Source organism: Nostoc sp. DedQUE08 (genome assembly GCF_034530895.1).
Taxonomy (GTDB): Bacteria; Cyanobacteriota; Cyanobacteriia; order Cyanobacteriales; family Nostocaceae; genus Nostoc.
In genome coordinates, this window is sequence record NZ_JAVRCD010000005.1 from 1 (window position 1) to 57671 (window position 57671).

General features: G+C 40.5%; 48 protein-coding genes (1 of these 48 running past the window's edge). 26 read left to right on the forward strand and 22 right to left on the reverse strand.

Translation table 11 applies throughout. From position 1 onward, the window contains the following. Positions 1–230 precede the first annotated feature (230 nt). Positions 231–422 carry a hypothetical protein gene (locus RMY64_RS04675; protein WP_292860261.1) on the forward strand — a complete coding sequence of 64 codons (192 nt, stop codon included), beginning with the start codon at positions 231–233 and terminating at the stop codon, positions 420–422. Positions 423–462: 40 nt separating this feature from the next. Here RMY64_RS04675 and RMY64_RS04680 read toward each other — a convergent pair whose 3' ends face one another. Together RMY64_RS04680 and RMY64_RS04685 are read right to left on the reverse strand one after the other, a co-directional pair. After that, the gene (locus RMY64_RS04680) at positions 463–1320 is read right to left on the reverse strand and encodes a sulfurtransferase (protein WP_322699437.1); all 858 of its coding nucleotides are present in this window, start codon (positions 1318–1320) and stop codon (positions 463–465) included. Positions 1321–1679: 359 nt separating this feature from the next. Further along, positions 1680–3254 (reverse strand): adenosine deaminase, encoded by a 1575-nt coding sequence (locus RMY64_RS04685; protein ID WP_322699438.1) that lies wholly within the window; start codon positions 3252–3254, stop codon positions 1680–1682. A 542-nt stretch (positions 3255–3796) separates the two neighbouring features. Here RMY64_RS04685 and acs point away from each other — a divergent pair. From acs to RMY64_RS04700, 3 genes are all read left to right on the forward strand, one after another. After that, positions 3797–5770, forward strand: a complete 1974-nt coding sequence (gene acs, locus RMY64_RS04690) for an acetate--CoA ligase (RefSeq protein ID WP_322670799.1) — start codon at positions 3797–3799, stop codon at positions 5768–5770. Between the two features lie 129 nt (positions 5771–5899). Continuing rightward, positions 5900–6580 (forward strand): tetratricopeptide repeat protein, encoded by a 681-nt coding sequence (locus RMY64_RS04695; RefSeq protein ID WP_322670798.1) that lies wholly within the window; start codon positions 5900–5902, stop codon positions 6578–6580. Positions 6581–7135: 555 nt separating this feature from the next. After that, positions 7136–7915 (forward strand): Uma2 family endonuclease, encoded by a 780-nt coding sequence (locus RMY64_RS04700; protein ID WP_322670797.1) that lies wholly within the window; start codon positions 7136–7138, stop codon positions 7913–7915. Here RMY64_RS04700 and RMY64_RS04705 read toward each other — a convergent pair. From RMY64_RS04705 to RMY64_RS04725, 5 genes are all read right to left on the reverse strand, one after another. After that, positions 7912–8493, reverse strand: a complete 582-nt coding sequence (locus tag RMY64_RS04705) for a Uma2 family endonuclease (RefSeq protein WP_322699439.1) — start codon at positions 8491–8493, stop codon at positions 7912–7914. The two genes, RMY64_RS04700 and RMY64_RS04705, sit on opposite strands and share 4 nt — an antisense overlap. A gap of 50 nt (positions 8494–8543) precedes the next feature. Next, positions 8544–10139 carry a DHA2 family efflux MFS transporter permease subunit gene (locus RMY64_RS04710; protein WP_322699440.1) on the reverse strand — a complete coding sequence of 532 codons (1596 nt, stop codon included), beginning with the start codon at positions 10137–10139 and terminating at the stop codon, positions 8544–8546. A gap of 170 nt (positions 10140–10309) precedes the next feature. Beyond that, positions 10310–11569, reverse strand: coding sequence for an MFS transporter (locus RMY64_RS04715; protein WP_322699441.1), 1260 nt, complete (start codon positions 11567–11569; stop codon positions 10310–10312). Between the two features lie 270 nt (positions 11570–11839). Continuing rightward, positions 11840–13312 carry an HlyD family efflux transporter periplasmic adaptor subunit gene (locus RMY64_RS04720; RefSeq protein ID WP_322670793.1) on the reverse strand — a complete coding sequence of 491 codons (1473 nt, stop codon included), beginning with the start codon at positions 13310–13312 and terminating at the stop codon, positions 11840–11842. A 161-nt stretch (positions 13313–13473) separates the two neighbouring features. Then, positions 13474–13941, reverse strand: coding sequence for a MarR family winged helix-turn-helix transcriptional regulator (locus tag RMY64_RS04725; protein ID WP_094348154.1), 468 nt, complete (start codon positions 13939–13941; stop codon positions 13474–13476). Between the two features lie 484 nt (positions 13942–14425). Between RMY64_RS04725 and RMY64_RS04730 the strand changes: the two genes are divergently transcribed. Further along, positions 14426–16150 (forward strand): hypothetical protein, encoded by a 1725-nt coding sequence (locus RMY64_RS04730; protein WP_322670792.1) that lies wholly within the window; start codon positions 14426–14428, stop codon positions 16148–16150. Positions 16151–16459: 309 nt separating this feature from the next. Here the strand turns inward: RMY64_RS04730 and RMY64_RS04735 are convergent, their stop codons facing one another. Next, the gene (locus tag RMY64_RS04735; RefSeq protein WP_322699442.1) at positions 16460–18118 is read right to left on the reverse strand and encodes a glycosyltransferase family 39 protein; all 1659 of its coding nucleotides are present in this window, start codon (positions 18116–18118) and stop codon (positions 16460–16462) included. Positions 18119–18246: 128 nt separating this feature from the next. Here RMY64_RS04735 and RMY64_RS04740 point away from each other — a divergent pair, with 128 nt between their 5' ends. Both RMY64_RS04740 and RMY64_RS04745 read left to right on the forward strand, forming a co-directional pair. Then, positions 18247–18891, forward strand: coding sequence for a class I SAM-dependent methyltransferase (locus tag RMY64_RS04740; protein ID WP_322699443.1), 645 nt, complete (start codon positions 18247–18249; stop codon positions 18889–18891). A 134-nt stretch (positions 18892–19025) separates the two neighbouring features. Next, on the forward strand, positions 19026–19481 hold the full coding sequence (locus RMY64_RS04745) for an EVE domain-containing protein (protein WP_322699444.1): 456 nt from the start codon (positions 19026–19028) through the stop codon (positions 19479–19481). Between the two features lie 133 nt (positions 19482–19614). Here RMY64_RS04745 and RMY64_RS04750 read toward each other — a convergent pair whose 3' ends face one another. The 3 genes from RMY64_RS04750 to RMY64_RS04760 form a co-directional block, all read right to left on the reverse strand. Further along, complete coding sequence (locus RMY64_RS04750; protein ID WP_322699445.1) at positions 19615–20439, reverse strand: M90 family metallopeptidase; 825 nt, start codon at positions 20437–20439, stop codon at positions 19615–19617. A 275-nt stretch (positions 20440–20714) separates the two neighbouring features. Beyond that, on the reverse strand, positions 20715–22637 hold the full coding sequence (locus tag RMY64_RS04755) for an Hsp70 family protein (RefSeq protein ID WP_322699446.1): 1923 nt from the start codon (positions 22635–22637) through the stop codon (positions 20715–20717). Positions 22638–22651: 14 nt separating this feature from the next. Next, positions 22652–23551 (reverse strand): hypothetical protein, encoded by a 900-nt coding sequence (locus RMY64_RS04760; RefSeq protein ID WP_322699447.1) that lies wholly within the window; start codon positions 23549–23551, stop codon positions 22652–22654. A gap of 153 nt (positions 23552–23704) precedes the next feature. Here RMY64_RS04760 and RMY64_RS04765 point away from each other — a divergent pair, with 153 nt between their 5' ends. The 6 genes from RMY64_RS04765 (at position 23705) to hpsP (ending at position 31498) form a co-directional block, all read left to right on the forward strand. Further along, on the forward strand, positions 23705–24496 hold the full coding sequence (locus tag RMY64_RS04765; protein WP_322683386.1) for a hypothetical protein: 792 nt from the start codon (positions 23705–23707) through the stop codon (positions 24494–24496). Positions 24497–24836: 340 nt separating this feature from the next. Continuing rightward, complete coding sequence (locus RMY64_RS04770; protein ID WP_322699448.1) at positions 24837–25613, forward strand: glycosyltransferase family A protein; 777 nt, start codon at positions 24837–24839, stop codon at positions 25611–25613. 531 nt (positions 25614–26144) lie between these two features. Beyond that, a complete protein-coding gene (hpsL, locus tag RMY64_RS04775; protein ID WP_322683384.1) occupies positions 26145–27800 on the forward strand; it encodes a hormogonium polysaccharide biosynthesis protein HpsL in 1656 nt (551 codons plus the stop codon). Positions 27801–28070: 270 nt separating this feature from the next. Further along, positions 28071–29051, forward strand: coding sequence for a hormogonium polysaccharide biosynthesis glycosyltransferase HpsN (gene hpsN / locus RMY64_RS04780; protein ID WP_322699449.1), 981 nt, complete (start codon positions 28071–28073; stop codon positions 29049–29051). A gap of 59 nt (positions 29052–29110) precedes the next feature. Beyond that, the gene (hpsO, locus tag RMY64_RS04785) at positions 29111–30286 is read left to right on the forward strand and encodes a hormogonium polysaccharide biosynthesis glycosyltransferase HpsO (RefSeq protein WP_322699450.1); all 1176 of its coding nucleotides are present in this window, start codon (positions 29111–29113) and stop codon (positions 30284–30286) included. Positions 30287–30328: 42 nt separating this feature from the next. Continuing rightward, positions 30329–31498, forward strand: coding sequence for a hormogonium polysaccharide biosynthesis glycosyltransferase HpsP (gene hpsP / locus RMY64_RS04790; protein ID WP_322699531.1), 1170 nt, complete (start codon positions 30329–30331; stop codon positions 31496–31498). Between the two features lie 61 nt (positions 31499–31559). Here hpsP and RMY64_RS04795 read toward each other — a convergent pair whose 3' ends face one another. Beyond that, positions 31560–32024, reverse strand: coding sequence for a hypothetical protein (locus tag RMY64_RS04795; protein WP_322687874.1), 465 nt, complete (start codon positions 32022–32024; stop codon positions 31560–31562). Positions 32025–32535: 511 nt separating this feature from the next. Here RMY64_RS04795 and RMY64_RS04800 point away from each other — a divergent pair. Together RMY64_RS04800 and RMY64_RS04805 are read left to right on the forward strand one after the other, a co-directional pair. Continuing rightward, complete coding sequence (locus RMY64_RS04800) at positions 32536–33447, forward strand: hypothetical protein (protein WP_322687873.1); 912 nt, start codon at positions 32536–32538, stop codon at positions 33445–33447. 108 nt (positions 33448–33555) lie between these two features. Beyond that, positions 33556–34926: a CHAT domain-containing protein gene (locus RMY64_RS04805; RefSeq protein WP_322687872.1), complete on the forward strand. Its 1371-nt coding sequence runs from the start codon at positions 33556–33558 to the stop codon at positions 34924–34926. Positions 34927–34953: 27 nt separating this feature from the next. Here RMY64_RS04805 and RMY64_RS04810 read toward each other — a convergent pair whose 3' ends face one another. From RMY64_RS04810 to RMY64_RS04825, 4 genes are all read right to left on the reverse strand, one after another. Continuing rightward, on the reverse strand, positions 34954–35475 hold the full coding sequence (locus RMY64_RS04810; RefSeq protein WP_322687871.1) for a hypothetical protein: 522 nt from the start codon (positions 35473–35475) through the stop codon (positions 34954–34956). A 76-nt stretch (positions 35476–35551) separates the two neighbouring features. Further along, entirely contained in the window at positions 35552–35806 is a 255-nt protein-coding gene (locus RMY64_RS04815; protein WP_322687870.1) for a hypothetical protein, read from the reverse strand. A gap of 4 nt (positions 35807–35810) precedes the next feature. Beyond that, positions 35811–38252 carry a DUF4350 domain-containing protein gene (locus RMY64_RS04820; protein WP_322699451.1) on the reverse strand — a complete coding sequence of 814 codons (2442 nt, stop codon included), beginning with the start codon at positions 38250–38252 and terminating at the stop codon, positions 35811–35813. A 243-nt stretch (positions 38253–38495) separates the two neighbouring features. After that, complete coding sequence (locus tag RMY64_RS04825; protein ID WP_322687868.1) at positions 38496–39209, reverse strand: hypothetical protein; 714 nt, start codon at positions 39207–39209, stop codon at positions 38496–38498. 542 nt (positions 39210–39751) lie between these two features. Between RMY64_RS04825 and RMY64_RS04830 the strand changes: the two genes are divergently transcribed. Beyond that, positions 39752–40390, forward strand: a complete 639-nt coding sequence (locus RMY64_RS04830) for a peroxiredoxin (protein ID WP_094348143.1) — start codon at positions 39752–39754, stop codon at positions 40388–40390. A gap of 116 nt (positions 40391–40506) precedes the next feature. Next, positions 40507–41091, forward strand: coding sequence for a Uma2 family endonuclease (locus RMY64_RS04835; protein WP_322687867.1), 585 nt, complete (start codon positions 40507–40509; stop codon positions 41089–41091). A 29-nt stretch (positions 41092–41120) separates the two neighbouring features. Here RMY64_RS04835 and RMY64_RS04840 read toward each other — a convergent pair whose 3' ends face one another. Then, positions 41121–41819: a DUF305 domain-containing protein gene (locus tag RMY64_RS04840; RefSeq protein ID WP_322699452.1), complete on the reverse strand. Its 699-nt coding sequence runs from the start codon at positions 41817–41819 to the stop codon at positions 41121–41123. A gap of 451 nt (positions 41820–42270) precedes the next feature. Between RMY64_RS04840 and RMY64_RS04845 the strand changes: the two genes are divergently transcribed. From RMY64_RS04845 to RMY64_RS04870, 6 genes are all read left to right on the forward strand, one after another. Continuing rightward, on the forward strand, positions 42271–42960 hold the full coding sequence (locus tag RMY64_RS04845; RefSeq protein ID WP_322683378.1) for a hypothetical protein: 690 nt from the start codon (positions 42271–42273) through the stop codon (positions 42958–42960). Between the two features lie 67 nt (positions 42961–43027). Next, positions 43028–43450, forward strand: coding sequence for a hypothetical protein (locus RMY64_RS04850; protein ID WP_322683377.1), 423 nt, complete (start codon positions 43028–43030; stop codon positions 43448–43450). A gap of 485 nt (positions 43451–43935) precedes the next feature. Next, positions 43936–44352, forward strand: a complete 417-nt coding sequence (locus RMY64_RS04855; RefSeq protein WP_322699453.1) for a hypothetical protein — start codon at positions 43936–43938, stop codon at positions 44350–44352. 11 nt (positions 44353–44363) lie between these two features. Beyond that, positions 44364–46493 carry a tetratricopeptide repeat protein gene (locus RMY64_RS04860; RefSeq protein WP_322699454.1) on the forward strand — a complete coding sequence of 710 codons (2130 nt, stop codon included), beginning with the start codon at positions 44364–44366 and terminating at the stop codon, positions 46491–46493. Between the two features lie 881 nt (positions 46494–47374). Next, entirely contained in the window at positions 47375–47674 is a 300-nt protein-coding gene (locus RMY64_RS04865; RefSeq protein ID WP_322699455.1) for a hypothetical protein, read from the forward strand. Positions 47675–48142: 468 nt separating this feature from the next. Next, positions 48143–48865 carry a TerC family protein gene (locus RMY64_RS04870; RefSeq protein ID WP_322670769.1) on the forward strand — a complete coding sequence of 241 codons (723 nt, stop codon included), beginning with the start codon at positions 48143–48145 and terminating at the stop codon, positions 48863–48865. Between the two features lie 153 nt (positions 48866–49018). Here the strand turns inward: RMY64_RS04870 and ndk are convergent, their stop codons facing one another. Next, positions 49019–49468 (reverse strand): nucleoside-diphosphate kinase, encoded by a 450-nt coding sequence (gene ndk, locus RMY64_RS04875; RefSeq protein WP_322670768.1) that lies wholly within the window; start codon positions 49466–49468, stop codon positions 49019–49021. 269 nt (positions 49469–49737) lie between these two features. Here ndk and speA point away from each other — a divergent pair, with 269 nt between their 5' ends. Further along, on the forward strand, positions 49738–51759 hold the full coding sequence (gene speA / locus RMY64_RS04880) for a biosynthetic arginine decarboxylase (RefSeq protein WP_322670767.1): 2022 nt from the start codon (positions 49738–49740) through the stop codon (positions 51757–51759). Positions 51760–51946: 187 nt separating this feature from the next. Here speA and RMY64_RS04885 read toward each other — a convergent pair whose 3' ends face one another. The 3 genes from RMY64_RS04885 to RMY64_RS04895 form a co-directional block, all read right to left on the reverse strand. Next, entirely contained in the window at positions 51947–53116 is a 1170-nt protein-coding gene (locus tag RMY64_RS04885) for an NDP-sugar synthase (RefSeq protein WP_322670766.1), read from the reverse strand. Between the two features lie 537 nt (positions 53117–53653). After that, positions 53654–54484 (reverse strand): ScpA family protein, encoded by an 831-nt coding sequence (locus RMY64_RS04890; RefSeq protein WP_322670765.1) that lies wholly within the window; start codon positions 54482–54484, stop codon positions 53654–53656. Between the two features lie 347 nt (positions 54485–54831). Then, the gene (locus tag RMY64_RS04895; protein ID WP_322683372.1) at positions 54832–55917 is read right to left on the reverse strand and encodes an AI-2E family transporter; all 1086 of its coding nucleotides are present in this window, start codon (positions 55915–55917) and stop codon (positions 54832–54834) included. Between the two features lie 127 nt (positions 55918–56044). On the opposite strand from RMY64_RS04895, the gene pdxH reads away from it, so the two are divergent. Beyond that, entirely contained in the window at positions 56045–56689 is a 645-nt protein-coding gene (pdxH, locus tag RMY64_RS04900) for a pyridoxamine 5'-phosphate oxidase (RefSeq protein WP_322670763.1), read from the forward strand. A gap of 170 nt (positions 56690–56859) precedes the next feature. On the opposite strand, the gene RMY64_RS04905 is transcribed toward pdxH, so the two are convergent. After that, positions 56860–57477: an FMN-dependent NADH-azoreductase gene (locus RMY64_RS04905; RefSeq protein WP_322699456.1), complete on the reverse strand. Its 618-nt coding sequence runs from the start codon at positions 57475–57477 to the stop codon at positions 56860–56862. A 147-nt stretch (positions 57478–57624) separates the two neighbouring features. Here RMY64_RS04905 and RMY64_RS04910 point away from each other — a divergent pair, with 147 nt between their 5' ends. Further along, positions 57625–57671 carry the beginning of a helix-turn-helix domain-containing protein gene (locus RMY64_RS04910; protein WP_322699457.1) on the forward strand. The gene runs 307 nt beyond the window's last position, so only the first 47 of its 354 coding nucleotides appear in the window; the start codon lies at positions 57625–57627; its stop codon lies off the right edge, out of view.

Below are 57671 nucleotides of genomic sequence, written 5' to 3' on the forward strand. Positions count from 1 at the left end.
TATGGACATTGCACAGTAGATGACCTCAATTCATCCCTCTATTATGCAACGCCAAACAGTTTTTTCATCTATTAAAAACAAATTTTCAAAATTGAGTATTCAGAATAGGTTAAACTGCATATATAAGCTGACAGAATATTAGTACTATTTTGCAACAAATCTTAATGCAAAGGTTAAGAGCAAGTGGGTTTTGTTGGCATATCTTGAATGACATTAAGGAGGTAAATATCATGCAAAAAGAATATATGGAGATTTTAGAATCATTAATTAATCAACTGACATTATCCGCAATATTAGAAATGTTAGAACGAATATGTCACAAAAAAGCGGAAAATCTGAGAACTCATTGGCAAGATGAGACTTCAGCAAAGCTTTGGGATAAAGCCGCGAGACAAATAGAACAGATAAATGTTGATGTCTGATTGAAGAATAATTCAAAATTTAGGAGTCAAGTTTATACCCTTATTGTATGACTCTGCTATCAATTGGTAGCGAAAAATCACGAGACCATTCATTCCAAGAGCCAAAATAATTTCTAGCAGAAATTCCTGCCTCTTCAAGGGCTATTAATGTATTCGCAGCCCTTGAACCCTTAAAGCAGTAAATGTACACAATTGACTTTGAAGTAATACCTACTGACTGACAAATTTCTCGGATTTCATCTGGCGATCGCAACGTAGGGATTTCTGATTCAGAATTCATCAGATGATGCCATTCTAACCATACAGAGTTAGGGATTCTACCTTTGCGGGGACAAAAATCAGGATGGTAAGGAGAAGAACTCAACCCAAGCCATTCGTTGCGATCGCGCACATCTAATTTAATAATTGCTGGATTCTCAATTGCTTGCAACATCTCTGTGGTAGTCACCATTATGTCAGCATTAGGATGCAATCTAAATATGCTGCTTTCACGCTTCGGTACTTCATCGGTAGTAGGTAATCCTGCCTTGAGCCATGCTTTATATCCTCCATGTAAAATAGATACTTGAGCGCAACCCAAATATTTCAGTAAGAAAGCTGCTCGACAAGATTGACCATAACCTTTATTTAAAGCATCTTCATACACAATTAAATGTTCTGCACCAGATATTCCTACCCGGCTCATGATTTCTGCAAAAAACTCTTGCAATTCCTTTAATCCTGCTGGGGAGGAATTCTCTAAAAGATAGGTGAAAAAATCTCTAATATTTATCGCTTGATAAATATGAGAAATATCATAATCTTCTTGACTTCGCGTATCGATAATCACAGTCTGGGATGATTTTTCTGCTAACAGTGACGTGACTTCTTGAGGAGAAATGAGGAGTTTTTTATTCACGCTTTCATGCTTCTGTTATTGTACCATTAGGCATTATCGCCCTTGGTAGATTTGCATTTTGGAGTGCAAATTACAGAAGAATAAATGTTGAATGTTACAAGAGAACTTGCATTGCAGAATTTTCAGTCAGAATGTCGGCACTAATTAGCGTTAAATGTTCATCACGCCCTACTTACAGCAACCTTCTAAGTACTTCCGTTTCTAAATCTTGACATTGGTAGCGATCGCTAACTAACATTGCAAACTCAGCTTCATTTGTACCAAGAAAAATTTTGGCAAAAGTATTGTTTCTAATAAAGCTTGCAGGTATGAAAAACTTGACTTCTAATTTGTCGCTTTACATTTTTCGTGAAAATCACTCAAAGCCAGTTCTTCATTGGCTCAAACTGAGCAAATTCCGACTCTAGCTGCCATTGAATTCGCGCGCGATCGTTCTTCTGCAAAAAAGCACTGCACCCTTGAGAAACAGAGGTTTCACCAGGGGTATCGCTTGCACAAGCTGGAACCATTGCCTTAAACTCAGGCGACTTCCAGAGACTATTTCCCGTAGCGAAACTATATTCTAAGCTATTGCGAGCCAGTCGCTTGAGGTCTTTATATCCCAGTCCATATCTCGTTGCCGCTAACAGATATTCATGACTCAAATCAATCCGGGAAATGCCTTCATCATCTGAAGCAAGGGTCAGTGGTACTCCAGCCTTCCAATACTCCCTAAAAGGATGCTCATCTCCCTGGACATTCAAAATGACTTCATTACTGGTCAGGCAGATTTCGACCAATACGCCGAGTCGCCGCATTTGCTCCATCAACTCGAAGGGACGCTCCTCAAAAAGAATATCCACGCCATGTCCGATGCGAGATGCCTGTGCCACTTCTACAGCTTGCCGAATATGAAAACGTAAATCCTCAGTCGGAACCAAACCGAAAGTTAACTCTCCTGCATGGAGTGCGACCTTAACATCGGGATATTGACGTTTGAAAAATTGCAGCATTTGCATTTGCAGGGTGTAGTCGCGCAGTGCAATCGGGTTGTCTTCTGGGGCGACAAGATTGATGCCAACTACCCGCGAATCTGATGAAGCTAGTGCAAAGGCATAAGCTAACTGAGCAAACACTTCAACAGGCGACTTTGTTCTTGTCGTTTGCTGCAAATAGCGCACCGTCACTGCACATCCAGGCTGTGCTGATGGAGTGCTGCAACCGAGTGTTTTCGAGACTTCGCCCTCCAACTGTGCAAATTGCTGGCTACCCAGTGTCACTAGCTTGGTTAATCCTCGTTTGAGCAATTGACGGTGCATCTCTTGCAAATCTTTATTCCAACCAACTTCACGCCCTAGCTGTCGAACCTCACTGCCCTGAAAAGTAAGCATTAACTCTAGATAATTAATATGCTGCGAAGCTGCTCGATTTGCTACTGACGCGACCATATCATCCCGACGGCTCATAGAGTCTGATATTGTCCCAAAACCACTAAAAGCTTCAAAAAATTGGTCGTGTCCTGATTTACCAGCAAATTGGAAGTTGCGAGTAGACCAACGATTTATTAAGGAATCATAAATAGATGTTCGGTTTAACAATTCTGAAGCTGGAAAATAGCTACTGTCCTGACCGCAAGCTTTAGGCTCAACTAAAGCCCCTACCTTTGGATTCACACAATACCCATCGGTGGCAGCCCACTCCAGATAGTGTTCTGCGTACACAGCCCCGCTGAGATGACTGTGGATATCTCCTCCCTTCGGCATTCGCTGTACAAATGCTCGTAAAGCGCCTGACTGGGCACGATGGGCTTCAAACCAACTAGCAGCTTGAGCTTCACTCCGAGTCGAGGATTGCTGCGAATTAGATGGGACTTGGGCTGCTACACTGAAGATAAAACAGCTAGAACTCGTTAATACTCCTAAAAATAAATAATATAAGGGCGCTCGTCTATGCATATAGATTTATTTTTTTGTAAAACATGGCCAGTATGAGTGTAGTTATCATGCTGTTTAAAACCATCAACTATCAATCTTTAGAAGCCAAATAAACTATAACCTAAGATAGATACGTATTAATTAATTTTATTTAGTTCAATCTGAACTTATCATTTTTTAACATTAGTATTGCCAGCACAATCCGCCGCAAAATCTCCAACTAAGAACTAGTCCATGCGATTGCTTGTCTGCGACACGCACTTACGTTCGTAGTTCCTACTCTCTACAAGAGGCTGCGCGTAGCTTGCTTCTCTGTAGGAGTACGCAATGATAGTTATTCTCTCAGTGCTAAATAAAAACTGGGATGCATTCCTTAATAACTCTATTGCATCTGGAGATTCATTCAGACTTAATAATGGTATTAACTGATAAGTTCTAGATGAAAATGAATGTAAACTAAATAACTCAGCAATTTTTATCTAGCTTAACGAAAATCTAAACAGCGTCTAGCACAACTAAGCTAAAAATAGTTTTCAGTAACAATACCGCTCGTAAATGTAATCATGTCTCAACCAACTATAGAATCAATCCTACAAGAAAACCGCCTTTTTCATCCTAGTTCAGAATTCTCGCAGAACGCCCATATCAAAAGTCTGGATGACTATCAGCGTCTCTACGATAAAGCCAAAGCCGATCCGCAGCAATTTTGGGCAGATTTAGCTGGAAAAGAATTAGAATGGTTCCAAAAATGGGACACAGTATTAGATTGGCAACCACCTTTTGCTAAGTGGTTCGTTGGCGGTAAGATGAATATTTCTTACAACTGCCTTGACAGACATCTCACTACCTGGCGCAAAAATAAAGCCGCATTGATTTGGGAAGGAGAACCAGGTGATTCCCGTACCCTTACCTACGCCCAACTGCACCGAGAAGTTTGCCAGTTTGCCAATGTATTGAAGCAACTAGGCGTACAAAAAGGCGATCGCGTTGGTATTTATATGCCAATGATTCCCGAAGCTGCGATCGCCATGTTAGCCTGTGCCCGAATCGGCGCACCCCACAGCGTAGTATTTGGTGGTTTTAGTGCCGAAGCTTTGCGCGATCGCTTAATCGATGCAAAAGCTAAACTGGTAATTACGGCTGATGGTGGTTGGCGCAAAGATGCGATCGTTCCTCTCAAGGCACAGGTAGATAAAGCCTTGGCTGATGGTGCTGTTCCCAGCGTTGAAAATGTCCTCGTTGTCAAGCGCACCGGACAAGAAACTTATATGCAGTTGGGTGGACGCGACCATTGGTGGCATGATTTGCAAAAAGGTGTATCAGCAGATTGTCCCGCCGAACCGATGGACAGTGAAGATATGCTGTTTGTCCTCTACACTTCTGGCAGCACCGGCAAACCGAAGGGTGTAGTGCATACAACTGCTGGTTATAATCTGTATACCCATATCACCACCAAGTGGATCTTTGACCTGCAAGACACAGATGTATACTGGTGTACCGCAGATGTCGGTTGGATTACGGGACATAGCTACATTGTCTACGGCCCGCTTTCCAACGGTGCAACCACAGTGATGTATGAAGGTGCGCCCCGGACTTCTAATCCTGGCTGTTTTTGGGATGTAATTGAAAAATACGGCGTTAATGTTTTTTATACTGCACCTACGGCAATTCGGGCATTTATTAAGATGGGAGAACAACATCCCAACGCGCGAAACTTGTCTTCGTTGCGTTTGCTGGGAACCGTCGGCGAACCGATTAACCCCGAAGCTTGGATGTGGTATCACAAAGTTATAGGTGGAGAACGTTGTCCAATAGTTGATACTTGGTGGCAAACGGAAACCGGCGGTATCATGATTACACCGCTACCAGGAGCAATTCCCACTAAACCCGGTTCAGCAACCCTCCCCTTCCCTGGAATTATTGCAGATATCGTGGATCTAGAAGGAAACACCGTACCCAATAAGGAAGGTGGTTATTTGGCGGTGCGCCATCCCTGGCCAGGAATGATGCGGACAGTTTACGGCGATCCAGAACGCTTCCGCCGCACCTATTGGGAACACATTCCACCTAAAGATGGGAACTATACTTACTTTGCTGGTGATGGCGCAAGACTTGATGAAGACGGCTACTTCTGGGTAATGGGTCGTGTCGATGACGTGTTGAATGTCTCAGGGCATCGACTCGGTACAATGGAAGTAGAATCAGCCTTAGTTTCGCATCCAGCAGTTGCAGAAGCGGCGGTAGTAGGTAAACCCGATGAACTTAAGGGTGAAGAAGTAGTGGCTTTTGTGACTTTAGAAGGCACTTATCAGGGAAGTGAAGAACTGAGTAAAGAACTCAAGCAGCACGTTGTCAAAGAAATCGGTGCGATCGCACGTCCCGGAGAAATTCGCTTTACAGACGCTTTGCCTAAAACGCGATCGGGTAAAATTATGCGGCGCTTGCTGCGGAATCTAGCCGCCGGACAAGAGGTATCTGGAGATACTTCGACATTGGAAGATCGGGGTGTGTTGGATAAGTTACGAGAAGGTGTGTAAATAATTCCAAATTAGCTTAATAAGGGCGCATATATATATGCGCCCTTATCGTCTCTCTTGTGATGCATTACGCGCTAACGCAGGCCAATTTATCATAAAGATTAGAACATTATTGAGGCATTCAGGGCGATGAAGGTGAAGTGCAAATCCAAATCAGCATTTGTTCAACCTGTTGGCTGCATGATGCTGAGTATTATCAGTGTAATGGGGATATCACCATTAGTGTTAGCGGTTCCTGGACAAGTTTCTTTGCATTCGCCAGAACAGTTTGCACAGAGACAACCACAAAAAATCGCCCAATCTTCAGGTACAGATACACCAGAGCGATCGCAACTCCTGCAACAAGCCAATGGTTTATTTAGTCAGGGAGACTTAACAGGTGCAGAGGAAAATTTACGCAAATTAATTAAAAAATTCCCAGAAGATGCTTTCGGACACTTTCAACTGGGAAATGTACTTTTTCGGCAAAAGAAACCGGAAGATGCAATTAGTTCTTATCGAGAAGCCATTCGCCTTAAGCCAAAATACGCTCTAGCTTACAATGCGATCGGTGTTGTTTACGCAAGCCAAGGTCGCTGGCAAGAAGCCATTACTGAATATAAAAAAGCTCTGGAAATTAATCCTAATTATGGCGAAGGGCTGACTAATTTTGCAATAGCATTGTGGCAAACAAATAAAAAAGACGAGGCGCTATCTTCTTTAGAAAAAGCTTTAAATATTTTCAAAGAACAGAATAGAGGTGAAAAAGTTAACCAAGTAGAACGAATTTTAAAAGAGATCAAAACTGCTGATGAGCCTAGTGTTTCCTGAGAACCATATTATTCAGTGGATAAAAGTTAAGAAGAGTTCCTGCGATCGGCTTTAAAGATGCTTTGCTAGAAATGCGATCGGGTATTATGCATCTATTACTGCGGAATTTTGCATTTGGTTTGTAATGATTGTGGGGTGGGCTATCCCACCCTCTAAAAAGTATCGAAACAGAATATTGTATTGTAATGAATGAAATATTTCTGTTAGCCAGAGAAACTGTAAGAGTGATTTTTCACATGGGAGATACACAAGGGTAATCTGGGAACGTTCGGAAAATACTGCATGGGCAGGCATAGGATGGATTTTTGATATACCAACTCATGTAATACCATACGATTTACGAGCAATAGGTTCTCATTTTCTATTGTCTATAGTTAAGCCGAATGCGAATGATTATGAGGATATAGAGAATATCCGCAGTAATCGTAATAGCTTTTTTCATATAGAAAGATTGACTTTTGTTATATAAATGGCATCTAACTTAGTCATATGTCTATTCAAAAATAGCAAAATAGCAATCTACAATAAAAATCAGACAAACCTTCGTTAAAGCCTATGACTTCCTTATCGGCATTAACTTTACCCGATCACACTCAGTTACCAGACTCAGATGGTACATTCGTGAAAAATCTTCAAGAGCATCCGCAAAGCATTTTAATTACAGATTCAATTAAACCTGTTTTAGAGAAACTTCATCCCGACAGTCAATATTGTATTGGACAAGATTCTGGTATCTACTGGCGATTAACAGATCCTCCTGAGAAAGGGGCTGAAGCACCAGACTGGTTTTATGTACCCAATGTACCACCGATACTTAACGGTAAAATGCGCCGTTCTTATGTGTTGTGGAAGGAGTATGTTGCGCCCTTAATTGTGATTGAATTTGTCTCTGGAGATGGTTCAGAAGAACGAGATAACACACCGCCATCTCAAGGTGAAGGTGGAAATGTTGGTAAGTTTTGGGTTTATGAGCAGGCAATTCGAGTGCCTTATTATGGAATTTATGAAGTAGCAAAAGCTCAAGTAGAAGTTTACCACCTACTTGATAATACTTATCAACTGATGCAACCCAATGAACGAGGACATTACCCAATTGCTCCTATGGGTGTAGAGTTAGGAATCTGGCAAGGATTTTATCAAAATGCAGATTTACCTTGGTTGCGGTGGTGGGATATACAAGGAAATTTACTGCTAACGGGTGAGGAACGTGCTGTGGTTGAGCGACAAAACGCTGAAACTGAACGACAAAAGCGGCTCTTAATTACAGAGAAGTTGCGATCGCTATCTGCTGAACAACTCAATGCTTTAGGAATTGATCCAGAAATGTTAGATTAGGAAATATTCTCATCTACTAATATTACATCTTCATATATTTCTGGCATCGCACAACGAAAATCAACGCTAGCTAAATGCACTTCTCCCTCTTGTTCATAAGGGTAAAGTACCCACTGTCTTTGTTCGTTGCGACGGAAGCATTCTACACTCATTCTGTCTGGTGAAATTAGCACATATTCTTGTAACGATTCTAAGTGTCGGTAACTAGCAAATTTCTTCCCTCTGTCATAGCCTTCGGTTGATTCAGAAAGCACTTTGATAATTAAGGAAGGATAGCACTTAAAATATTCAAATTCTTTATCTCGTGTATCGCAAGTCACCATCACATCGGGATAAAAATAGCGATTTATGACCTCAATTTGTGCTTTCATGTCTAACATATAGACACGGCAACCACTACCCCGGAGATGGTTTCGCAGTAGGGAAAACAAGTTTCCTACTACAGTTACATGAGCATCACTTGCTCCTGCCATTGCGTAGACTTGCCCATCAATATACTCGTGTTTGATTTCACTTACTTTCTCGCCTTCTAAATATTCTTCTGGGGAGATATAGTACTCACTTTGGCTAATGACCATTTTAGTACCTTAGTAGTTTTATCAAACATTTTAACCGATAGAACACAAATCTAATGAGCAACAGCGCCACCACTTGGCTTCACCTTTTTGAGGAATAAAATAGCAATCCCACTGAGTAATAATGCAATACCAATAAAGTAGAAACAATCGTTAAAAGCCATTACAAATGCTTCCCGGCGGACTATATTGGATATAGATGCGATCGCCTGATTTTGGGCTGTACTTAAATCTGCTCCTTTACTGACAAAATACTGCGTCATTTGGTCAATTCGTTGTTGAATTTCTGGATTATATAAAGATACTCCATCACCCAATCTATTCGAGTGAAATTGCTCTCTGTTTGCTAATAAAGTCGCTAAAGAAGCAATTCCAATAGAACCGCCTAGATTCCGCATCATATTAAATAAACCACTTGCCGAACCTGCTTCTTTCGGACTCAAACCAGCAGTAGCAATAGAACTAAGCGGCACCATAATTAGGGGTTGTCCCATTGCACGCACAAATTGCGACCAGCGTAATTGATCTAACCCTGTTTCATTAGTCATTCCAGAGTTCATAAATGCACTGATGGAAAACAAAGTCACACCAAAAGCTACCATGAAACGCACGTCAAGGCGTTGCATCAATTTTGGTATGAAGGGAATAATAAACAGTTGAGGAATACCGGCCCAAATTAATACTTCACCAATTTGCAGAGCATTGTATTGTTGAATTTGAGCGAGATACAATGGTAAAATATAAATTGAACCATACAATCCTACTCCCAACGACACATTAACAATACTGGCTAAACCAAAGTTCCGCCTAAGTACAAGCCGTAAATCAATAAATGGTTGTTTACGAGTTAATTCTATAAAGAAAAATATCGCCAAAAAAATTACTGCAATTACACTTAAGCGCACAATCAACCCTGAACCAAACCAATCTTTACGGCTACCTTCTTCTAAAACAACTTGCAGGGAACCTAAGCCAATAGCCATTGCAATAATTCCCCACCAGTCACCTTGTTTCAGTAAATTAATTTGGGGTTTTTCTTGCTTAATTCCGTACCAAACACCAGCCAGCATTAATGCTCCTGGAATTACATTGATATAAAAGTTGTATTCCCAACCAAAATTTTCGGTTAACCAACCTCCTAATGTCGGGCCAATTGAGGGTGCAAAAACTGCACTAAACCCAAATGCAGCCAGTCCGACTGATTGTTTTGATTGGGGTAAAGTTGTTAAGACAACTGTCATAGCAGTGGGAATTAAAACTCCTCCGCTAAAACCTTGCAAGGCGCGAAAGAAAATCATGGAATTAAGATCCCACGACCAAGCACAGCATATAGAAAAGAAGATAAAGAGTCCAGTATTGACTAATAAATAACGTTGCAGAGAAAATACTCGTGATAACCATCCTGTTAGAGGGATTACCACAATTTCTGCTACGAGATATGCGGTAGAAATCCAAGAACCTTCTTCGAGAGTTGCTCCTAAACTTGCTTGAATATCTTGCAGTGAAGCATTAGTTATTTGAATATCCAATACCGCCATAAATGCACCAAGCATACTGGCTAATACACCAATCCAGATTCTTAACGGTACACGCTCTGGTGGTAAAGCAGGATTTTGCCCTTGCTGACGAATTACACCTGTATTAGCCATAAGTTTGTTCCAGTTTCAAGGTTAAGTAGCAAAAAACTTTATTATTGAATCTTATAGCAATATGTTCTTTGCCTCTGCGCGAGCTGGAATCAGCAACGCTAAAAATTAAAAAAGAATTGCTATAGAAAGTCTCGTTAACATAAATCTAAATTTAACTGAGGTTATTTATCTTAAACTTCTTGAGTCGTAATAATCCCCTTTTGCTCATAAATTGGACGCATTATTTTTCTTAAAGCAGGTAACTGTCTGCTAAAAATAATTGACCCTAAAATACAAGCTATCCCATCAATCATTAAAGTGTTAGAAGCGCCAATACGACTTGCTAGGAAACCTCCTAATAAATTACCTACGGGAATCATTCCCAAAAATGACATTGTGTATAAGCTCATCAATCGCCCGCGTTTATCGTCTTCAACAATGGTTTGTAAAAATGTGTTGCTAGCAGCAATCTGAAGAATTGTTCCTAAGCCAACAAATAACATTGTAAATAAAGAGAGTGGTAAAAATCTAGATAAAGAAAAGGCAATTAAACCAATTCCTAAAATTGCTGGAGCTAGAGCAATCAATTTCCCAATTCCTAAGATTGTTTGGCGCGTAGCTAGATAAATACCACCAGTTAAGGCTCCAACTCCAGATGCCGCCATCAAAAACCCTAAACTTTCTGCACCACCTTTGAGAACTTGTTCGGCAATAATTGGGACGAGAATAGTGTTTTGCAGTCCCATCAGGCTGACTAAAGCTGATAGCAATAAGATGGAGCGAATGGGTGAGAAGCTAAAGGCATATACAAATCCCTCTTTGACTTTTTGTAAGGGATTACCATCAGTTACCGAATTTTTCCAAGGTTTAACTTTCATCGCCAATAAACCGGCGATTACAGCAACGTAGCTCAAACCATCAATCAAAAAACAATAGCCAGTTCCAACGCCAGCAATTAATAAACCCCCGATCGCAGGGCCAATTAATCTAGCACCGTTGAACATCGTGGAATTAATCGCGATCGCATTGGCTAAATCTTCTCTGCGTTCAACTAATTCTGGCACAAAAGCTTGACGGGCTGGCGCATCTAAGGCGTTAATAAATCCTTGGAACAAGCTCAAGGCGATGATGTGCCATACCTCAATCACTCCAGTTAGCGCCAGCACTGCTAATGTTAACGATTGAATCATCGCCAAGACTTGCGTACCAATTAAAGTACGATAGCGAGAAAAGCGATCTACAAATACTCCGCCAAAGGGAGCTAAAAAAAAGTTAGGAATTTGACTAGAAAATCCCACAACTCCCAGCATGAATGGGGATTTTGTCAAGTCATAAACTAGCCAAATTGTGGCAAGTTGCGTCATCCACGTCCCAATTAGGGAAATACCTTGCCCAGTAAAAAACAGTTGGTAGTTTCTTGACCTTAATGCAGGTAGTAGCGGTTTTTTCATCTCAGGCTTGTTTTATACCAATCTGCTTTCATAGATATCATTTCACCCGATCTCTATACGCCTCTCTTTAGATGTAGGAGAATGTCATAGGCAGAAAGAGGTTTTTCATTTTGTTTACAGGTAATTTCGTATTTAATGATGTCTGGTTGATTACTTACTAAACCCCAAGAACCCCACCCCGCCAAAGCTACACTTTGTCTCCCCTCCCCGCAAGCGGGGAGGGGCTGGGGGTGGGGTTCTTTTATTATGGGTAATTTGGGAAACATGATATTACTTGACTTCCACCGCAACTTCCGCAGACATCCCAGGAGTAATCCGCGATTCATATCCTTGAATGCTCTTTTGGTCGAAAACTACTTTTACTGGAATGCGTTGGACGACTTTAGTAAAGTTACCTGTAGCATTATCGGGTGGCAATAAGGCAAACTGAGCGCCGGAAGCTGGCGAAATACTGTCAACACGACCGATAAAGGTGTGATGAGGGAAACTATCTAACTTGATCTCTACTGGCTCTCCTGGGCGCATCTTTTCTAATTGAGTTTCTTTGAAGTTCGCAACTACCCAATAGCTGTTATCGACGATCGCCATTAATGGTGTTCCTGCTGCAACGCGGTTGCCAACTTCCACGTTTTTTCTACCTACCCGTCCAGCACTGGGGGCGGTAACATTTACATAGGATAGTTGCAATTGTGCATCTTTGAGCGATGCTTCTGATTGCGCGATCGCTGCTTTTGCCGCTTCGTATTGACTGCGTTTGACTGTGGTATCTTGTCCGCCTGCGGTAGCTTGTTGCAATCCTCCCTTAGATGCTGCCAATTTAGCTTGGGCGTTGGTGACATTTTCTTGCGCCTGTGCTAGTTGAGACTGGGCTTTGGCAACACCAACTCTCGCAGAGGCTAACCTGGCTTGAGCTTGTTGTACTCCCTGAAGAGCAGCATTCCTTTGTGCTGTAGCCACGTTAAAAGCGGCCTTGGATGCGTCTAGCTGCTGGCGAGCGATCGCACCTGATTGATACAACTGGTTGTAACGATTGTAATCTGCTTGGGCATTTTCCAAATTCGCATTTGTTTGCGCTACCTGCGCTTGGGCGGCAGGAATTCCTGCTTCGGCTAGTCTGACTTCAGCTTGCGCTGCTGGTATCCCAGCTTGAGCTTCTTGGACTGCTGCTTGAGCTGTAGAAATTGCTGCTACTGCACCACTGACATCTCCTTGCGCTTGAGTTGTCTTACCAGTGGTGGTTTGTGAACTCAAAGCAATATTTGCTTGAGCAGCTTGCGCTTGACCACGAGCATTTTCGAGGGCGGCTTGTGCCTGTTGCACCTTACTTTCATAGTCCCGTGGATCTAACTTCACCAACAATTGTCCCGGTTGCACCAGTTGGTTGTCATTCACCAGCACTTCACTTACAGTTCCGGGAATGCGACTACTAACTTGGTGAATATTTCCCGCGACGGTGGCGTTGTCTGTTTCCTGGTGGGTAGAGGCGTATTGCCAGTAGTGAAGACCAAAAGTACCTGCGGCGATCGCACCTACGCCTAATCCTGCCAAAATTAAACCAGTCGGTCTTTTCCGCTTCGGTTTTGCTGGAACTTCTTTCTCCGTCTCAGGAGTTACAACAGGTGCTTCTGCTGTTGTGGATGTCTCTGTAGTAACAGTTTCTAAAGTCTCTAAATCGGGAATCACTTCTTTTTCTAAAGTTGGGGTTTTGTGTCCGTTGCGTCCGTTTAAAGTATTAGCACCCATGATTCTTACCTCGTTTGCCCGTTCAATAACTTGATTAATAGTCGTTTATTTAGAATGCGTAGTTTTCCCGGAAAAAAATCCTTATTCCTTAGTATGCGTAATATTATCTCAAAACATATCTTTACACTGCCTCCCCCGGTCGGGTGATTATAAAATCATCTTTAAGACAGGTTAGCGATCGCTCGATTCAAGATTTGGGAAAACAGTTCGCGATCGGCAAAGGAAATACCATCCATTGCTTCATCACGCACGGCTGCGGCGATTGGCGGTAAAACAGCTTCTAGTTCCTTTCCTGCATCCGTGAGCCAGATTCGCCAGATGCGCCGGTCTTGAGTGTCGCGTTCGCGACGCACCAAACCGCGTTCTTCCATCCGATCTAGTACGCCTGTTAAAGTGCCTCCCACTTGTTTGAGTTTGTCTCCAATACTAGAAGTAGGTAGACCATCTTCTTGCCAAAGACAGCACAACACCAACCAGTGAAATGGCGTCAATCCAAAGGGTTCTAGCCTCTCAGTAAACTTGCGACTCAGCAATTGCGAGACTAATTTGATTCTGTAGCCCAAATTATATGGTGCCAGATTTTGCTGCCACGACTCTAAGGTTGGGGAGTGATTAGATGTAGAAACCATTTAGCAAAATACTTAGTGTGCGTACTATTATTCTAACTAAACTAATTTCTTTTAGCAATAATTACTTTACATCTATCTTAGGGAAGAACTTGAATCAACTGGTACTCTTTTACTGTACCAAGAATGCGGTAAAACCGAGGTAATTTAGGGGACTAGTCAGCATAGATCCAAGCATAGCTCAAAACTGGTATTTGCGAAATAGAGGCTACTTGTTGGATATGAATGGGAAGATATAGGACTCATATTTGATTGCGTAAAAAAAACTCAGTACACCTTTATTCCTTCTTCCCAGTCCCTAGTCCCCGGCTTAATCCAGACAGTTCGGCTTTCATGACCTTTCGTTCTGGGTAAAAAACAGAGTGTTACTAGAATTATTGGCTTTATAAATAACCGCTCAGTACTTGAAGATTGTACAATCATAAAAATTGAAAAAAGCTTTTGATTTTCCTAATTAACATAATTTCTTCAGACATAGACGCGTACAATGCTAATTTCACTATTACAAAAATTTTTAACAACACCTATTACTCAAAAAAGCCGACATCAATCTAGATTGACTGTTATTTTTTGGTACAGTCTCAGTCTAACTTTTGCTGTTGGTTATATTTTGATGGGGCTGCGACAAGCTTTCACCAGCAAATATATAGTGAGCGACGATGCACGAGAATATATTTCTTGGATTTATCGTTACTTTAACCCAGATTTATTTCCTGGGGATTTAATTGCTGATTATTTTCAGTCGGTGACACCAATTGGATATGGTATTGTTTATAAAATAATTGCAGCTTTAAATATAGATCCAATTTTATTTGGCAAAATTTTTCCATTAGTACTGGGACTAATTACAACTAGCTATTGCTTTGTAGTTGCTATGGAGATATTACCAGTACCAATGGTGGGATTTCTCGCCTCTTTACTTTTAAATCAAAGCCTTTGCCTTCATGATGACCTATTTTCTGCTACACCTAGAGATTTTATTTATCCCCTGGTTTTAGCTTTTATATATTATTTAATACGCTCTTCAGTATTTGGTATATTAATTGTATTTGCGCTTCAATGTTTAATATACCCTATCATAGGTTTTATCAATTTATTAATTTTACTTTTGAGACTATTTCGCTGGCATAATGGGCAGATAACTATTTCTCATAATCGAAAAGATTTTATTTTATTTGTAGCAGCCACTATAACTGCTGGCATCCTAATTTTACCTTATACTATTCAATCATCACAATTTGGCCCGACAATTACTGCTGCTGTTGCGAGAACTATGCCAGAGTACTGGGATGGAGGAAGATTCAGGTATTTTACTCATAATATTATTAGTTATTGGTTTGATGGTAGAGATAGCGGTTTTTTTGCTTTAATTGCACCTCCTCAACTATTATTTGGTTTATTATTACCAATTATCCTGAAATTCCAGTATCACTTTCTCCTAACTAAACAAGTAAAGGATGAAGTCAAACTATTACTACAGGTAGTAATAGCTAGTTTAATCATGTTTTTTACTGCCCATGCCTTAGCTTTTAAACTGCACTGGCCTAGCCGCTACACCCATCATACTTTGAAGATAGTACTTGCTCTTGCAGCAGCAATCTTTATTACCATAATTTTAGATGCTGCATTGCGATGGTCGAGACAAAATGGCAGACAAATTTTAATTTTAGGGACTATTACGATCCTTGGCGCAGGACTGGTTTTGTACCCTAGTAGCTTAAAAGTTTTTCCCAAAACCCCTTATTTAGCAGGTCAAGCCCCAACATTATATAACTTTTTGCAAAAGCAACCGCAAAATATTGTCATAGCTTCTACTTCCCAAGAAGCAGATAACATACCTATCTTTGCTCAAAGAACAATTTTGGTGGGTAAAGAATATGCATTACCAATTCATACAAAATATTACGCTCAATTTCGCCAGCGGATGATTGACCTGATTAATGCTCAATATACTGATGATATTAATCAGGTTAAAGACTTTATTCAAAAATACCACATAACTTTTTGGTTATTAGAACGTTCTGCGTTCCTTTCAGAATATATAACTAAAAACACTTGGCTACAACAATATCAGCCAGCGGCACAACAAGCAAACGCAAATTTACAAAAGGCTCTACCTGTTTTAGCAACATTAATTAACTCTTGTGCAGTTCTTGAGACTGATAATTTAGTTCTTCTGAAAACAGAATGTATCAAAGCAGTAAGTAGGTAGACATAATTAAATATAAAATAAACTCCTAGTTTGTAGTGAGCGATTTATCGCTCAGAGCAAGGATTATCAGGACTAAAGTCCTTACTACAAACTTGACATTTATTTATGCCTAGATACTTAGCAAAGACTTGAATATAATGTCTTAGAGGTTGTTTGAAAAGTGGTTGGCTGTGATTTTAGGCACTTATTGATCCCCCCAACCCCCCTTAAAAAGGGGGGCAAAACCTTTCAAAGTCCCCCAATTTATCGGGGGATTTAGGGGGATCTAGAACGTTTTGCTACCAAGAAGAGGACTTTTCAAAAATCCTCTTAGGGAAGAACTTGAATCAACTGATACTCTTTGACAGTGCCGATAATGCGGTGAGGTCGAGATAATTGAGAAGACTGGTTAGCATAGATCCAAGCATAGCTCAAAGCTGGTACTTGGGAAATAGAGACTACTGGTTGCGGGCGAGTAGGAAGATAGAAATTAAGCAGTACTTTCGTTTTAGCGTCCATCTCCACATAGTACGTAGGATGAGATTGGAGAATTGGAGCGATCGCACTTTGTTGTAAAAAAGTTTTTAAACCAGAGTTATAATCACTTAACAGACCTATGCTACCTATCGTCGCCAAGGCCAGCCAACAGGGAATTAACCAACCTGCAATCCAATAACGCGCTGTAAGAAACTTTTTGTCAAAGTGGTAACGAGCAATCCACACCACAGGTAAAATTAACCAACCCAAGCCCATAGCCAAGCCAATACTTGCATACTTGCGGATATCATAACTACCCCAGCTAAAAATGCCAATACTCGCTATAACAAGTAAAATACCTAATCCACCCAAGCCATAACTGAGGTTTCGGGGAAGATTCTTTTTTGCAAAAAGGTTCAATATCTTTTTTTTACTTTTTTGAAGAGGGAAGTGTGGGGGAATTCCTGTCTGGTAAATATTGCCTAGCCAGTTTAAACCTACAGATGCAAACAAAGCGATGAACGGATAAAGGCAAAGACTATAGTGAGATAAACGAGTGCTAAAAATACTAATTTCTATAAATAAAACAAGTGGAAAGCCAACTAATATTAACTGGTAACGAGGAATGGGATGACGGAGAGTTAAAAACAAACCTACAAGTCCGAACAAAGCCCAAGGAAATGCTTTTACAGGAATATTCCAGAAATAGAATAGTAGCCCATTAGAGTCCCGCTCTTCAGAACTTAGTTGTACAACAAACTTGAGTAATTCCTCAAAACTATTATTTCCGTAGTGCAGCCAGCTTAACCACAGCCAAACACAGGTAGGTATTAAACCTACGAAAAAACCTAAATATAAAATTGGGTTAGTAAGATGACGATGACGGCGATTTTCCCAAATTAAATAAGGTAATAAAGCTATAATTGGCAAAAAAATCATAAAGCTTCTAACTAAGAAGCCTAAACCTAAACTTAAACCAGTTATAAAACTCCACCAGTAGCGATATTTGGGATGCAATTCCGCTTTGATTAAAGACAAAATAGCTAAAAGCACCAAGAGAACCATCGGTACATCAGGTGTACTTAAACGAGAGTATTGCAGCCAGAGAAATTCCACACTTAAAATTGCAGCAGCTAGCCAACCTAATTTTTTGCCTAGCATAATTTTGCCAATTTCATACACAAGGCACAAACTAAAAATGCTTGCAATCATACTAGGAAGACGCGCGCTAGTATCACTGATACCAAACAGCTTGTAAAAACTGGCAATTAACCAATAAGGGCCAGGAGTTTTATGATGTGCTGTTTCCCAAGGAGCTATCCAATTACCAGAATCAAACATCAGACGCGCACGTGATGCGTAAAGTGCTTCATCATGTGCCATCAGGCTATTATGTCCAGAAGTAAATAGTAATAAGGGCAGTATCCAAACTAACAAACTAAAATAGGGTAATGATGCGATTAGGCGGATTTGTCGCCAAATATGCTGTAAGAAGTGTAGTTTATATAACATTAAATTGATAAAAATTGAATGCTGCTATTTAGGTATTTTGCTGTTATTAAAATATGTTACATAGTGTTTGTGAAAAAGTATCTGAAATTGCCGCAAATTTCGGAAACAGTACTCCAAAACAGAGATTTATGCAGTTAAGACCGAATCAGCGCCTGAAATTAGATGACACAGACGATAAACTGTTCTACACCTATCCTCGCTTCGTCACCCATGTCGATGAAGGATTTATTCAACAGCTAACGGATTTATATCGCGATCGCCTCAAACCCAACACCCGCATTTTTGATATGATGAGCAGTTGGGTGTCTCATTTACCAGAAGAAATGCAGTTTGACCATGTGGAGGGACACGGACTCAACGCTGAGGAATTAGCACGAAATCCCCGCTTAAATCATTACTTTGTGCAAAATCTTAACGAAAATCCCCAGCTACCTTTACCAGACGAAGATTTTGATGCTGTTCTCAATTGCGTATCTGTGCAATATGTGCAATATCCAGAAGCAGTATTTTCCGAGATTTACCGTATCCTAAAACCCGGTGGTGTTGCAATTATCAGCTTTTCTAACCGAATGTTTTTTGAAAAGGCGATTCAAGCTTGGCGGGAGGCTTCAGAGGCGCAGCGAGTAGAATTAGTTAAAGCTTATTTTGCCTCAGTTCCAGGATTTACAACCGCAGAAGTTATAGTTCATAAATCAACATTACCGAATATCTTACAGTGGTTGGGTGCAGCTGGAGGAGATCCGTTTTATGCCGTTATAGCTTACCGAAGTTAAGTTAAATATTCACTAGTATAAGAGGGTTTGTAGTAAGCACTTTGGTGCTTAGAAAATAAGGACTAAAGCCCTTACTACGAACTTATTTACCTGCTCAAAATTAAAATAGTTTTATATATAGATAATTTGTGTAGATGAATTATTGGTTAATGAAATCAGAACCAGAAGCCTATAGCATTGCTGACCTTCAACAGCAGAAAGAGACTATCTGGGACGGCGTTCGCAATTATCAAGCTCGCAACTTCTTGCGCCTTATGGATGAAGGAGACTTAGCTTTTTTCTATCACTCCGGCACTAATGCTCCCGGTATTGCTGGGTTAATGCGTGTAGTGAAAAAAGATATTGCTGACCCGACCCAGTTTGAGCCAGAAAGTAAATACTACGATCCTAAATCAAGTTCCGAATCGCCTCGGTGGCAAACAGTTGTAGTGGAATTTGTTGAGGCTTTTTCTAACCCCATCTTGCTATCAATACTCAAAGAGAAGTTTAGCGCCGAAGAGTTAATGTTGGTGAGACAAGGAAATCGATTATCAGTGATGCCCGTCCCTGAAGCAGTCGCTTTGAAGATTCTGGCGATGAAAAACTCCTAGTTAAAATAATTCGTAATTCGTAATGACGCTCCTGCGTCGCTAACGCTGCGCAAACGTAATTCATAATTCGTAAAATATTTTGAAGGAAAGTTGATTAACTGAATATAATGTGATTTCTTCTTGCCGACTTACTTCACACCCATTGTACGGGATCTAATTGATAATAACGTTGCAGTTGCTCATAAAGTGCCGGATGCCTAGACAGCAATTGGTGCGGTTTCTCAAAGAATGTCTCAGTCGCTACGGCGAAAAATTCTGCGGGATTTGTTGCGCCATAGCTATCCATTACCGTCTTTGCACCTTGTAGAACATCATTGCAAAGTTGCTGATATGCTTCTGTCATCACCTTCGCCCAAATAGCATAGTCTGAGTTGTTTTTCAGTATCGGAACTCCTTCAGCTTTACCATCTTCTTGATCTAATTGATGGGCGAATTCATGAAGCACAACATTACGTCCATCCCTCCAGTTATTAATGTCTTGTTTCACCTGTTCCCAAGACACTACTACTTGGTCATTTGTCCACGATTCACCCAGTCTTGCCACACGCCTTTCCTCAACAACATATTTTCCGACGGAATTCGTTTCCTGAACAAAATAAGCGTTGGGATACACCAAAATTGAACGAAGTCTGGGGAAGTACTGCCCCCGTTCATTTAATAGAAGTAAACAGGCAACAGCAGCAAGAGTTAATTTCATTTCCTCTGTCACCTGTAATCCTCTACAACCAATAAATTGCTTTTCTGCTAAGAATATTTGAATATGTCCCTGAAGTCGTCTGAGTTCATCGGGAGAAAGACAGAGATAAATGGGAAGATTATTTTCAATAATGGCATTCCACAGGGGAGGAAAAGGACGATGTTTGAGACGGTTTCTTCGTCTTTTGACTAAAATCGGATTGACTAAAATCCCAGTAATAATTAGTCCAATGATGAGAAAGACAACTATTGTTTGAATCATTGACTTTTGAACAGGTTACATATTGAAATCACCGTTAAGTAGAAAAATTAGATGAAATATAGCGTTTATCTGCTTTTGTGAGGTATGAGAACCCCTCCCCGCAAGCAAGGAGGGGGCTATGATGTACATCGATTAGGAAATGCTATAGTTGTTCCTGTTGTGTTCCTATTTATTTGCCGTTGCCAGTACTCTAACTATCTCTTGCCACTTTTTTAAAATACATAGGCGATGTCATAATAATTTTAAAAAGCTATATTTCCTGCCACTCATCACCACTATTGAATCAGAATTATGCAAGATTGAACCTTAGTGGAAAGGCTTGTTTGAAGTCCTTGCTCAACTTTGACAATCAGTTTGTCAAAAGCTTCTTGATTTGCTGTCAGTTGTTCTTGAAGAACTTTCTCTAACTCCGGCTTTATTTGATCGCATATATCCTCAATTTTTTTGTCGCTCAAAAAATTAGAACGAATCCAACTAGGTACATCTACATTTGTCTTAATTACTTCTTGAACACCCTTACGATTTAGCTCCATTCCTGCTGCCATCAACGAAGCCCCATATACTAGTGCAATCGGCCAGGTTAAATGCCCAGTTAGGATGAGAGTGATGATGCTTGCCACAGCGCCTCCACCAATTACTATATTGACGATAAATGCTACTGTCTCAGCCAGAATAGCATCTCCAATTTGTAATTCTGGGTTAACAAAAGTTGGGTCAATACTATCCTGGAACCTTAAGCTGCTTCTAGGTATCTGGAACTTTCGACAGATTGGATCGGTTTGTGCGGCTAAATCGGGTTGGATTTTATTGCTAAACCAAAAAGCGCATTGATGATTAATTATCTGCACAGCGCGATCGCTTTTGAGCCACTGTTCTGCCCGACCGATCAAAGCTGTTTCCAAATCGGCTAAAGTCCGTATTTTGTTTTTTTGCCAATCTTTTAAACTTGGTTTAACTGCGTTGACAATCAAGCCATCCGCCAAAGGCTTAGTTAGTGATTCGATTAACTCTGGAATATGCCTTTCAATCAAACCTTTAAGCTGGTTCGAGGTAAATAGTTTGTTCACTTCTTCTTTAAAAGCAGCAGCACGCAGATCCCATCTTCCTACTCGTGCTAAACCCATAGCAATGCAGCGTTCCGGTTCTGGATCGGGGCGAAGCAGCGTTTCTGGTTCGGGAAACATTTCCTGACAAAGAACGTGCGTGAACTTCATGCGAGATGCACCGCCAGTCATCAGCACAAGTTTCGGCACGATTCCAAGTTTTTCTAGCTTTTCTTTCGCCTCCTTTAAAGAGTCGCGAAATGATTTAATCCAACTATGATTTTCCAGTTCAGGTAAGGGTTGATTTAAAATTTCCTCCATCATCAATTTATTCACTTGGGGAATAAAATAAATCTGTTCGTTGATCGACTCGAAGCCACGCGCAAAGGATGCAGGATCGCTGTATAGCTGTTCATTAGAAAAGTAATCTTCTTTAGCTTTGCGGCAAGCAAGTTCACAACGAGCTTGGTGATGGGGATATTCCCGAAATACTTTTTCGAGTAATGCTTTTTGTTCGTGGTTGGCGAGAGTCCGGGCAAAAATAGCTTTGTCAATTAAAGATGCTCCCAAAGTATTACTCCCGAAATCTATCGGGATTTCTTCTAAGCTTTTAACCAAAGTAAAATCTGTGGTTGAAGAACCAATATCGACAATTAACACCGATGCAACAAGTTTGTCATACTCCAGTTTCCCGGCTTCCTTGGCTTGCATGAAAGCAGCCCGCGATTCGGGTACAACATTTAGTTGGGGAATGCCAGCTTCTTGAAGCAGCTTTTGGTATTCGGTGCGATCGCTAATTGTCCATCCTGAAGGGCAACCAATGTAAAAATAGCTACTTTCCCCACCTGCAAGTTGTTTGCTTTCTTTCAAAAGGCGGTAGTAGGTTGCCACAAAAGTGCTAATTGTTTCTCGATATTTGGGATCGTTGTTGGGTTTTTGCTTGAAAGAGATTGTCAGTTGAGTAACGCCAGCTTGAATTAATGCTTGTTCGCCGACAAGATAACCGAGTTTAGGATGCCAGCCAAGGGCTGTAATTTGGTTCTTCTTGTTATTTATCTCCAGCATTTGGGGGGGGTCGATGCTTTCCACGATCGCTTTCGCTACAGCCGTTTCACCGTGTCCTAAATCAAAACCGATTGTTTCTAAAATTTCCATACCCTTATTGTCTATTATTCTCTAGCAGAGGAATATGCTGGTTCAATTACCCTACCGCGTCTAATCAAGCGATCGCCTTTTAACAAAGCCGGCGTTAGAGTCACGTGTTCTTTGGTATCGGGGTCAATACTTGGCTCAAAGTCAAAATATTCGCGATCGCTATTCGATCGGTAAATTTGAGCGTTAATTCCCTGAGACATTAAAATCTGTGGCAGAAGTTTCGCCAGTTCATAAGCCATTTGAGGTTTATCAAGTTTGGATGCGCCCATTAGTCTTTGGAGAAAATTCAATAACTCTGGCAGTTCTTCTATTGCTAAGTCGCCTTCATGTTTATTTGATTCTCCTACTCTAGCTACTGCTAAGTCGATAGTGTTGAGAGCATCGCCAAGATGATCTAGAAATACTTTGCTATCAACCCGGAGAATCGGTTGAGGTAATTCCAATAGTCCTTCGGATATAGAATCATTTTGCTGGTTGTTTAATTCGAGTTGAAGTACAATTTCTAATCCGATAAGTAGAGAGGTTAATAAGATAGCCATCCAAGCACCTGGGGTAGTTTTAGTTAAAGAAAACAACGAACCTAAGATGCCTATATAAATTAGTCCCTTTAGCAGTTTCAGGATGAATCTGCTGCTAAACAACTTTGGCCCTATATTAGTAATTTGCCTTTGTTCTGTTGGAGCAACTTGAAGATAGTTAGCTGCTGCCAGAGTGGCGATAGACTGCCGTAGCGTATCCAAGAAAAAGGAAGCCAGACGAACTTGAGCCAAATTAAGCTTTTCAATGTAAATTCTTTCGAGATTATCGAGTCGGTTTTGAACCAGTTTAACTATTTGCTCAATGCCGATTGTGTTATCAATATCTATCTGGAGTTGGTTGCGTTCTTCGCTAAAAAGTGAAGTAATTGTTTTCATTGCGTTGACTAAGACTTTAACGTTATTAATTAGGAGTGAAATGAATACTCATTTTTTCATTTCACCTTGTAATCAGATAATGACGAAATAATTCATAATTACTAATTATGAATTAGGTTGATTGCAAATTACCCCATCAAAAGGAGGAGCAGAATGTTTATCTGCGTCATTGCAGACTACGGTACAGGAGATCCGGCATTTACAGAAGTCACACAACGTCTGCTGATGGCTTTTCCCGATGCCCAAATTCATTTGCTTTCGGTTCCAGCATTCAGTACCTTGGCAACGGGATTCTGGATTGCCCAACTAGGACTTAACCCTGGGCCTAGCGATCGCCTAATTTATCACAACTGTGCGCCTCGTCAGGACGATCCTGAAGCTCGTCGAGATAATGAAGGTGAAGGTCTAACTTATGCCCTTCTATCCAATGGTGTAAAAGTAGTGGGTGTGAATGCAGGCTACACCCTCTCCTTTATCAAAAACCATACAAAGGAGTTGCGAGTGGTCAACGTTTCCCGTGGTGGTTCGCAGTTTCGCTCACGAGATGTATTTCCTCCGGCTGCGGCTGCGATTATGAATGAAGATTTTAGCATTCTGGGAGATAGCCTCAAGAGTGAGCAAATTCCAGATGTTCCATCAGATCGCATTGCCTGGATTGATGGCTACGGCAACATTAAAACAACTATTGGGGCGCATACGCTTAACTTGGAGCCTCAAAGCAAGATCGTAATCCGAATTGGAGATGTGGTTAGTGATGCGGTATATTCTGATGGCAGTTTCAAGGTATCTGAAGGAACTTTAGCCTTTGCTCCTGGTAGTTCCGGTTGGTCAAGAGGCGATTCAGGGGAACCATTGCGCTTTTTAGAGCTATTTTTGCGAGGAGGGAGTGCTTGGGAACGCTTTGGCCGTCCTCGTGTGAATCAGCAAGTAACTCGAATTGCCTGAAATCGGGTAATTGGCCTCTGTTACTGTCAGTAGACCGAAAAGTTTTCCAGAACCCTTACCAGCTGTTAATTAGAGTTTAGGAACACAATTTGCCGGAATCCTGTTAGATGCTTTTCAAGGAACGAGCAGCGTTGTTGGTGGTTTAAGGATGCAGTACAAGCATAGGCGTAGCTCGTCGTAGACATCGCTCGCGATCGTCAACATCAAAACCTCGTCTGAAACCCTGATTCTTTCGTCAACTTACAAAACTTTTCGATCTACTGACATTTAGTCTTAGCGTCAGTCTTAGCGTGTTATTATTTGCTTCGAGATTCCTAGCTGTTTGTTCTGATAAAATATAGTGCTTGTTTTTGTTATCCCACTCAAAAGTGCACAAGTTTCCAATTCCTGGGAGCGTGTTACACAATTATTTGAAAGATGTATTAAATCAGTTTGCAATCAAACCTCACCTAACTTTCACGTTATTGTTGTTTGTAACGAAAAGCCCAAAATAGAATTTACTCATCCTCATATAACATACATTACAGTTGATTTTTCACTTCCAAACGAGCCTAGCCCTGTAGCCAAAGGAGACACAGACAAAGGGCGTAAAATCTTAAAAGGATTGATGTATGCTCGTCAATTTTCTCCCACTCACACTATCACAGTTGATGCTGACGATTGTGTTAGTGGAAATTTAGCCAAATTTGTTCAACAACACCCTGATTCTAATGGATGGTTTATAAATAAAGGTTATAAATATCAAGAAGGCAGTGATTACATATATATCAAGAGAAGCAATTTTTATAAAATGTGTGGAACTTGTAATATTATTCGATATGATTTGAATGATTTGCCAGAAACAGCAGAATATAATCGTGGCTACGGATACTATAAATATTATATAGACCACGCTAAAGTCAGAGATATTTTAAAGAGCAAAGGAAAATCCATTAAATCATTACCATTTCCAGGGGCAGTTTATATTTTGGAAACAGGAGAAAATCTTTTTAACAATTCAACAAGATTAAGATTTAGCATTTTTAATCGGAAATTGTTAAATCAATCATTAAAAGATGAATTTGGATTATACAAATTACAGCAATCCAGAGAGATTTTTCAACTATCGGAATTTTAAATTGTTTTTGGAAAAATCTCATCTCATAAATAGTCTTATATGGTGTGTTAGCAAAGTGTAACGCACCAAAAGCTTTAAATTGTGCCGTAGTGGCATGGCAAGGCTAAAATGTTGCAAAAAATCCTAGGTTGGGTAGAGGCTTTGCCAAAGCCAACATCCTGATATATGTTGGGTTGCGCTCCGCTCCACCCAACCTACGTCTAATGCACTATTTTAACGTGAGTTCGATGAACCTCTCCCTCCCACGGGGAAAGGGAGGAGCAACGAGAAATTAAGGTTTTGGCTCCCCTCTCCGACACGGAGAGGGCTTGTCGAACTCACATTATTTTAAGCTTGCCACGTCAGTAGCTTGCTTCCCTGTAAGGGTACGCCAAGGCATGACTTCTCTACCAGAGGCTGCGCCAACGCTTAGAGCAAGTACTCAAGCATCAGGAACCTCCGCAACGCACTGGCCCCTACGTGTATTTTAAAATCAAATATTAGTCCTATATAATGGAGTCTTTTGCGAGGCTGATAGGCTACAGTGCCACTATGCCAAAATTTAAATCAAAATCTCAGCAATCTAAAAAATCAAAAAAGCAGGCTAAAAAGGAAACTTCTACCCTTAGTCTCAAAGAACAGTTAGCCCAGAAGCGCAAATCTGCCCAAGTACGTAAAGAACTCACTAGCTTACTCACCACCGCCATTTTTGGCGGTGTCTTCGTTGGCATTCTACTTTTTTTCGTAGCTGGAATTAAAGCAGCAGTCCCTGGCGTGTTAGGGATAATAGTCATGTCCCTTTCCTACAAATATCCACGCCAAGCCCTATATGCCTTCATTATTTACATACCTATTGGAGGTACTGTCACCTACTACTTGGGCAATAGTCCCATACTCCAATTAGCTAAAGATGCCTTTTACGTTCCAGCGCTAATTGGACTTTGGCAGACTTGTCGTAGACAGGGGCTACCGATAATTATTCCCAAAGGCATTAAAATCCCACTTTATATTGTTTTGGCTTGCAGTCTGCTAACACTGTTGTTTGTTAATGGTGGACAGCAATTTAACCCGCCTAGTGCAGGACTATTAGAAAAAGCACCCCCAGAAATACCATTAGGTATGGGAATTCTGGGACTAAAAGTATTTTTAGGCTATGTCCCTCTGATTGGTTGTGCCTACTATCTAATTCGCGATAAGCGGGATTTTCTATTTTTATTGCGCCTCCAAATTGTCCTTACACTGATTTGCTGCGCGCTGGGATTTATTCAATATTTTTTACTACTAACTGGTGTATGTCAGGGTACTAGAGGTCTTGAAGGAGATGCCTTATTTAGAGCAACACTCGAAGCCCGATGTTATTTTGGTGGAGCGCTAGTATATAGTCCCGAAGAAGGGGTTATTCGCCTACCAGGGACATTTGTAGCTCCTTGGCAGTGGGCATGGTTTTTAATTTCTAGCACCTTTTTTACCTTTGCCACCGGCTTCACCGACCCCTCGCCAATATGGCGGATTATCGGTTTAGCTTCTATAGTGGGAGTCTTTATCGATGCTGTAATCTCTGGGCAGAGAATCGCCTTAGCTTTAGTACCAATCTGTTTCGGGATTTTGCTATTGCTTACCGGACAACTTGGCAACCTGAAACGATTTATCCCCATAGGCGTGGGACTTGCCTTCATTCTGGGAATTGCGATGGTGAGTAACCCTGCTGTCGTACAAGAGAGAACCGAGAGTTTTATCAGTCGTTGGAACGCTTCACCACCTCAAGATTTTATCATCCAGCAATTTGAAGAAAATTGGAAAAACGTAGACGGGCCATTGGGAAGCGGCTTAGGACGAGCAACAAACTCTGCCCGTGTGATGGGCCAAACTAAGCTTGTGGAAACTTACTACCCCAAAGTACTTTATGAAGTAGGAATTTTTGGATTACTATCGTTTCTGGGTTTGGTAACAAGTTTAACAATTCTGGGCTTTAAAACCTATCGCTCCATAAAGAACCGTAATTTCCGTAGTTCCGGAGCAGCTTTGTGGGTGTTTATATTGTTTATTAGCACCAACACTTACTACTATCCTCTGGATGTCGATCCTGTCGCGGCCTATTATTGGTTTTTTGCGGGAGTTCTTTTTAAGTTACCAGAACTGGAGAAACAAGATAAGGAAGAAGCTAACCCCGATCAAAAAAAGAAGAAAAAACGTCTAAAAACAATTTAAATGAAATAAAAATGGCCAAAGATATGATTGGAGGTCAAAAATACCTCAGTATTTCAAACCTACCTCGAAATTCTCGCCATACACTTATTTTTCGATGATACTTATTGATGGGTAAGCAATTTCGTAGTCAGAAAGAGGAATGAAAGTGAGGTTTTCCAAAATCCGTGAAAATACAGTATGTAAATTAAAGCAATAGCCACTTACTGAATTTCATGAAAATTAATTTCTACAAGGCTATTATATAGGTAGTAAAATTACTTAATAAAATTTATGAATAATTGGCCATTAGTTACTGTAGTTATTGCAACCTACGGACGAGAAGAAGCACTACGCGATAGCATTGTGGATGTCTTAAAACAGGATTATCCAAATTTTGAAGTTTTAATTGTAGACCAAACTCCAAAACACCAACCAGAAATTCAAGCCTACCTAGAAGAGATGGCAAAGGCAGGTAAAATTAAATGGTTGCGCTTAGATTGGGCAAGTTTGCCAGGGGCGCGGAATTATGCTGTCCGGCGGGCATCTGGTGAAATAATATTGTTTATTGATGATGATGTTCAGTTAACCCCTGGATTGTTAGCAGCCCATGCGAAAAATTATGTGCAAAATCCAGAGGTGGGGGCTGTAGCAGGTCGGGTTTTTGACAGAATGAAATTAGGTGATTCTAGAGGAGATTTAGAGATTGAATATTTGCCTCCCGAAGCTATGGACCCAGGAATTGCTTGGTATCATATTGATTTAGTACATACCATCAAACCCCAACAAGTGCTGACAGCGAGGGGTTGTAATATGTCATTTCGCCGCGAAATTTTTACCAAGTATGGATTGAGGTTTGATGAGAGGTTTCGCGGTAGTGCAGTGCGCGAAGAGTCAGATTTTTGTTTGCGGGTAAGACAGACGGGGTATAAGATTTGGTACGACCCAGAAGCCCATTTGGTGCATTTAGGCGAAGAAACAGGGGGTTGTCACGATATTAGTATGCGATCGCTAAAATATCAACTCACCTTTTACCACAATCATTTTTTACTGGGGCTGAAAAACCTGACTGCGACTCAAGCTTTGTGTTTATATGGTCGTTTATTTGACTGTCACGTTCTCGGACGCCCACCTTGTCACAAAAGCGGTTCCCCCATCAAAATTGCCACTCGCGGTATTTTCTACATTTTGGGTTTCTTCAAAGCCTTGGGTACTGTCATTCAATCACTTTGGAACGATGGTCAAATTTACAGTCGATTGGATAAACAAGTTTAGTTATTAGTCATTTGTCATTTGTCATTGGTCATTAGTGAATAACAAAGAATAAATGAAAAATGAGAATTTTAGTTGCTAGTCATACTTATATCGTAGACCTCAACTGTGAAAAATTACGCGCTTTATCTCAACTAGAACCTAACATTGAAGTTACAGTTGTAGTCCCAAAGCGCTGGAAACCAGGCGGTGTACAAAACAGAATTATTGAAACTGAATACCGGGATGAAGGCAGATTTAAAATAGTTCCAGTTTCTAATTTTAGTCAAAATCATCAGGGACTTCTTACCTTTGGCGCTGATTTGATATCTTTATTAAAACAATTCCGCCCGCAAATCATCCAAGTAGAACAAGGTTCTAGAGCCTTGGCTTATACTCAAATGATTGCCTTAAATCAGCTATTAGGACTCAAGGCAAAAAATGTATTTTTTACTTGGTGGAATCTTCCTTATGAACTGAAACTACCAATTTCTCTATTAGAAAAATATAACCTTAACCACAGCCACGGGATTATTTCTGGCAATCAGGATGGAGCAGAAATTTTGCGGCAACGGGGATATACAGGTGCAATTAAAGTCATGCCACAACTGGGTGTAGATGAAAGTTTATTTACTCCCAAAGCTCAACCAGAGTTAGCAGCTAAGTTAGGCATTGAAAAAGAGGATTTTGTAGTAGGTTTTGTAGGGCGATTTGTCCAAGAAAAAGGGTTATTAACACTTTTGCAAGCTTTAGCCACTTTGAAGAATAAACCTTGGAAGTTCCTGTTATTGGGACGAGGAGAGTTGCAAAGTGAATTAATGAAAATTGCGACGGAAAACAATATTAAAGAACGACTAATTTTGATAGAAAGTGTTCCCCATGATGAGGTTGCAAGTTATATCAACTTAATGAGTACTTTAGTATTACCTTCAGAAACAACTTACAAGTTTAAAACCTTAACTTCTGCTGGCTGGAAAGAGCAATTTGGTCATGTGCTAATTGAAGCAATGGCTTGCCAAGTTCCTGTAATTGGTTCTGATTCTGGTGAAATTCCCTATGTAATTGGCGATGCTGGCTTAGTATTTCCTGAAGGTGATATTCAAGCTCTTGCTAATTGCTTAGTTCAATTAATGGATAAACCAGATTTTGCTCATACTCTCGGTGAAATGGGTTATAAAAAAGCAATGATTCAATATACAAACAAAGCTTTGGCTAAACAGCAATTAGAGTTTTATCAAAAGTTGGTCATTAGTAAATAACAAATGACAAATGACAAATGACAAATGACAAATGACAAAAAAATGAAAGTGTTACAAATTGTTCCCTCAATTTCTCTAATTTACGGTGGGCCGAGTCAAATGGTACTTGGATTAGCTCCAGCGTTAGTAAAAGAGGGAGTAGAAGTTACAATTCTCACAACTGATAGTAATGGCGATAATGGTCAAACACCTCTGGATGTTCCTTTAAATCGCCCAATTAAACAAGATGGCTATGAAATAATTTACTTTCGTTGTGCGCCGTTTCGTCGCTACAAATTTTCCCTCGATTTATTAAACTGGCTAAAACGTCACGCTCATGAGTTTGACATAGCACATATTCACGCTCTATTCTCGCCAATAATTAGTGCTGCTGCTCTTGTGTGTCGTCAGCAAAAACTACCTTATATTTTCCGTCCTTTGGGTACTCTCGATCCGGCTGATTTACAGAAGAAAAAGCAATTAAAACTGCTTTATGCCGCAATTATAGAACGTCAAAATTTAGCTAGTGCCGCAGCAATTCATTTTACCAGCGACCAAGAAGCTAAAATATCAGAACGATTTGGAGTATCTACGCCAGATTTGGTGATTCCCTTGGGTGTGATTCCTCGTCAATCTTCTATTAAAAATGTATATAGTCAGTTAGAAATACCAAAGGATGTACCATTGGTGCTGTTTATGTCACGAATTGACCCGAAAAAAGGGTTAAATTTGTTGATTCCGGCGCTAGAGAAGCTGTTAGCGGTTGGTTATAAGTTTCATTTTGTTTTAGCTGGGACAAATCCTCAAGAACCAGATTACGAACAAAAGATAATATCCCAAATTCAAAATTCACCATTGCGATCGCACACTACAATTACAGGCTTTGTCTCTGGTGAACTCAAAGTTAGTTTACTACAAGCTGCTGATTTATTTGTCTTACCTTCCTACTACGAAAATTTTGGGATTGCTGTAGCTGAAGCGATGGTTGCAGGTGTACCCGTAGTCATTTCTGACCAAGTACATATTTGTCAACAGATACGTGATAGCGAGTCGGGTTGGGTAGGCGCAACAGATGTGCAAGCACTGGTAGGGTTACTACAAGAGGCTTTGGAAAATCCCGCAGAACGCCAACGACGGGGATTAAATGCCCAAAAATATGCATTGGAAAATTTTAGCTGGGATGCGATCGCCAAGCAAACAATCCAAGCCTACCAAAAAATTCTGGCAACTTAATCAAATGAGTTAAATTGGGTGACACCTGTATTTTTTGCGTAAGATGACAGCTTGAACATTGTTATTTTGTTCTAGTCCACCAGCGTAATATCTTCAAATTAGATTCTATTTCCTTCCAACAATTTGCTGTAGAATCTGTTTTTCTGAGTACTTCAAGTGTTTTATCTACATAGTCTAAATTTGTCAGTGCTAACTGTTTTTTGAGTTCATTACTAGTTTGAATATCTTCCTTAAAATATTCTAGATGATTAGGTAACTCTCCTTTCTCTCTGGTTGGCATATTAGGGATTTTATTAAGTTGTGTTTTAATTTTATCTACTGCCTCAATCGCCTCTTTTGAGCTTGGTTTTTTAGTTTCTAATTTTAAATCTTCTTGATGGAAATCTTTTTCTTGTCCAGAAGTATCTAACTTGACTTTAATTTCTGGATCTGCGAAGACTGAAAGTATTCCGTTATAAACTTTAGCGTCAATTACTTCGCCTTGTCCCTTCGGAGTTATAACCCTATCGCCTTTTTCAATGCTCATAATTGGTATTGCCCCTAAACTTAGTTATTAAGTAACTACGTATTGATGTGGGTTCTTATTCATTTTAACTGTTATTAGGGGTTGAATGTAGAATAAAGAACAAAAACAGTTAAGACAATAGCAGTTTCCCCACTATATGCTGTTGCACCCTTACAAATTCTTACCTTGCTTAAGTTTCATCCAGCTAAAAAAGAACGAACAAGTAAGTCCATATTTATCTGGCGCAACTATTTTTCAGATAAACCAATAGAGGAAATGAATAATTCCTGTGATCGCAGCACATCAGGCTTTCTGTTGTTGACGAACGCATTGATCGGCTTTGTTACCATTAAACTGTTTTAGTATAAATTTTAACTAAATAGAAATTTTGTTAAATAAAAAGAAAAAATATATACAAAATACTACTCAAGTAGTATACTTCCATTACTTAGTAGATGTTAGAAAAAACACACGAAATCGTCACTGTGGGATTTTTGCCTGTTAGTACTTTTATTATTTTAATAGAGGATCTATGAATACCCCTAACAGCTTGGGCTTCGATTTTGACTTTGATGGAACAGAGCGATCACAGTTTTTAGACGAATTAAATGCTTTATATTCCGAGTTAGGCGATGAAAGTCAAGGTCAAACTCCAGATAATAATCCCACTTCGCGTCTTTTCGCGCAACTTAATCAAGAAATAGCGAAATTTGCTAAGTATCCTGACGTTGACAAGCTTTCCAAAAGCGACTTTACGGATTCTGGCAGAACTGTGCCTCACAAATTCCAAGAACTCAGCCAAAATTACAAATTTTATTGGATTCACTTTCCTATCACTTTATCTCTACCCCCTAATTGGTATTTCAAAAAGCTGGAGTGTATAGTTGAATTTCATTCGGAATTTTCAGAAGCACACTTGCAACCAAAAGCTCTGATGATTTTACCGGATCGCAAATTTCAACAACAACTTAAAACTAACAGTAATATAGAAATATGCATAGGAGAAAATCTGGAATTTGAAGCTACTACTGGACAAATAAATCTACAAGCTGAGGAAGCAAAAGTTACAACTAATATAGGTGCTAATTTAAATATAAAAAGTAATTTTGGATTAACCTTAGAGCCTTTTACTTACTCTTTAAAGACAGCCCAAATAACGCATAATAACCCCGGTGACTCTCAAGTGATGTGGCGTATTGATGGTGCAGAATTCTTTCAAGATAACCACCCCACTTTGATAGTAGTCCTACAGGTACCAAAATCAGTCCAGCAAGTTAAGATTGATGCTGCACTTCAAGCTTACCATCATCCCAATTTCTGGACTGCCGAAATAGAAAATTTAGGCGATTTAATGCGTATTTTTTCTAGCAAAGCCAGAACTTTTTTTGAGAAAGGCGCTCCCATTAAATATTCGGAAACATGGAATATAACTCCTAGTATATAATGATTTATCTTTAAATAACTAATTTTAATTATTGAGGATAGGCGATAAAAGCCACCTTGCAAATAGTAAAAACAACGCAGATGTCAAAAATTGCTAGGATTATTAAAAATGAGCAGTGATAAATATGTTGAGTGCCAAATAATAGTGGAAAATTATGACAGAGTTTGTTTTCACAATCAAGATACAGGTAGGGACGATTTTGGCAATTTATACCTAGCTCCTATTTGTAGAAAAATTGCTAAATTTGAAAATTTACTACGTGGGAAAAAACTGAAAAAACGTCAAGCATTTGAAGAATTTGGCACACTTTTGTATAAATGCTTATTTAATAAAGGTGTAGACAATGCTTTAGGGGAAATTATCAAAGAAATTCGAGAATCTAAAGAAACCAAAAATCCCAAGCGATATAGACTTCAATTAGTTTTCCGTGGAGAAGCGAACGAGTTAGCTGGTCTACCTTGGGAATTTCTTTATTATCCTGGTAGTGAAACTAGAAGAGGTTTTTTTATTGTTGATGACCCCCACTTAGTTATATCTCGTTACATTTCCAGTGCTTCAGGACGAGGTAATCTTAATATCACAGAAGATTCCTTAAAAGTTTTATGCGTCACTTCTGAGCCAGAAGAAGAAGGAATTGATAAAGTATTGCCAGACCTGACTATAAAAGTAATTGAAAATCTCAAAAATAGCTATTTAATTGATCTAGAGGTTTTAAGAAATAAAAACAAACAAGAAGTTTTGGCAAAAATCAATAATATTAAACCTCATATTCTTCACTACATTGGACATGGAAGATTTGATTCGCAAGAGCAAGTAGGAGAAATTACTCTTGTTAATAGTGCTAAAAAAGTAGAGTGGGTTTCTGATAGGACGTTTGGAGAATTTTTTAGTGATTTTCAACCCCGCTTAGTTATACTTCAAGCTTGTCAAGGTGGTGAAGTTGATTTTACTGCAAACTATGCAGGGTTAGCTCCACAATTAACTCGAAATGAAATTCCAGCTGTTATTGCCATGCAATATCCATTAAATAACGCAGTTGCTTCATTTTTTAGTGAAGCATTTTATCAAGCATTAGCGAAGGGTGAGTCAGTTGACGCTGCTATGCAGCAAGGTCGCAGAAAAATTGCACGCGAGCACCCCATTGACTCAGAATTTTATACTAATCGAGATTTTGGAACTCCTGTTTTGTACATGAGTGCGCGTGATGGCAACATTATGCCACGACCAAAGCCTAATAAATTTGATGCTGAAGTTTTAAGAAATTCGCCATCAGAATTAGAGAAAGCTATGAACACTCTTTTTAATTCAGATGAGTTAATTTATCTTTTATATAGTTATGGTGATGTAGTTTATCAAGAACTTAATGGAGAAACGCAACAGGAGAAGGTAAAGACATTAATTTCTAAGTTGAAAGCAGAGAAGGATACTAAAGATTTAGTTGATAAAATAAAGGATTTCAAACCTGAATATTTTACTTGAAGACAAATAATAAAATGATAGTTTTTGTTATAAACTCTTAAATTTCTTACAAATATAATAAACTTGTTGTAATTGCTTGATTTTACCTCGCTCTCGGAAAATTTGAATTAAGCTTATCATTTTCTCAGATAAAAGTTTTCCTCGTAATTCTTCATATCTTATTGGCAAGATATCACTATCTATTAGATTGTTATTATTGTTGATTTGTTCTACAAAATCTTGACAATTTTCTTGTGTTCGTAAGTTTCTATTAAATTCCAAGCATAATTCTTTCTTTATTGCATTAGATTCCTCTGGTGATTCTGAGTCCCCATTAGTAGATTGATTTAGTTTTTTTTCCGGGTTTTCTGAACTTGGGATATTTGGTAAGTTATTTTCTAATAATATGTTTTTTTCCGGTTTTTCTGTTTCCGGTAACACAGGCGATGAATTGTTCTGCTCAATAGGCTTAAGGGAGAGTACATAGCCTCCAGAATCGTCTAAAGTTGCTAACCAGGTTTTGCCGATAATATCGTTAATTTTAATAAAAAACTCTTGGTCACTACTCAAAATTGCAGCACCTCTTTACTAGTATATAGAGTATATTAATTACAATTCTTAACCGAAGGATATATACAATAAAATCTTAATGTCTGGGATATTCAGTAAGTAGTCTTTTGATACAGCTTTCTATTTTTTTTCGTGATGATCCAGAATTTTCTATGCAATTTTTACAATCTTGGTCAGCTTTCTGAACACCACTCAATGAATCATCAGAAATAGGCCATGGTCTAGAATTTGGATATTTTAGTTTTTGTACACATTTTATGAAATTATTCTTCCTTTGTCCTGAAAGTTCGTCCTCTATTTCTTTAATATCTCGTTCTAGTGAATTATCCATATTTTTAACACTCCAAGTATTTTTTTATCACTAAATTTACTGGGCAATCAGGGTGTAAACAATGACGATGGCATTGCAACTTTTGTTGTTCGGCACGAATTTCATTAACGTGTTTCCTCAGTAACTTCCAAATGGTTTTTAGGCGTTCAGTTGGTGAGGTAACATTATCATCATCTTCGTTCAACAAGTCTTCCTTAATCTTACCAGAAGGTAGGAGAAATTCTACCCTGCCACTGTGTTCAATAATGCCAAAATCTACGTCTGCTGCTTTAATTACAGCCTGAACCACACACTTAGAGCCGCATTCTGCACCAAAGCTGGTTTGAATCTCCTCTAAATATTCATATCCTTCCTGATATCTTGAAGGGTAGAAAGGTTCAAAACGTTGAAAGTAGGCGCTGTCTTTTTGAAGAAATGTTAAATACTCGTCGTAGTTAAACAAGAAGTCTTTACGCCGATAAACTGTTTGACTGACACTCCCTTTGAGACGGCGTAGTATAGTTAACTCCATCCATGTAGCAAATCCTTCATTCAGGATAATACTACTTTGATGCAGAGCTTCAATTTCTGACTTGTATTCCTGATGCAGAAGTCTAGGATAGGGAGATTTCAATCCTTCGCTATCCACTTTACGAAGCAATCCATGACTGTATAAGATTGCTAGTTGCTGTCCTACTTTTGTATGCTTGTAGAAAAATCCGTGACCGTACTTTTCATGTAAAAGTAAGGCTGCAATATTACCTTCTAGCCATGTTTGACCGTAATGCTCATCTCCCTCTATACCCTGGAAATTATACGCTAACTGTTGCTCAAAAAATTGATGTTCTTTGACAAGATGTGCTGCTAATTTTGGATCGTAGGGAATACAACAACCATATAGGGGTGAATAAGTAGGCGCAATCCACTGTAGTAATTTTTCAACTAGTGGTGAAAAACGCTTAGTTTCAGCTCTGGCTGCTTGTAGAGCTTCTAGGAGTTGCTCTTTGGTACTGTAGTTATAAAGGCGATTGACTTGTTCTTCAGGAGTCAACAATTCAAAGGGAATTTCTCGTATTTCTTCACTATCAAACTCTTGGCGTATTTGAGATACTTGATAATGAATTTCTGCTGCTAAGGGTGTCACTACGTCGCGTTGTATTTTTTCAATTTTGGTCTTTGCAGATGGATATGCATGAACCAGGCGAGTAATTTTTTGATTAATATAGCTGATATGGAGAGTAATTAACCAATCCCCTGGATCTAAGACTGTCAAATACCATCGTTCTGTTGATATTTGTTCTACTTTAATATGAGTTAGGGGACACTCTAGCTGCATTCTTAAGGGAACAGCTTTTGCATGATTCTTCCAACGAGCGATCGCCTGTACTTCAAAAGTAACTCCAGTTTCGACAATTTCTTGAGCTTTTCCTTGAGGATTGAGGAATACAAGGTCAAATTCTGCATCTGGTATACACTGGAATTGAGCAACTGGAGCGAGAAACAAAGATGAGGTTTTACTAGTTTCTGAATTACCTGGTTCGGGAATATCTATAGTTAATCTGAGAGTTTGCTGTCCTATTTGCTGAGGAATAACAGTCCATTGCAATTGAGTTTTTCCGTTCCCTGGAAGAAAACGAATTTTTTTGCTTGGTTCTTGAATTAGAATATCTGTATCTGACTCTAACACACAAGTTATATTCTCTAAACGTTGCAATTTGGGGTTAGCAATAACAATTGAAAATTTTGCACTTTGTTTGTAATTTACTTCTGTAGCAATACGAGCATCACGACAGTCTAAGGAATTTTGATGAGCTAGCCAACAAAGGATATTTGATGCTAGTTTTCTGTTATTACCAGTATCAATATATTTATCGCTAAAGATTAAATAATTTCCTAAAATTGCTACTCGTCCTGATTGATTACTTCCATCCACTTCCAGCGCAGCGAGTAAAGTTTTGCCAGTATCAGGCAAAGTAGCAATTATATCAACTGGATAAGGAGAATTGGATAGTGTTTTGATATAAACAGGCTCTCTAATCTTTAATTGAGATACTTCAGAACTAATATAGTGTGGTAATAAGTTAAATACTTGTTCTGGAGGATGATTTAATAACTCTTCAAAGCGTAATCCTAAAGATTCTAAGACAAAATTTATGCTGTCATCTTTTATAACAAGCGATTCCTGGTCACTTGCAATTAGAAGTGAGTTTCCTTGTTTGACAAAACTAACTATTGCTTTCACTTCCTCTGCACTCAAAGGAGATTTAGGAGCAGCCAGAATTAGCATCTGAAAATCTTGAAGTACCTGACGAGTCAGCAGTTCCTTTTTAAAGGAGATTGCATTATCACCAAATAACTGTTTTACCTGACTGCACAGGATTGTCCATGCTTCTTTTGGAGTATTGTCTCCCTGCGACTGTGAACAGGACAACTGGTCATGAGATTCATCAAATAGAATTTTTATCACTGGAGTTTTAAGTGCATCAATGAGCTTTTATTGTATTGTCTTAAGTGCCATCTGAAACACTTAGTATAGTAGATTTTATGAGCTTGGCAAGTAGTTTATAAAAAAGTCCATATTGAGTGAAATCAATGACTTTATAGCCACCGTCAACAACTTCACCCTTGTGGCTGCTATTAAAGCCTTAAACTCTACCCATACTAGGTGTTTACACCTTTGGCGATCGCTCTTACAGGAAAACAAATGAATTTAACCCAATGCAGATAACAAAAGTTTTTGCCAAATAGGCGCTAGAACCGCTTTCACAACGATATCCGCAATCACAAAACCAATTCCAATCAACATATAAGTTTTCGCAAAGGGAGACTTTGGAACTTCGCCTCTGATGCGAGTTATTAGATTTAATCCTAAAGCAGCTAAAGCCACCCCAGTTGCAATAAACCCGATTATCCGCAAAATTGACCACGGATACCACCCTAAAATAGCTGCTAGCCAGGGTTTAGCACTGATTTTTACTAATTCTGCAACATAAAAATTCATGTAGTTTAGCATCCAAGTGCCGAATATCAATGCCGCACTACTTAAGGTGATAACGCAGAGAATACAAAAAATTCCGTAGTGCAATAAATGGTTTGGTAAAAATAAACGGATTGTTCCTTCCATACCTTCTCCCGTGCGAATCCAGTGGAACATCTCTGTAGTGTATGACTGTCCGCGGAGAATGACTTTTGCTGCTGTTTGTGGCGCGATTGTTGTTGCTATAATCACGGCAATACTCTGCAAAACTCCCCACAATAACATCCACCAAAAAGCACTTTTATATTCTTGACGACGCACTTGTAAAAAGAAAATGGGATAGGGGACAGCAGCACCTAAAATTGGCATCAACCAAGGAACTTCAAAAACAAAACTCGCAGTTGTGCTGAGGATAACACCAATCACTAAAAAGGTTAGTATCATCATAAGTTATTCAAAAATAAGAAATATTTTGTAGTCTTTATTATCCTCAATACTTGCGTTATAAAAATAATTATTTAACAAGTTATAAATTTTTCAAAATCTTGTATCTATGCTAAAAAAGTTTCTCGTAATTCTGCAATAGTGTGGAAATATTGCAACTCAATAAGCCGAGACCTCAATAGCTTGTAGCCATCTATCGCCCTGATATTTGCAATCCTCTATGTAAAGAAAAATCTATAGGGAAGACATATTAATTAAATGCATACATATGAAATTTAGTCAATAGAATTATTGGCATTTGTCCGGGAAAAGGGTAAAGAAACTTAAAATCCTTTCCCTTTAACCTTTACCCTTTCCCCTAAGAGTGCAAAAATATATTTTTGCAAGAGGTCTAATAGTTTTTACCTCTTTTTCGTCCCTTATCCGAAAGCGCTGACAACCTAAAATTTTGTTTCAAACTGCTAAACTCCGACTGGGAAATAGGGGTTTTATGTCATGATGGCATACTAGAATATATATGCTTTTCTAACTACAGGGAATCTCACATGGCTCTCCGTCTAGGTGACACAGTACCCAACTTTACGCAAGCCTCAACACACGGCGACATCGATTTTTACCAATGGGCAGGTGACAGCTGGGTTGTGCTGTTCTCTCACCCTGCTGATTTTACACCTGTTTGTACAACAGAACTCGGCACAGTTGCCAAGCTAAAACCAGAATTTGATAAGCGCAATGTCAAAGCGATCGCACTCAGCGTTGATGACGTAGAATCCCATAAAGGCTGGGTGGGAGACATTGAAGAAACTCAAAGCACCACTCTTAACTACCCGATTTTGGCAGATGCAGATCGCAAGGTTGCCGATCTGTACGACATGATCCACCCCAATGCTAATGCGGCTGTGACAGTGCGATCGGTTTTCGTGATTGACCCCAATAAGAAACTCCGCCTGAGTTTCACCTATCCTCCCAGCACAGGACGCAATTTTGATGAACTTTTGCGGGTAATTGATTCTCTGCAATTGACTGATAATTACAGCGTGGCAACACCAGCTGACTGGAAAGATGGAGAGGATGTTGTAATTGTCCCTTCATTGAAAGATCCAGAAGTACTCAAACAGAAATTCCCCAAAGGTTATGAAGAAATCAAACCCTATCTGCGGATGACTCCTCAGCCTAACAAGTAAATCTGAAAATGATTTCTGATAAAAAGCAAGGGCGCAAAGATATAATTTTGCGCCTTTGTTTTTTTGCGTGAGAATATAGTCATTGGGCTAGGTATCTGAAGCTGGAGGAAATCCTTATGTTCTCATCTCCTTTGGTTTTGCAAATTCCGTCATCAATGCAAATGACAGACGAACAATTTTTTGAATTCTGTCAGGTGAATCGTGACTTACGCATTGAGCGCAATAAATTTGGAGAATTGGTAATTATGCCTCCTACTGGTTCAGAGACAGGAAATCGAGAAGGTAACATATTTGGGCAATTGTGGGTTTGGTCAGAACAAGATGGCACAGGTATAACTTTTAGCTCTAGTACTGGGTTTAAGCTATCAACAGGTGCAGAACGCTCTCCAGATGCTTCCTGGATTAAACTAGAACGCTGGAATGCTCTGTCTCCAGAACAGCAGCGAAAGTTTGCTCCCATTTGTCCAGATTTTGTAGTCGAACTCAAATCTCCTAGCGACAACCTCCAGACTTTAAAGGAAAAAATGGAGGAATATATGAATGAGCCAGGAATACAGTTAGGCTGGTTAATTGACCGTAAGCAGCGTAAAGTTTATATTTATCGTCCTGGATTGCCAGAAGAATGTTTAGATAATCCTGCTAGTGTAAGCGGCGAGTTGGTATTGCCTGGGTTTATTTTGAATATGAGTAAAATTTGGTGAGAAAATTTTATCGAACAGAATACATAATATTACTTGTTGTACCAAGCTTTTCGCCACTGTTGCATTTGTTTAATTTCTATATCTTGGGCTTTAACAATTTCTTGGGCTAATTTCTTGATTTCAGGGCGTTTCGACTTACTTAAGGCATCTTGCACCATTGTTACAGCCCCTTCATGGTGAGGAATCATCGCATTGATAAAGCGCAGATCGAATTCCGCATCAGCTGCACCTAAATCTTGACTCATCATCATAGTTTTCATTTGGTCAGATGACATTTCCATCATGTGGCCCATTTGACTGTTGTAAGCCATTGGTTTATCTCCCGCTTTGGGATACCAAGTTTGTCGCCACTGCTTCATCTGAGTGATTTCTTGGTTTTGCGATTTGATGATATTGTCTGCTAGCTTTTTGATTTCAGGACGTTTTGATTTCTGTTGCGCAACATTCGCCATTTCCACAGCCCCTTGATGGTGCGGTATCATAGCGTCGATAAATCGTAAATCAAAATTAGCATCGGCTGGGCCTAAATCCATTCCCATACTGTGATTCGTCATGCCACCACCGTGATTCATCATCTGCTTGTCATTAGCATTGCTGGTGGTTTCCTTTGGCGCTTGGCTTTGGTTCTGGGAAGCAGTATTGTTACAGCCTGTAATTAACCCACCAGTTGAAGCGATCGCAACAAAAGTTAACGCTAAAAAGCCATTCCTTAAAAATAGCAGTTGCATAAATCTTACTTAACATATTTCTAATTTTAACGATCTAATAATCCAATGAAATTAAGATAAAATCTAAAGATTCCCGACAACTTATTTTTATAAAACCAGGGATTTTGTTTCTCATTGCACTGGTTGCTCATGCCTATACTCGGTACATAGGAGATTTATCGGGTTTACGAGCGATCGCTAATGTCTGAACCTGCTACTGTAAAATCGATTACTGACGGTATTTCAGAAAACTAAGTTATTTTGAACAAGAACGTTTACGTGCCGAAGAGGCAGAAGAACGCGCTAAACAAGCAGAGCAAGAAATTGCTCGACTGCGGGAGGCTTTACGTATACAGGGCATCGACCTAGAGAATATTATGATGACACGAGGAAATTAATTAAATACATTTTCAAGTTAAGATCTAGTTATCAATGTGTAAAAAAGTGTAATCTTCTGAAAGTAGGGCATCGTTTGCAAGCAACAGAAATTAAGGATCGGTTAAAGTCCCTTATCGAGCAAGCCTCCTCGATAGATCATAATCTAGCGAGAAGATTAGAAGAAATCAATCGTTGGGTAAAAGACATCAAGCCAGGTTCTCTGACTGCAAAACCCTTTGTAATTGCCTTTCTGCTAGAGGTGATTACAGATTCCACGATTTGGCTGATGATTAAATCCTTACCTTCAGAAGAGGAACAAAAAGCAAAGTTCGAGCTGATGACGCCGATTGAGAGATATTGGTATGGTTATTTATTTCCCAGATGGTTCAATGCAAGTGACTCCAAGTTTTATATTTGGAAACAAAAATTAATGGCAGGCGAGTTTAATCAGGTTGATGATGATATCATTAGATCGATAGCCCAAGATATTGTTCAGCGAGAAGGTAGTTTTTGGCAGCGTTATATAGCCGACCTTTCAATGGCAACAGATTTAATTGTTAGTCGTAACAATCAACCACTGTGCATTCAAGTTACCAGTGTTAGTGAAGAACTTAATCACCAAAAGTATGAAGCTTGGCAAAATACACTGCGATCGTGGGAAATCGAGAGGGGGCTGTTCTTAAGTTACAATCCCAAAGATGCTAATTTTGTCAACCAGTTAGTCAACGTGGCCCTGTATAACAGTGATTACCTTTCTGGTGGCAAATATTTAAAATTTTCGTGATTTTTCAGGAATTTCATATTTCAGATTTGTGTCTAGCCTATATACTTACGTGCTAATTACAGCTTTTATGCCTAATAAAAGAGAAACTCACTGCAACAATCAAGTAGATACATTTGCTGAGGCTTTAGCGACGGCGCGACAAATGCAGCAAAACTGGCTAACTTATGGGGTTGATTTTGTGAATATTTACGTTGAAGATGTGGAGGGAGACTGGCTAGAAACGTGGGGACATGATGAAATATTAGGTAATTTTCAATTAGATACTATCAAAGAATTTCTGGTAAGTAATGATAGTGTAGCTGTGAAAGTAAGAGAGCATTTAGGAGAGCGATCGCTGTTTGATTTTGCCGTAAACTTAGATGAATCTTGGAGAATTTCTGAAGTAGATGACAGGCTATCTGCTGTGATAAACTTGTTAGCTGGTGAAGAAAATAGTATTGATACAGATTTAGCAAATAGTCTGCTGGTAAAGTTGGCAGAGATTTTGTGAAATTTGGAATTAAATTGTAGTAAATTGCTTCCAGATGCTATTTACATCTGTCCTATTTAAATCCTCAACGTAGATTTGGGATAAAAATCTTACGTAGAAACGAGGTAGGATAAGCAAAGGCTGGGGCGGCTCATAATTATAAATATCGAAGCATTTGTGATAAACATTCAAATGTTTCTTATCAATGTTCAAGCAATTGTGACTAACATTCAAACATTGATAAAAAACGTTTAAGCATTTGTGGTAAACACTCAAATATTGCTTATCAATGTTGAAACAATTGTGACTAACATTTAAGCATTTATTACGAACATTCAAATGTTGCTTATCAATGTTGAAACAATTGTAACTAATGTTGAAAGTTTTCCCTGACAGCCTACCTTCAACTTTCACCAGAGAAACTGGATTAGCCTCTATCTATCTGGAATCTAAACATCTGTTATTGTATCCATCAGTGAAGATGTCGCCAGATAAGGTAGGATAATTTGGAACCAATTACAGCTAGTGCGATCGCAACTCTCGCTTTTACCAAAGCATTTGAGAAAACTATCGAGAAATTCACTGAAGCAGCCCTTGGTAAAATGGATGAGCTGCGAAAAAAGATTTGGGGTAAGTTACGGGGAAATTTAAAAGCAGAAACAGCCCTCGTTGCTGCTGAAAAAGGCTCGAAACCCGATTTAGACAGGGTTGCTGCTTACTTGCAGATAGTTTTACATAAAGAACCGGAGTTTGCGAAAGAAGTAGAAACACTGGCTCGTGAAATAGAGGCTGGTAAGATAGTAGACAAAAGCACTATGACCCAAATCAATCAAGATAATGCCAGGGGATGGCAAACTAAGGTTGAGGGTGGAACAGTTTATCAAGGCGATATTAACATTCATCATGCACGCCCCAATTCTTGAATTGAGCCATCATGAACCAAAGCAACCAAGACAATGCCAAGGGCTGGCAAACTCAGGTTGAGGGTGGAACAGTTTATCAAGGCGATATTCGTATCTACAATTCCCCTACTGGGCAGTTACACTCATCTCCTCCAAATAATATTCCTTATCGGGGTGTCGCCAACTTTGTCGGGCGGGATGAGAAACTTGTAGAACTACATAAAAAGTTGCTGCAAAATGACAACGCGGCAATTTTGGCTGTGGCTGGGATGGGAGGAATGGGTAAAACTGAACTGACGACACAATACGCACAGCGCTACAAAGTCAATTATCCTGGTGGGCTTTGCTGGTTAGATGCCAGAAAACCAGATTTAGCAGCAGAGATTGTGGAGTTTGCCCGGTTTTACATGAAACTGGAAGTACCGCAAACCTTATTGACTTCCCAGGAACAAGCAAAATGGTGCTGGCATAATTGGCAACCACAAACAGGACTAGTCTTGGTAGTATTGGACAATGTTGACGATGAGACTAACTGGAATAATTGTCGCCAAGTCCTGCCAACAGATAACCGCTTCTGTATATTGACGACAACTCGGTTGCGAAATCTCGGTTCAACAGTTCAACAGATAACTTTGGATGAACTCTTACCAAAGGATGCTTTGAATTTGTTGACAGCTTTGTTGGGCGAGAATGATAGGCGAGTGCAACGGGAACCACAAACGGCAGCAAATTTATGTAAATGGCTGGGATATCTGCCTTTAGGTTTGCAATTAGTGGGTGCGTATTTGGCAGAAGATCCAAATTTGTCTTTGGCAGAGATTTTACAGCGATTACCAGCCCAGCAAAAATCTCAATTGGAAGCCGTATTTGAATTAAGCTGGCAACAACTCGATTATATGACACAGTGTGTCGGTGAATTATTGAGTTTATTTGCCCCAGATATAATTCCTTGGCAAATAGTTGAATCTGTCAGTCAGCAGTTAAATTGGGCAAAGGCAGATGTTGACGAGGCGAGAAAGCAACTTTATCAGCGCCATTTAATTCAAAGCGTAGTAGAAGGAGAAAGTTGCTATAAAATTCATCCTTTAACTAGAAAGTTTTTGCAAGGGAAACTGGTAAGGTCAAACACAGCTGATGACCTCAAAAAAGCCTTTGCCGCAGCATTAGTAGAAATTGCTCAGAAAATACCTCAATCTCCTACCCTTGAGGATATCAAGTCAGTGCAACTGGCAATTCCTCATTTAACCAAGGTGGCACAAAATTTGATTGATGTTGTGCAGGATGAAAATTTAACATCGGTTTTCACTGGCTTGGGCAAATTCTATAAAGGACAGGGTTTGTATACCCTTGCAGCACCTTGGTATCAGCAAGGATTATCAACAGTTCAAACCCGTTTGGGAGAAACACATCCCAATGTTGCCGCCAGCCTGAACAACCTGGCATTACTCTACAATTTTCAAGGACGCTACGACCAAGCCGAACCCCTGTTTCTGCAAGCTTTAGAACTGAGTAAACGCCTGCTGGGAGATGCACATCCCGATGTTGCCACCAGCCTGAACAACATGGCAAATCTCTACAAATCTCAAGGGCGCTATGACCAAGCCGAACCCCTGTATCTGCAAGCTTTAGAACTTTATAAACGCCTGCTGGGAGAAGCACATCCCAATGTTGCCACCAGCCTGAACAACCTGGCAAAACTCTACGATTCTCAAGGACGCCACGACCAAGCCGAACCCCTGTTTCTGCAAGCTTTAGAACTGAGAAAACGCTTGCTGGGAGAAACACATCCCGATGTTGCCGCCAGCCTGAACAACCTGGCAAATCTCTACAATTCTCAAGGACGCTACAACCAAGCCGAACCCCTGTTTCTGCAAGCTTTAGAACTGAGAAAACGCCTGCTGGGAGAAGCACATCCCGATGTTGCCACCAGCCTGAACAACCTGGCAAATCTCTACAATTTTCAAGGACGCTACGACCAAGCCGAACTCCTGTATCTGCAAGCCTTAAAAATTTGTCAGCAGGTGCTTGGGGTAAATCATCCCAATACGGTTACTGTTCGGGAAAATCTAGAAAATCTTCAAGCTCAAAAGAGTGCTAGCCGTAAAGTTAAGAATAATGCTAACAATTCCTGGTGGGAAAAGCTTTTAGGGTTATTTGAGTGAAGCGAAAGTCCTGATTATAGCAAGGAACTGGGTACACTGCGACAAGCTCAGTGCATCGCTGGGGACTGGGTGAAAAGTCTTTTTGTGTTTCGGTTTTATCCGACTCAAATTAAAATTGAACAAAAATAATAAACGACAACCCGAATTCAATAAACGACTCCCCGAATTCAATAAACGACTTCCCGAATTCGATAAATGACTCCCCGAATTCAATAAACGACACCCCGAATTCGATGAACGACACCTCGAATTCGATGAACGACACCCCCCTTAATCCCCCCTCTACGGTGTACACACATGTTGGTAATCAAGCACAAATCCCGATTTACCCCCCTTAACAAACTTCGGCGGGTTGAAGTCCCCGGCTTCTAACAAGCCGCAAGTTTTGTGGTGGGGTCTAAATCCTCGTTACAAAACTTAATTGCGAATTGCGAATTGTTTTAATCCCCCCGATGCATTGGGGGGAAATGTCCGGTTCTCCCCCTTTATAAAGGGGAGTTAGAGGGGGTCAGAAAGACTTGTCTCTACACCGTAGCCTTGGTAAGGGGAGGGTGCGCGATCGCGCGGGTGGGGTATTTCTGTACGTCACAAAGTTGAAATCTCCTGTAAGTAATGCGTTGTAGAAGTGTTTTATTCATAAAAAAATATTCATAAATTATGACGATATTTTTGTTTTTATAAGTTAGTTATAGATGCCAAATAACGACAGCAAAAAAATAATTATAGCTACAAATAAATACTTTTAACTGTTAATTTATTTTTGTTTTAGGGCTTTACAAGTATAAAGTTATACTTTAATATACAAATAAGAAAGGCGATCGCCCTCTGCCAAGAATCTGCGATCGCCTTTCTGTAAACCCCCATTCTGGGAGACAATTACAATGATGACACAAGTACAAAAGTTTGTAAAAAATCAGAAGTTCGCCGAATCAGAATTACAACAGTACTTAGATGGCGAAAACTTAAATACACTCATCCTGAATCAATCTTCTGAAAATCAATTATCGAAAAGAGAACCGATTAAACATCTATTAATAGGTTCTCCAAAAGCAGTTACTAGCACAATTCACTATCTGCAAGTGATTGGCTACGCCAGCATCGGCGATTGGAGTCCGCTACTACCAACCGCCAACCCAGGCGAGGTAATGAGTATTTTAATCCGTCAGATTTTAATGCAATAGGACATATCAAGATGGTGCGTTGCGCCCTTGCGACAATGCACCCTATTTGAACTTCACTCTGTCGTAGAAGTTTAGTACATTGCTAAACCCAAAAAGCAGTGATTTTAATCAGAAAATAGCGCCTGACTTTTCACGTTATCTAGAAAAGTCCACGAAAACCTAACCCCCTAACCCCCTTCCCAACACCGGAAGGGGGAAAATTCAAAGTCTCTCTCCTAAAAGGAGAGAGATTTAGAGAGAGGTTTTTCAGATGTCCATTGCGATCGCACTAAACTAGATGTTAAAACTTTGGGTGTATTGACTTATACGCAAATTACCCCACTCATAGGGCGATCGCACACATTCAACCCTCTTCAAAATGCACCCCAACCACGTTAAGCTGAATTAGAGTGGCAATTTATTGCGCTTTTAATATGCAAATCTCTGTTCTTGTCAAATTTTAATTTTTTTCTGCTTGAGAAACCCGGAATGCTAGACCGAATTTTTGATTACCTCGACTTTCATTTCACCATTGAAGCCCCTATAGTTCTGCTGATCCTGGTGCTTTTAGAGGCGCTGTTATCTGCTGACAATGCCATCGCTCTGGCTGCGATCGCTAGGGGGCTGGAAGACGAAGAACTTGAGCGTAAAGGACTCAACTTTGGTTTAGTCGTTGCTTATGTGCTGCGAATCACCCTGATTCTCACTGCTACTTGGGTACAACAATTCTGGCAATTTGAATTATTGGGCGCTGCTTATCTGCTGTGGTTGGTATTCCAACACTTTACCTCACAAGAAGCCAACGACGACCGCCATCACGGGCCGCGTTTTAATTCATTGTTGCAAGCCATACCCGTGATTGCATTTACAGATTTGGCATTTTCTTTGGATAGCGTGACAACTGCGATCGCAGTTTCTCAAGAAAAATGGCTAGTGCTAACGGGTGCAACAATTGGTATTATTACGCTGCGATTCATGGCGGGATTGTTTATCCGTTGGCTAGACGAATATGAAAACCTAGAAGACGCAGGCTATGTAACTGTCGCCTTGGTAGGCTTGCGCCTGTTGTTGAAAGTGGTGAACGATAGTTTAGTTCCACCAGAATGGATCATGATTGCTGCTATCTTCCTAATTTTAGGCTGGGGATTTTCCAAGCGTGTTGACACTGAACTGCCCCAAGTAGAACCGGAAAAGAGCGAAGTCTCTAAGTAAAAAGAGGGGACAAGGGGACAAGGGGAGCAGGTGAGCAGGTGAGCAGGGGAGCAGGGGAGCAGAGGAGAAGTTACAGTAAGTTTTTCCCCTCTGCCCCCCATCGCCTCTGCCTGTTTTCAATGCCCCATGCCCCATGCCCCATTCCCTACTGTCTTACTCGTGCAACCAAGGCGTTAAGTGTGGTTGCCAGCTGACTAATTCTTCATCCTTAAACCATAGGGCTATTTCCCGTTGCGCGGTTTCTTGAGCATCAGAACCGTGGATTAAGTTGCGACCAATATTCAGACCAAAATCGCCCCGAATCGTTCCCGGCTCTGCTGTTAAAGGGTTCGTCGCACCAATAATCTTTCTAGCAGATGCAACGACACCATCACCTTCCCATACCATTGCTACCACTGGGCTAGAAGTGATAAATTCGACTAGACCAGCAAAAAAGGGACGTTCTCGGTGAACATCATAGTGTTGTTCAGCCAATTCCCGACTGACTTTTAGTAACTTTAAACCAACTAGGGTAAAACCTTTAGTTTCAAAGCGACGGATAATTTCCCCCACTAGTCCCCGCTGGACGCCATCAGGCTTAATTGCTAAAAATGTGCGCTCCATTGCTATCTCCCAAAGCTTAATAAAGTTTTTATCTAGTCAACTGTCCTTTGTCCTTCGTCCTTTGTCCTTCGTCCTTTGTCGTCCTCTGTCTTGAGTACAAGGGTTTTGCACTAATGACCAATGACCAATGACTAATGACTAATGACTAATGACATACGACTCTTGACCAATCAGAGTTTATCTCAGAAATTATCCTTGGGTGCATATACGTTCCTAAATGAATGCGCTAAATTGTTAACTCATGGGTGAAAAACAGAGGTTAGGAAGAAATGGGTGTTGAGTCAACTGCTACATCTGACGAGGTGGTACAAGTACCGTCCAATGGACAAAAATCTGAAGTGAAAAATCATAAACAAAAAAAACTGTTACCACCGAGTCCTACTACCACAGGAGATTTACCTCGCTCCTGGAAAATTGAGGATAGCGAAGCTTTGTACCGCATTGAAGGATGGGGACAACCTTATTTTTCCATTAGCGCTGCTGGTCACGTTACCGTGTCACCCAAGGGCGATCGCGGGGGATCTCTTGACTTGTTTGAATTGGTCAACTCCATGAAACAGCGCAACTTGGGACTTCCCATGTTGATTCGCTTTTCCGATATTTTGGAAGACCGGATTGAGCGGTTGAATGCTTGTTTTGCCAAAGCGATCGCTCGTTACAATTACCCTGGTGTTTATCGTGGTGTATTTCCTGTCAAATGCAATCAAGAACGGCATTTGATTGAGGATTTAGTGAAATTTGGCAAGCCCCATCAATTTGGTTTAGAAGCAGGTTCCAAGCCAGAATTAATGATTGCTCTAGCTGTGTTGGATACACCAGGAGCATTGTTAGTTTGCAACGGCTACAAAGACCGAGAATACATCGAAACGGCAATGTTAGCCCAAAGACTAGGGCAAACACCAATCATCGTCTTAGAACAGATTGAAGAAGTTGATTTGGTAATTGATGCCAATCGCCAGTTAGGTATTAAGCCGATATTAGGTGTTCGTGCTAAACTCAGTACCCAAGGTATGGGACGTTGGGGAACCTCTAGTGGCGATCGCGCTAAATTTGGTTTGACAATGCCTGAAGTCATCGAGGCTGTTGACAAGTTACGCGAAGCTAACCTGCTCGATTCTTTGCAGTTGATGCACTTCCATATCGGCTCACAAATCTCTGCCATTAATGTAATTAAAGATGCTATCCAAGAAGCCAGCCGCATTTATGTGGAATTGGCAATGCTGGGGGCGGATATGAAATATTTGGATGTTGGTGGCGGCTTGGGCGTAGATTATGATGGCTCTCAAACCAACTTCTATGCATCGAAAAATTACAACATGCAGAACTATGCCAATGACATCGTGGCAGAGTTAAAAGATACCTGTGCAGAGCGGCAGATTCCCGTACCAACACTGATTAGTGAAAGTGGACGAGCGATCGCTTCCCATCAGTCGGTGCTGATTTTTGATGTTCTTAGTACTAGTGATGTCCCTCTCGACAACCCAGAACCTCCACAAGAGGGAGAATCCCCGATTATTAATTATCTTTGGGAAACTTACCAATCCATTAACAAAGAGAATTATCAGGAGTTCTACCACGACGCTACACAATTCAAAGAAGAAGCCATCAGCCGCTTCAACTTAGGAATTTTACGCCTCAGAGAACGAGCTAAAGCCGAACGTCTCTACTGGGCTTGTTGTCAAAAAATTCTTACCATCACTAGACAGGAAGAATACGTACCCGATGAACTAGAAGACCTAGAGAAAATCATGGCTTCCATCTACTACGTGAATATGTCAGTGTTCCAATCGGCACCAGATTGCTGGGCGATCGACCAACTATTCCCGATCATGCCAATCCACCGCTTAGATGAAGAACCAACACGGCGGGGAATTTTAGCAGACCTCACCTGCGACAGTGATGGTAAAATCGACCGCTTTATTGACCTGCGCGATGTCAAGTCGGTTTTAGAATTGCACACCTACAAGCCCGGAGAACCCTATTATTTGGGAATGTTCTTGAATGGAGCTTACCAGGAAATCATGGGCAATTTGCACAACCTGTTTGGCGATACCAACGCCGTTCACATCCAATTAACGCCCAAAGGCTACCAAATTGAACACGTTGTCAAAGGTGACACGATGAGCGAAGTAGTAAGCTACGTCCAGTATGACTCCGAAGATATGGTAGAAAACATTCGCCAGCGTTGCGAGAAAGCATTAGAAGAAAAGCGCATCACCCTAGCAGAATCTCAACGACTACTGCAAACCTACGAGCAGAGTCTTAGAAGATATACGTACTTAAATAGTTAGGAGTTAGGAGTGAAGAGTTAGGAATAAAGTTAAAAGTTAGAAGTGAAGAGTTAGGAATAAAGTTAAAAGTTAGAAGTGAAGAGGGAAATATGAAATAATAACTCCAAACTCCAAACTCCAAACTCCAAACTCCTAACTCCTAACTCCTAACTCCTAACTCCTAACTCTTAACTCCTAACTACTAACTTTAATTTGTATTTGTCCCCAACAATTCCTCTATCGCTTGTCGCTCAACAGGGGTATGTGATGGCGGTGTCTGACGGGCATCGGTAATCAGCCAGTCTAAAGCAGCAGCTTGAACATCGATCGCAGCGCCAGTTTTATCTACGCAATAACGTCCAAATACCAGCTTATCGACTAACCGGACTCCAGGGCCCAGGCGCGACCATTCAAAAATGACGCTGTTTTCCACTGTTGCGCCACTACATATCCAACAATTGGGGCCAATCATGGCTGGGCCGACAATTTTAGCTCCGTCTTCGATTCTTGTCATCCCACCAATGTAAACTGGGCCTGTGATATCCACTTTGTCCCAATTTACGGCGACATTTAAGCCAGTGTAAATACCAGGGGCGACTTCATGACCAGGAATTTGTACATTTTTGATTTCACCCAGCAGCACACCACGAATCGCCCGCCAATAGTCTGGAACTTTACCAATATCTACCCATTCAAAGTCCATAGGAATGGCGTAAAAGGGGGCTTTGATTTCTACCAATTTGGGAAACAATTGGCTACCAATGTCATATTCAACATCAGAGGGAATATAGTTAAAAACCTCTGGCTCAAAAATGTAAATACCTGTGTTGATGTTGGTGCTGAGGGCTTCTTCAGTTGAAGGTTTTTCTTGGAAAGCTTTGACACGACCTTCTTCGTCAGTCACAACCACACCATAGCTAGAAACTTCTTCTTTGGGGACAGATTTAGTGATAATGGTAGCGATCGACCCTTTAGCTCTATGCCATTTAACCGCCGCAGTTAAATCCAAGTCAATTAAAGCATCACCACATAAAACTACAAAGGTATCATCAAAAAAGGGTGAGAAATCTTGGATGCGTCGCATCCCTCCAGCTGAACCTATCGCTTCGCCCACCAATTTACCGTCGTCATCAATTTTCCCTTCAAAGGAATAGGCAATTTGCACTCCAAACCGCTGACCATCACGGAAATAGTTTTCTATTTCCTCAGCCAAATGACTAACATTGACTAGAATCTGGTCAAATCCATGATGGCGTAACAGTTCTAGTAAAAACTCCATCACTGGCTTTTGCAGGATGGGCATCATCGGCTTGGGCATAGTGTACGTAATCGGACGCACGCGAGTACCCTTGCCAGCCGCGAGAATCATCGCTTTCATAAAAATTTATTCCTCAACCACAAGCCAGTTTACTTTCATCGAGTGATACTTTATCATCAGTTTTTATTTCTGCTCTAAGTCATCCCCCAGAATAGGGATAACAGGAATTTAGTGGTTATTACAACCATTGATATACTTAGATGACAAGCGATCGCTTATCTTTTCAATTTACTCGGATTTTGCGGCTGAATCAAAAATCTATGACAAAGGAAGCAGCTATGCTGGAGGCAGGAGGAAAACCCATAAATAAATTCCTATTTCTCTAACCAGGAAGTCTTAAATCTTGATGCCCGCACTTTTGATTTAAATTGTTTTGTCTCTTCATGCATAAATATAGGGCGCTGTTATCCGTGACAAAGCGAAAAGTCGGATCGTCGGTTCCGGCGCTCTGTTAGCAACACAAGAGCGTCACTTTTCACCAAAAAGCAACAATACAGCAGTTTACGAGTAGATGAGGTACAAAATGCAGGACTTACGCATCACATATAAACAGTTTCTATCTCTGCCTCCTGCCTCCTGCCTCCACTTTTGACTTTCTTAGTTCATCGGGTTCTCAAAAGGTTTGCCGATATTAGCTGAATCTCTAATTAAGCGAATTTTAATTTCATGATAAAAATCCTCTTGAAATAGCTCTACCTTCGATTGAGCCGAGAGTAATAGTAGTGCCCAGAAAACGCTAACTAGGTTACTGTGTTTAGACTCGTGTCCAGACCCATTTTGGTTAAGAAGCTTTGTCTTAGTCCACAACTCTACAAGTTGTTCTAAATTCAACCAAGTTTGTTCTAAACTTAGCTCTTTTGCAGACAAATTCAACACCTGCTCCAGTTCCTTAGCGACTTCTGTCAGATTTTCTTGGTGAGCTAACTCCAGCGCCTCTCGCATACTTTGAACGCTAGGTTGACGCCTGGGACGGATAGGTTTGCTGACTTTTTCTACCAGTTTTAGTTGGTTAGCCATAATCTGCAATTGCTCGATTAACTCTTGCAGAGTTACCCGACGCTTTGGTGGTGGCATTGCCGCTGGACGACGACGCAATTGCCGTTCTAAGGGTAGACGATGACCCTGATGTAATACACCGTCCTCACCTTCCAGTAAGGCATCATCTTCTACACCATCTTGCGCATCTCCTACTGTTGACAATTGCATCAAGGTATTTGCCTTGAATAATACCAGCATTGATGCTGATAAAAATGCCTGTCCAGATTGAGACAAGTCCGCTTCATAGCCTCTTGTTATTGCCCCCGGTGCCATCAGTTCTAAATAGCGGTCAATCACCTCGATCACTTGGACATCCCAAGGATCAATTTCCCCCTGCTCGGCTTGGTAAATCAAAAATGTGATTGTTTCTAACAGCTCGGAAGCTTCCATCAACAGGTTCTAAGTTAATTAATGAGAATCAAAAGAATGTAAATTCAAGACTAAATTAATTGACTATTGGCAAAGCGTATACTCTATACATTCGCTTGCGCTTCTTTTTTCAGAAATTGCCTGCTGGCAATATCCTCTAAAATTTGTAATCGATCACCATTGTGAATTGTGAGATTAGATTGTGCAACTTTTGACCTTGGGCATTCGGCATTGGGCATGGGGCATTGGGCATGGGGCATTGAGAAGAGACAAGGTAGACAAGGAAGAGGGGGGAGATAAGAAAAAGACTTGTTCAATAATTCCCCCTTGTCCCCTTGTCCCCTTGTCCCCCCTGCCCCCCTGCCCCCTTAATCAGGAGGCGAATCATGGGCAATAGTGACAGTTGAGACAAAATCACTCGGCTTGCCGCTTTTAATAGCATCGAAAGTGCCCTTAATAGTACCAGCAATTGGAACAGCAACAATTGTCCCTAACAAGCCAGCAATCTCAAATCCCATCAAAATAGCTACAAAAATCCAAATGGGATTGAGTCCGATAAAATTACCGAGTATCCTGGGAGCTAACAAGTTATCTTTAAGCTGCTGCATGAGAATTGCCGCGATCGCAACTTGAACTGCTAACCACCAATTTTGCAGTAGTACTAAAATTGTCACCAGACCAATACCGAGAGACGCCCCAATAAAGGGAATGAGTTCTGAAATACCGATTAAAATGGCAAACAACAGGGCAAAAGGCACCTTTATGACTAAGAAAATTGGTGTCAAGGTTAGCACCATGAACAATCCTAGTAACAGCTGGCCGAGGAAGAAGTTCTGAAAGTTTAAGCGCAAGGATGTGGTGAGGGGATCTCCAATGTTAGAGGGTAAAAGATTGATCAGACCATACCAGACGCGATCGCCATATAAAAGCATATAAAATGCAAGCACAATGACTAACACTAAGTCAACTAATCCAGAAAGTAGTGTTCCAGCAAATCCTACTGCACCAGAAGCTAGCTGTTGCACTACATTTTGAATGTTGGCATTGATTTGACTACTCACAACCCTCAGATCGATTGGCAAACGTCGTTGCTTTGCCAACATCTCAAACTGCTCTAGGTTTGCTTGACTGGCGGTTAACCAATCAGGGATCTTATTTAACAGTTGGATTGTTTGATCGACGATCAACGGTACTAGGGTAACGCCCAAAATCCCAAGCAGGGTTAATGTTGCCAGTAAAACTACGATCACCGCCTGAGTGCGGGTGATCTGAGCACGTTCAAAGAACTTAACCGGGTAATTGAGCAGAAAAGCCAGAATCGCCGCAATACTCAAGACAGTAATGGGATGCTGGAAATAGCGAAAAAGCACAGACAGCAACCAGATATTAAGAGCGATAATCGGACCGCTCAGACCATAAATTAACAAGCGTTGAAGGGAGGCTGAACGGCGCATCTGACGCAACCTATTTTAAATATTCCTTGAGAAAATTTGTAAAATTCTTGATGGCACTGATTATCATCATAGATATTTTTAACAAAGATATATATAAGCGTATCTGATAGCAAGGAAACAAATCACAATGGACAAAACTGTAGCTGGTCTTCGCAAAGACTACACCTTGGAAGGCTTGAGCGAACTCGAAGTAGAACTCAATCCTTTTATCCAATTTAAAAAATGGTTCGATCAGGCTCTAGCAGCACAACTCCCTGAACCTAATGCCATGACCATTGCCACAGCCACACCAGACGGTAAGCCTTCAGCCAGAATGGTACTACTTAAGGATTTTGATGAACGGGGCTTTACCTTCTTTACTAACTACAACAGTCACAAAGGACAAGAATTAGCAGAAAACCCCCAAGCGGCTTTAGTCTTTTGGTGGGCAGAACTGGAACGTCAAGTCCGAATTTCGGGGTATGTGGAGAAAGTTTCCGAAACTGAGTCTGACCAATATTTTCACAGTCGCCCAGCTAACAGTCGCCTGGGTGCATGGGTATCTAATCAAAGCGAGGTCATAGAAAGTCGAGAAGTCTTAGAGCGACGCTTGCAGGAATTCCAAAGCAAATATGAAAATCAAGAGATTTTTCGACCGTCTCATTGGGGAGGCTTACGAGTTATCCCTACAGAAATTGAGTTTTGGCAAGGACGCCCTAGCCGTCTGCACGATCGCTTGCTCTATAGCCGTTTAGATAATGGCACTTGGAAGATTGAGCGATTGTCACCGTGAAGGGGAGGCAGGGGGGCAGGGGGCAGAGGAGACAAGGGGACACGGGAGCGGGGGAGCAGGGGAGAAAGTTGCAGTAAGTTTTTCTCCTCTGCCCCTTTGCACCTCTGCCTCTTGTGCCCAATGCCCAATGCCCAATCCCCAATCCCCAATTCCCAATGCCCCGCATCACATTACCACTGGGCGATCGCATCTTGAATTGCTGCCCTTGCTTCTGATAACGATTGGGTACGGGCATCACCTTCATTCAGGCTATTAGCGTTAATAAATTGAATGTCTGTAATCCCAATAAAGCCGAAAATCGTCCGCAGGTAGGGTTCTTGGAAATCATAAGCAACGAAAGGAGATGTCGGGCTAAAGTCGCCGCCACGAGCGGTAATGATAACTGCCTTTTTACCCTCGACTAACCCTTTAAAACCTTGAGCATCTAAAGCAACAGTCCGGTTAATGCGAACGATTTGGTCGATGTAAGCCTTAAAAGTGGAAGGTATATTAAAGTTATACATTGGCACTCCAAAGACGTAGCGATCGGCTGCCAAAAACTCATTAACCAGTTCGTCAGAAATCTTAAGTGCCTCAGTTAATTCTGGAGTATGGGTTTCTGGTGGTGAAAATGCCGCCGCAATCCAAGCTTCATCAACGTGAGGAACTGGGTAATGCCCTAAATCTCGATAGGCGATCGCATCTTCAGGATGCGCTGCTTTCCAAGCACTGACGAATTCCTTAGATAGTTCTCTGGAGTGCGATCGTTCACCACGGGGGCTGGAATCAATATGTAGAATGCTTACCACAAATATCTCCTGATTAACTAGGATTTCTGCTTTTACTTTTTTTAAATCTTTATTTCAAAGCATTACATCAGATACTAAAAGTAACTAGTTACTAAAGTAAAGTAGTTACTTTATAGTAACTATTGGATAATTTTGGCTAACTTATCGATGTCTGCTTCTACAAATCCTGATGCTTGCCCAATCAGTATTTTGAT

Bases quoted from the DNA above. Each gene is read 5' to 3' on its own strand.
- RMY64_RS04735 (WP_322699442.1), bottom strand. From the start codon at position 18,118: ATGTTATATAAACTACACTTCTTACAGCATATTTGGCGACAAATCCGC.
- RMY64_RS04840 (WP_322699452.1), bottom strand. From the start codon at position 41,819: ATGCAACTGCTATTTTTAAGGAATGGCTTTTTAGCGTTAACTTTTGTT.
- RMY64_RS04710 (WP_322699440.1), bottom strand. From the start codon at position 10,139: ATGGCTAATACAGGTGTAATTCGTCAGCAAGGGCAAAATCCTGCTTTA.
- RMY64_RS04795 (WP_322687874.1), bottom strand. From the start codon at position 32,024: ATGAGCATTGAAAAAGGCGATAGGGTTATAACTCCGAAGGGACAAGGC.
- RMY64_RS04745 (WP_322699444.1), top strand. From the start codon at position 19,026: ATGAATTATTGGTTAATGAAATCAGAACCAGAAGCCTATAGCATTGCT.
- RMY64_RS04695 (WP_322670798.1), top strand. From the start codon at position 5,900: ATGAAGGTGAAGTGCAAATCCAAATCAGCATTTGTTCAACCTGTTGGC.
- RMY64_RS04765 (WP_322683386.1), top strand. From the start codon at position 23,705: ATGTTTATCTGCGTCATTGCAGACTACGGTACAGGAGATCCGGCATTT.
- hpsP (WP_322699531.1), top strand. From the start codon at position 30,329: ATGAAAGTGTTACAAATTGTTCCCTCAATTTCTCTAATTTACGGTGGG.
- RMY64_RS04885 (WP_322670766.1), bottom strand. From the start codon at position 53,116: ATGAAAGCGATGATTCTCGCGGCTGGCAAGGGTACTCGCGTGCGTCCG.
- ndk (WP_322670768.1), bottom strand. From the start codon at position 49,468: ATGGAGCGCACATTTTTAGCAATTAAGCCTGATGGCGTCCAGCGGGGA.
- hpsL (WP_322683384.1), top strand. From the start codon at position 26,145: ATGCCAAAATTTAAATCAAAATCTCAGCAATCTAAAAAATCAAAAAAG.
- RMY64_RS04865 (WP_322699455.1), top strand. From the start codon at position 47,375: ATGATGACACAAGTACAAAAGTTTGTAAAAAATCAGAAGTTCGCCGAA.
- RMY64_RS04890 (WP_322670765.1), bottom strand. From the start codon at position 54,484: ATGGAAGCTTCCGAGCTGTTAGAAACAATCACATTTTTGATTTACCAA.
- speA (WP_322670767.1), top strand. From the start codon at position 49,738: ATGGGTGTTGAGTCAACTGCTACATCTGACGAGGTGGTACAAGTACCG.
- RMY64_RS04760 (WP_322699447.1), bottom strand. From the start codon at position 23,551: ATGAAAACAATTACTTCACTTTTTAGCGAAGAACGCAACCAACTCCAG.
- RMY64_RS04700 (WP_322670797.1), top strand. From the start codon at position 7,136: ATGACTTCCTTATCGGCATTAACTTTACCCGATCACACTCAGTTACCA.
- RMY64_RS04705 (WP_322699439.1), bottom strand. From the start codon at position 8,493: ATGGTCATTAGCCAAAGTGAGTACTATATCTCCCCAGAAGAATATTTA.
- pdxH (WP_322670763.1), top strand. From the start codon at position 56,045: ATGGACAAAACTGTAGCTGGTCTTCGCAAAGACTACACCTTGGAAGGC.
- RMY64_RS04830 (WP_094348143.1), top strand. From the start codon at position 39,752: ATGGCTCTCCGTCTAGGTGACACAGTACCCAACTTTACGCAAGCCTCA.
- RMY64_RS04850 (WP_322683377.1), top strand. From the start codon at position 43,028: ATGCCTAATAAAAGAGAAACTCACTGCAACAATCAAGTAGATACATTT.
- RMY64_RS04800 (WP_322687873.1), top strand. From the start codon at position 32,536: ATGAATACCCCTAACAGCTTGGGCTTCGATTTTGACTTTGATGGAACA.
- RMY64_RS04730 (WP_322670792.1), top strand. From the start codon at position 14,426: ATGCTAATTTCACTATTACAAAAATTTTTAACAACACCTATTACTCAA.
- RMY64_RS04715 (WP_322699441.1), bottom strand. From the start codon at position 11,569: ATGAAAAAACCGCTACTACCTGCATTAAGGTCAAGAAACTACCAACTG.
- RMY64_RS04895 (WP_322683372.1), bottom strand. From the start codon at position 55,917: ATGCGCCGTTCAGCCTCCCTTCAACGCTTGTTAATTTATGGTCTGAGC.
- RMY64_RS04815 (WP_322687870.1), bottom strand. From the start codon at position 35,806: ATGGATAATTCACTAGAACGAGATATTAAAGAAATAGAGGACGAACTT.
- RMY64_RS04805 (WP_322687872.1), top strand. From the start codon at position 33,556: ATGAGCAGTGATAAATATGTTGAGTGCCAAATAATAGTGGAAAATTAT.
- RMY64_RS04825 (WP_322687868.1), bottom strand. From the start codon at position 39,209: ATGATGATACTAACCTTTTTAGTGATTGGTGTTATCCTCAGCACAACT.
- RMY64_RS04860 (WP_322699454.1), top strand. From the start codon at position 44,364: ATGAACCAAAGCAACCAAGACAATGCCAAGGGCTGGCAAACTCAGGTT.
- RMY64_RS04725 (WP_094348154.1), bottom strand. From the start codon at position 13,941: ATGGTTTCTACATCTAATCACTCCCCAACCTTAGAGTCGTGGCAGCAA.
- RMY64_RS04685 (WP_322699438.1), bottom strand. From the start codon at position 3,254: ATGCATAGACGAGCGCCCTTATATTATTTATTTTTAGGAGTATTAACG.
- hpsN (WP_322699449.1), top strand. From the start codon at position 28,071: ATGAATAATTGGCCATTAGTTACTGTAGTTATTGCAACCTACGGACGA.
- RMY64_RS04835 (WP_322687867.1), top strand. From the start codon at position 40,507: ATGTTCTCATCTCCTTTGGTTTTGCAAATTCCGTCATCAATGCAAATG.
- RMY64_RS04675 (WP_292860261.1), top strand. From the start codon at position 231: ATGCAAAAAGAATATATGGAGATTTTAGAATCATTAATTAATCAACTG.
- hpsO (WP_322699450.1), top strand. From the start codon at position 29,111: ATGAGAATTTTAGTTGCTAGTCATACTTATATCGTAGACCTCAACTGT.
- RMY64_RS04750 (WP_322699445.1), bottom strand. From the start codon at position 20,439: ATGATTCAAACAATAGTTGTCTTTCTCATCATTGGACTAATTATTACT.
- RMY64_RS04870 (WP_322670769.1), top strand. From the start codon at position 48,143: ATGCTAGACCGAATTTTTGATTACCTCGACTTTCATTTCACCATTGAA.
- RMY64_RS04755 (WP_322699446.1), bottom strand. From the start codon at position 22,637: ATGGAAATTTTAGAAACAATCGGTTTTGATTTAGGACACGGTGAAACG.
- RMY64_RS04720 (WP_322670793.1), bottom strand. From the start codon at position 13,312: ATGGGTGCTAATACTTTAAACGGACGCAACGGACACAAAACCCCAACT.
- acs (WP_322670799.1), top strand. From the start codon at position 3,797: ATGTCTCAACCAACTATAGAATCAATCCTACAAGAAAACCGCCTTTTT.
- RMY64_RS04740 (WP_322699443.1), top strand. From the start codon at position 18,247: ATGCAGTTAAGACCGAATCAGCGCCTGAAATTAGATGACACAGACGAT.